Raw genomic sequence first — 55,570 nt, forward strand, 5'->3', positions numbered from 1 at the left:
CTCGACGACCCGGCCGTGGTCGAGCACCACGATCCGGGTGGCGTCGCGGACGGCGGCCGGCTGGTGCGAGACGACCACGGTGGTCCGCCCGGCCATGAGCCGGCGCAGCGGTTCCATGACCCGCCGCGCCGAGCGGGCGTCGAGTCCGGCGGTCGGCTCGTCCAGGAGCAGCACCGGCGCGTCCCGGATCATCGCCCGGGCGATCGCCAGCCGCCGGCACTGTCCGCCGGAGAGTGTCCGGCCGCGCTGTCCGACGAGCGTGGCGTAGCCGTCCGGGAGCCGCTCGATGAACTCGTCGGCGTCGGCGCCCCGGGCCGCCGCGACGATCTCCGCCTCCGTGGCCGCCGGCCGGCCGTAGGCGATGTTCTCCCGCACGGTGCCGTGGAAGACGAGCGTCTCCTGCAACACCACGGCGATGTTCTCCCGGACGTCGGTCAGGCTGAGTTCGCGCAGATCGGCCCCGTCGAGACGGACCGCGCCCCGGTCGGGGTCGTAGAACCGCAACTGCAGCTTCGCGAGCGTGGACTTGCCCGCCCCGCTCGCCCCGACCAGCGCCAGCGTCTCCCCGGGAGCCGCCCGGAAGGACACGTCCGACAGCGCCCAGGCCGCCGTACCGGGATAGCGGAACCACACCCCGTCGAACTCCACCGCACCCCGGGCCCGGCGGATCCGCCGGGCCCCGGGCGCCTCGGTCACCTGGGGCCGTTCGTCGAGCAGTTCGATGATCCGTTCCGCGGCGGCGGAGGCCGAGTAGAAGGTGGAGCCGAGCCCGGACAGCCCGTGGACCGGGCTGTACAGCTTGCCGATCAGCGCGAGGAACACCAGCAGTCCGCCCAGCGTGAGCTGGCCCTGGGCCAGCTTCCAGGTGCCGAGCGCCAGTACCGCGAGGCCGCCCGCCACCTCCACGAACTCGACCACGGGTGCGTACACCGCGTGGATCCGCGCCGAGGCCATCGCCGCCCGGAACCGGCCGGTGTTCTCCCGCTCGAAGCGGCCCGCCTCCCACGCCTGCCGGTTGTACGCCTGCACCAGTACGACGTTGCCCAGCGACTCCTCGGCGATCGCGCCGAGCGCCCCGCCGCGGCGCCTGCGCTCCCGTGAAGCGGCCCTGACCAGCCGCGAGAAGCGCCGGGCCGCGGCCCAGAAGAGCGGTACGACGACGAGGGCGAGCAGGGTCAGGTCCCAGCGGAGGTAGACCAGCAGGCCGAGGTAGACGCCCAGGCTGATCACGTAGTAGAGGGCGTCCGCGACACCCGAGAGCAGGAACGTCTCCACCGCGTCGACATCGCCCGTGACCCTGGACAGCACGTCCCCGAGCCGTCGCCGTTCGAAGAAGCCGAGCGAGAGCCCCTGGACATGCCGGAACACCTCGGAGCGCAGCGTGAGCAGGAAGCGTTCGCCGACCCAGGTGGACGTCACGTCGTCGGCGAAGCCGAGGGCACCGGAGCAGAGGACGAGGCCCAGATAGGCGGGCGCGATCCACAGCAGAGGCCGCAACTGCCGGGCGACGAGTACGTCGTCGACGACGAACTTGAAGAGCCAGAGCTCCGCGGCGTCGACGGCGGGGGAGGTCAGGCCCAGCAGGACGAGCGGTACCAGCCAGCGGCGGGCGCCTCGGGTGTACGGCCAGAACCGCCGGAAGACCTCGCGCGGCGGGACCGGGGGAGCGGCCGCGACCACGGTGTCGGTGGGTTCGCCGAAGGACAGCAGACGCCGCAGTACATGCGCCATGACAGGGTTCCTGGGAGACCGACGGCGAAGCGGACCGGCTGACCCGTGGCCGGTCCGCTCCGCCTTCAGGTGTGGTCAGTAGCGGCCGTGGTCGTGCCGGTCGCCGTGGTCGTGCCGGTGACCGTGACGGTCGTTGCGGTCATGATCGTGACCGTGGTCGTGACCGTGACCGTGGTCGTGGCCGTGACGGTCGCCGTGATCGCGGTCGCGGTCCCGATGGTTGAACGGCATGAGGTTGCTGAAGACGGCCATGGTGTTCCTCCCGAAACTTGCTTCACAGGGGGTACGGCCGAAAGGGAGGGATGGATGGCGTTTTGCGGGACAAAATGAAAAAAATTGCGGCGACAGTTCGACTACGGGCCGGCGGGGGTTGCTCGCGCAGTTCCCCGCGCCCCTGACGGGGCGCTCCCCAGCCGTGCCCCGCATAGCCGAAGGCGCTGGTCGCGCCCACGCGGCGGAGCCGCACATCAGATACAGCCCCGCGCCCCTGAAAACCTAACTGCGGGCAGGCGTGCCGCAGGGCGGCACGGGTGGGCGCAGCGGCACCCTGCAAGCGCCGGTAAGCGTCCCCACCCCCCACCTCAGCCCAGACGCGCGGCCAGTCCCCCGGTGCAGCGCACCTCGTCGCCGGCCGTGATCAGCAGCCCTTCCACGTCCGGCAGCGACTCCAGCCAGGACAGCCCGGCCCGCGACCCCATCGCGAACGCCGCCGTGGCCCAGCAGTCCACCCACGTGAGCCGAGGGCCCACCACCGTCACCGCCACCAGGTCCGTCACCGCCGACTTGCCCGTCCGCGGATCGACGATGTGGGCGCCCCGTTCCGCCGTACCGGACGTGGCGACCGACAACTCCTCCACCCCCGCCGCCGAGATCACCGCCGCCAGCCCACCCGGGCGCAACGGATCGGCGATCCCCACCCGCCACGCCCGCGTGGGCTCCGGCGCGCCGAACATCTGGACGTCGCCGCCGCCGTTCACGCTCACCCCGCTCACCCCGGGCACCCGCGTCAGCGTCTGCGCCGCCCGCTCGGCGGACCAGCCCTTCACGATCCCGGTGGGATCGAGCCGGCCCCGGTAGCGCGTGCTGAACCAGCCGTCGCTCACCCGCTCCGCCTCGGCCGCCAGCTCCAGCACCTCGGCCACCTCGGGATCGCAGTCGGCGACGCCGATCTCCTCCCGCGCCAGCCGCGACACCTGGCTGTCCTCGCGGTACGTGCTGAACACCTCGTCGACCCGGTGCAACCCGGCGACCGCCTCTTCGAGGGCCGCCCGTACGGCATCCGGATCCCCGCCGCGGACGTCGAAGGAGAAGACGGTCCCCATGACCTCCTCCGCATGACGCACCGCGGCGGGAGCTTCCGCGGACTCGGCCACGGCCTCAGCCACCGGCCTGGTCCAGCGCCGACTGGAGCGACTGCTTGTAGCCGGTGCTGGTGTAGGTGGCGCCGGAGACGGAGTCGATGGTGGCGTTCCCGGCCGCCACCGCCTCCTGGTTGAGCTTCGGGACGGAGAGCGCGGTCTTCTGGTCGCTGGTGCCGCCGCTGGGCGCCTGCACCGCCTCCGCCTTGGTGATCTTCCCGCCGGAGACGGTGATCCGGACCTGGACCGGCCCGTACTGGGTCTGCGCGACCTGCCCGGTCACCGTCTTGGCCTGCGCCTGCGCGGACCCCGAGGACGAGGAGGACGAGCCCGACGAAGACGAAGAAGAAGCGCTCGCTTCCTTCATCTTGTCCAGCGCCGACTGCAGCGACTGCTTGTACCCGGTGCTCGTGTACGTCGCCCCGGAGACCGAGTCGATGTTCGCGCTCTGCGCCGCCACCGTCTCCTTGTTGAGCTGCGGCACCGACAGGGCGGTCTTCTGGTCGCTGGTGCCGCCCTTTGGCGCCTGGATCGCCTGGGCCTGGGTGATCTTCCCGTTGGCGACGGTCAGCCGGACCTGCACGACCCCGTACTGCGTCTGGGTCGCGTCCCCGTCCACCGTCGTGCTCCCGGCGGCCCCGGTGCCGCCCTGCGGCGACTCCTGTCCCGCCGCCGCGGCCGACGGGGCCGCGCCCGCCGCCGACGCGGACGCCGGGTCCGACGACGGCTTCAGCGACAGCAGCAGCACGACACCGGACACGGTCGCCGCAGTGGCCAGCACCACACGCCTGATGGGGTGACTCTTCCTCATCGCTTTCGAACTCCCGATTCCCTGGATTCCCGTGTGGTCCCGTCGCTCACATCTCGAACGACTCGTGATGGATGCGGCGGGCGGGAACCCCCGCGCCGCGCAGTGCTTCGTACACGCCCTGCGCGAACCCGGGCGGGCCGCACATGAAGACGTCGTGGTTGTCGATGTCCGGGATCTTCCGCTGGAGGTTCTCCGCGGAGATGTCCGGCCGCTCGCCCTCCGGGCTGTTGACCGCGTACATCAGCCGGGCCCCGCGCTCGTTGGCGATCTTCGCCAGTTCGTCCCAGAGGGCCAGGTCCTGCGTGGTGTTGGCCCGGTAGAGCAGGGTCAGGTCGCCCGCGGCGCCGGGCAGCGTCTCGAACAGCGCCCGCATGGGCGTGATCCCGACGCCGCCCGCCACCAGCAGGACCTTGCCGCGGCTGCGCCGGGACGCGGTCATCGCCCCGTACGGCCCTTCGGCCCACACCCTGGTACCGGGCCGTAGTTCGCGCAGCCGCGCGCTGTGGTCGCCGATCGCCTTGACGGTGATCCGCAACATGTCGGGGCGGGGTGCCGCCGACAGGGAGTACGGGTGCGAGCTGAACCGCATCCCGGGGGCCATGAACCGCCAGCGGAAGAACTGGCCGGCCTCCGCGCCCATCCGGTGCAGCTTGCGCCCGCCGATCAGCACCGACACGATGCCCGGCGTCTCCTCGATGACCGCCTCGACCCGCATCCGGTGCCGCAGGTTGAGCCGGATCGGGGTGAGGATCCGGTACCAGACGACCAGCGCGGTGACGATGCCGTACAGCCCGTACCAGAAGGTCTTGGCCATCGGGGTGAGGGCGAAGTCGTTGCCGGTGGTGATCTGGTGCCAGAAGGTCAGGAACACCGCCGCGTAGGTCAGCAGGTGCACGTGGTACCAGGTGTCGTACGGCATCCGGCGCCGCACCGGCCCGATCGAGGTCAGGCCGATGACCACGAACAGGCCGGTGCCGATGGCCGCCTTGCCCATGTCGGGGAGCTGGTTCACGGAGTCGATGGTCTGCTGGACGATGTCGTTCAGCGTCTTGCCGGCCTGCAGCGCGTAGCCCCACATGATGAGGAAGACGTGCGCGAAGACCAGGCAGAGCGTGTAGCGGCCGCTCATCGCGTGCCAGCGGGCGACGCGGTCGGAGCCGACCCGGCGCTCCAGCGCGGGCACCCGGGCCATCTGGAGCACCACCAGTGCCATCAGATAGCCCGCCAGCAGGCCGGTGATCCGGCCCGCGTTGAGGATCTTGCCGTTCTGGTCGGCGATGGACGGGGTGTTGTGCCACCACAGCCACAGCACGGCCGCCGCGCCCGCCCATACGGCGAGCAGCAGCGGAACTGCCGGGGAGCGGCGCGGGCGGATGCGGCGCATCGTCTGTCGTCGGGCGGCACGTCCGCCTGCGAGCGTGGTGGTCACGGTTCCTCCGTAGGGAATTGACCCTTGGCCCACAGATACGTGCCGTACTGCCCGAGTGTTCAGAGACCTGCGGAGTCCAGTGCGGACTGGAGTGACTGCTGGTATCCCTGGCTGGTGTAGGTGGCCCCGGAGACGGTGTCGATGCTCGCGCTCTGCGCCGCCAGTGCCTCGCTGCGCAGCTCTGGCAGGGCGTAGCTGTTGATCTGCTGGTCCCGGGGGTTGTCCTGCGGGTACTGGAGCGCTGTGACGTCGGTGATCCTGCCGCTCTTGATGGTCACCTTCACCTGGACGGGGCCCCAGCGGGTCTGGACGGTGTCCCCGGTGACGGTCCTGGTGCCGGTGCTGCTGCTCCCGGACTTGCCCGAGCTGCTGGAGCTGCCCGAGCCGCTGCTCGCGCCCGGTGAGGCGCTCGCGGCGGCCGACGGGGCGGGGGCCGTCGAGCCGGCGATCACGGTCGGGGCGGTGTGCGGCTTCAGCGCCAGCAGCATCACTATCCCGGAGACGGTGGCGGCACTCGCCAGCATGATGCGGCGCAGCGGCCGGTTCTTGTTCAGTGCGTGCACGACAGGCGCCTCGCAGCTCTCACGGATCCCACAGCTCCCACAGCTCCCACAGCTCTCACAGCTCTCACAGTTCGAATGACTCGTGGTGGATACGGCGGTCCGGCACCCCGGCGGCGCGCAGCGCCCCGTACAGCTCCTGCGCGAAGCCGTGCGGACCGCAGATGTACACGTCGTAGCCGGCGAGGCCCGGGAAGGTCGCCCGCAGCGACTGTGCCGTCAGGGCGGGGCGCTCGCCCCGCGGGCCGTTGAGGGCGTACAGCACCTGGGCCCCGCGCCAGCGTGCGATCGCCTCCAGTTCGCCGCCCAGCGCCAGGTCCGCGGCGGTGCGCGCCCGGTAGAGCAGCGTGACCTCGCCGGGCAGCGTCTCGAAGAGCGCCCGCAGCGGGGTGACGCCGACGCCGGCCGCGATCAGCAGGGTCCGGTGACTGCCGGCCCGGTCCGCGGTGAGGGCGCCGTACGGGCCCTCCGCCCACACCCGGGTACCGGGGCGCAGCAGCGCCACGGCCGTACTGTGGTCTCCGAGCGCCTTGACCGTGATCCGCAGCAGGTCGCCGCGCGGCGGCGCCGACAGCGAGTACGGCGTGGACGCCCAGCCCATGCCGTCGCCGCCGAAGAAGCGCCAGCGGAAGAACTGCCCGGCCTGCGCGCCCAGTTCCCCGATCCGCCGGCCCTGGACGACGACCGAGTACACGCCCGGCGCCTCCTTCTGCACGGAGTGCACGCGCAGCCGGTGCCGGAGGTTGAGCCGCACGGGCGCCAGGATCCGGAACCACAGCACCAGCGCCGCGACCCCCAGGTACAGCGCGTACCAGAAGGCGGTGGCGACCGGCTTGCCGTTGAAGTCGTTGCCCAGCGTCAGCTGGTGGAAGAAGGCCAGGAAGACGGCCGCGTAGGTGAGCAGGTGGACGTAGTACCAGAACTCGTAGCTGGTACGACGGCGCGCCGCGCGCATCGAGGTGATGCCGACGGCGAAGAGGATCACCGTCCCGGCGGTCGCCTTCAGCATGTCGGGGTAGTCCAGGACGACGTTCAGCGTCTCGTGGACGATCGAGGCGTGGTCCTGGGCCGCGTACCCGGTGAGGATCAGCACGATGTGCGCGACCAGCAGACAGACCGTGTAGCGGCCGGCCATCGCGTGCCACCGCGCCACCCGGTCGGAGCCGACCCGGACCTCCAGCAGCGGCACCCGGGCCATCAGGCCGACCAGCACCGCGCAGGAGTATCCGCACAGCAGACCGGCGATCCGCCCGGCCCCGGTGAGCCAGCCCGCCGTACCCACGACCGAGCCGGTGTCCGACCACCACAGCAGGACCACGGCCGCCGCCCCGGCCCACAGCAGGGCGAGCACGGCACCCGCGGGGGAGCGGCGCGTGGCCACGGCGGGCACGGCGGGTGCCCTGCGCCGTTCGTCCACGGTCGTCATGAGGGGGGTCCTTTCTCCGTTCTGTGCCGCCACTGTGCAGCCCGAACCTCTGAGGGACCTATCAGTCCCCGCCCCGCTCAGCGCACTCAGAGCAAACTCAGAGCACCCGGGGTCCCCCCTCGTCTCCCGCAGGAGCGATGCTGGTAGACGCGATGAACACGACCCGCTCCGGCCGCCCCGCCCTCACCCGACCCGACGGCACCCCGCTCCGCGTCCTCGTCGTCGACGACGACCCCGACCTCGCGGAGGTGCTCACCGGTGCCCTGCGCTACGAGGGCTGGGAGGTCCGCGAGGCCGGCGACGGCGCGGCCGCGCTGGCCGCGGCCCGGGAGCTGCTGCCGGACGCGGTGGTCCTCGACGTGATGCTCCCGGACACCGACGGCTTCGCCGTGCTCCGCTCGCTGCACCAGGTCAAGCCGGACGTCTGCGTGCTCTTCCTCACCGCCCGGGACGCCGTCGAGGACCGCATCGCCGGCATCACCGCGGGCGGCGACGACTACGTCACCAAGCCGTTCAGCCTGGAGGAGGTGGTCGCCCGGCTGCGCGGCCTGCTGCGCCGCGCCGGCATGGCCCGCCAGCAGGAGGACGGCCCCCGGCTGGTCGTCGGCGAGCTGACCATGGACGAGGAGGCCCGCGAGGTCACCCGGGCGGGCGAGCTGATCGAGCTCTCCCCGACCGAGTTCGAACTCCTCCGCTTCCTGATGCGCAACCCGCGCCGCGTCCTCAGCAAGGCCCAGATCCTCGACCGCGTCTGGTCCTACGACTTCGGCGGCCGTGCCCATGTCGTCGAGCTGTACATCTCCTACCTGCGCAAGAAGGTGGACGCGGGCCGCGAACCCATGATCCACACGGTCCGCGGCGCGGGCTACGTCCTCAAACCGGTGCCGCAGGTGTCCAGGTGACCAGGTGACCAGGGTGAATCTCCTACGACGGCTACGGCTACGGCTACGGCACCTGCCCCGCCCCCGCACCCTCCGCGCCCGCCTCACCGCGGGCCTGGTGGTGCTGCTGGCGGTGAGCTGCGCGGCCGTGGGCGTCGCCGCGGTGGTCGAACTGGACGGTTTCCTCACCGGGCGCCTGGACCAGCAGCTCCAGCAGACCGGTCCGAGTTTCCCGCAGTCCCTCGAACACGGGAAGTTCAAGCCCAGCGACCGGGACGGCGACGAGCACGGGGACACCCGCCGCCAGGCCACCGGCACCTTCGGCGCCCGACTGCTCAAGGGCCGGGTCACCAACGCGGCCCTGATCCCCTCCGGGGCCGACCCGGACCTGACCGTCGCCCTCACCGGCCACGACCGAGCGGCCCTCGCGGCACTGCCGGTGGACGGCCGCGGCCACACGGTCCGCCTCTCCTCGATCGGCGCCTACCGCCTCCTGGCCTGGACCGGCCGCGACGGCGACATCCTGGTCACCGGCCTGCCCCTGGAGCCGGTACGGGCCACCGTGCACCGCCTGGAACTGGTCGCCGCCGGCGTTTTCGGCCTCGCTCTCGCCGTGGCCGGGGTGGCCGGCGCCCTCTGGGTCCGTTGGTCCCTGCGCCCGCTGAGCCGTGTCGCGGACACCGCCACCCGGGTCAGCGAACTCCCGCTCGCCAGCGGCGAGGTGGCCCTGCCGCCGCGCGCCCCCGAGTCCGACCCGCGCAGCGAGGTCGGCCGGATGGCCACCGCCTTCAACCGCATGCTGGGCCACGTCGAGGACGCGCTCACCAAACGCCATGCCAGCGAGGAACGCCTGCGCACCTTCGCCGCCGACGCCAGCCACGAACTGCGCACCCCGGTCGCCTCGGTCCGCGGCCACGCGGAACTGGCGCTGTTCCACCCGGGCCCGGTACCCCCCGAGGTCACCCGGGCCTTGCACCGCATCGCCGCCGAGTCCTCCCGCATGGGTGAGATGGTCGACGACCTCCTCCTCCTGGCCCGCCTGGACGCCGGCCGACCCCTGGAGAGCCACCCGGTCGACCTCACCCACCTCGTCCTGGACGCGGTCACCGACGCACGAGCCACCGGCCCCGACCACCGCTGGACCCTCGACCTCCCCGAAGAGCCGGTGACGGTGACGGGCGACAGCCACCGCCTCCAGCAGGTGCTGGCCAACCTGCTGGCCAACGCGCGTCTGCACACCCCCGCCGGCACGAAGGTGACGGTGACCCTGGAGACGGACGGCACAGCCGCGTCCCTCCAGGTCCACGACGACGGCCCCGGCATCCCGCCGGACATCCAGCCCGGCGTCTTCGAACGCTTCACCCGGGCAGAACACCGCCGCCGCCCGGACGCCCCCGGCGGCGGAGCGGGCCTGGGCCTGTCGATCGTGTCGGCGGTGGTGGAGGCACACGGGGGGACGGTGACGCTGGAGAGCACTCCAGGGTCAACGACGTTCACCGTGAAGCTGACGGCAACCGTCACCCCCTAGGGGCGCGGGGCTGTATCAATTTGCGGCTCCGCCGCGTGGGCGCGCTCAGCCCACGACGGCCCGCACACGCCACCACACCGCACCCCGACGGCGCAACCGCACCCTCAATACCGGGTAAGAGCCGTATCCCCGCCCACCGTCCCGATGGCAATATGCGGCCCCTTCTTCGGATCCGCCCACTGGAGAATCCGCCGCATCGCATCCTCCGGCACCGAGACGCACCCGGCCGTAGCCCCCGCCCCGTTGACATGCAGGAAGATCCCGGCCCCCCGCCCCCGCACCGGCTGCTGGTAGTTGAACCCGACGACCAGCGCGTACGCGTACTGCGACGTGTACGCCGACAGCTTCTCCGCCTCGGCGGCCCGGCAGTCGGCCGGCAGCGGCTCGACCCAACGGTTGTAGGAGGTCGAGTCGTTGTCCTGGCACCACCACGAGTCCGCCGTCACCGGCCGGTACTCGACGGCGGTCCCGGCAGGTGCCGCCTGGAGGCCGAACCCGAACGGAAGGTCGTACAGCCCCGTCGGCGTCGTATTCGTACCCTGCTGCCGTTCGGCGCCCTCGACCAGCCCCTTCGCGCCGAACCGCGCGGCGGTCGACCCCACCTGCACCCATTCCCCGTCCCGCCGCTCCCACCAGGTCAGGGTCCCCGACGTCGAGCTCAGGGCCGACGCCTCGGCAGTGATCAGCTGGGTGCCGCCGCCCGTGTCGGCCATGCTCGCGGGCAGCGGTGAGGCGTCGCCGCCTCCCGGTGCCGCGCCGAGCAACAGCAGGGACGCGGAGACAACAGTGACGACGACGCCTGGACGCATGGCTCAGACGGTAGACGGAGGCAGCGGCAACGGCAGCCCGGGTAGGCCGTCCAGGCTCACCGCGATGTGGTCCTTCTTCTCGAAGTACGCGCTCAGCGTGACGTCGTCCTCGCGCGCGAAGCGCTTCCCGTGCAGCTCGCGGTCGGCCTCGTACGCCATGTAGGGGACCGCGTAACCACAGCTGTCGCGAATGAGTTCGGCGTGTACGACGATGATCGCGCGCAGGCCGTGCCGGGTCGGGTCGATGTCCGGGAAACGGGTGAGCAGTTCCCCGAAACGGGGGTCGTCGCGGAAGAGCGCCTCACCGCGCCCGTGCACCCGCACGATGTTCGGCGGGCCCTGCACACCACATCAGGGTGATGCGTCCGTTCTCCCGCAGATGGGCGATGGTTTCGGCGTTGGAGCCGGCGAAGTCCAGGTAGGCGAGGGTGAGTTCGTCGACCACCGCGAAGGAGCCCCGCAGGCCCTTCGGGGAGAGGTTGACCGTGCCGTCGCCCGCGAGCGGGGCGGTGGCGGTGAAGAACAGGGGCTGTTCCTCGATGAACGTGCGGAGCCTGCCGTCGATGCGCTCATAGGTCTTTCCCATACCTGGAAATTATCGGCGCAGTTACTTCGCACGTCTAAGGGATTCCGGGATCCGGACGGGTCCCACTGCGGCCGCCCCGGCCGGCGCTGTACACGGGGCGGCCACAGCTGCCTGTCACGTCACTTGGTGAGCGTGCAGGCGGCCAGGGAGTCGAGGCCGGTCGGCTTGGTCGACGTCCGGCCGATCGCGATGGCGATCCGGTCGATGGTCGACTTCCGCTTGTCCTCCAGCGGGCCGAGGATCGCGTTCTGCACGAAGTTCGGGCCGCCCTGGCCGACCGTGGTCTGGAGCCGGTTGTTGGCCTCGGAGATCTGCGTCTGGAGCAGGGTGAGGTTGCGGTCGACCTCCGCCTGCGCGGACGCGGGGATCGCCGGCAGCTGGGAGGCGACGTCCGGGCAGGTGATGGTGCCGACGGCGCTGGTGCTCGTGCTCGTGCTGCCGGTGCTGCCCGTCGACTGCTGGGTCGCGGCCGTGCTGGGCGCGGCCGAGGAGGTACCCGTCGCCGTACCGCTGCCCGTGTTCGTGCTCGTCCCGCTCGCGTTCAGGGTGCAGGCCGCCAGCGAGTCCAGGCCGGTCGGCTTGGTGGAGGTACGGCCGATCGCGATGGCGATCCGGTCGATGGTCGACACCCGCTTGTCCTTGAGGGGGCCGAGGATCGCGTTGTTCACGAAGTTCGGGCCGCCCTGGCCCACCGTGTCGACCAGCCGCTTGTTGGCCTCGGTGATCTGCGTCTGGAGGAGCGTGAGGTTGCGGTCGACCTCGGCCTTCGCGGAGGCGGGCACCGCAGGCAGCTGGGAGGCGACGTCCGGGCAGGTGATGGTCCCGGGCGAGGCGGCGAAGGTGCGCGCGTTGCTCGTGCCACTGCTCTTGCTGGGCGTACCGGCGAGGGCCGAACCGGCGATGACCGCACCGGAGAGCGCCACGGCGACAGCGCCGCCGACGAGCACGACGCGACGCTTGTTGTACTTAGGAAGAGCCCTGGACATGCGGATGCCTCACTTGGGTCAGAGGTGGGTTTACAAACGCGGCGCCGGCGTTCAGGGATGGGTACGAGAAAGCGGTTTCGTTTGTTCAAACCTTTTTCATATCCGTCTGCCGAACTCCGTCGGATTGACGAATCATGCAGAGCTCTGCATACTCATGCATAGCAAGTGGATGTACGGGAGGAGGGACCCATGACCGAGCGCGTCGTACTCGCCTACTCCGGCGGGCTGGACACCTCCGTCGCCATCGGCTGGATCGCCGAGGAGGCGGGCGCCGAGGTCATCGCCGTCGCGGTGGACGTCGGCCAGGGCGGCGAGGACCTGGACGTCATCCGCAAGCGCGCCCTGGCGTGCGGCGCGGTCGAGGCCGAGGTCGCCGACGCCAGGGACGAGTTCGCCGAGGAGTACTGCCTCCCGGCGATCAAGGCCAACGCCCTCTACATGGACCGCTACCCGCTGGTCTCCGCCCTCTCCCGGCCGGCGATCGTCAAGCACCTGGTCGCCGCGGCCCGCAAGCACGGCGCCGGCACGGTCGCCCACGGCTGCACCGGCAAGGGCAACGACCAGGTCCGCTTCGAGGCCGGCATCGTCGCCCTCGCCCCCGACCTGACCTGCATCGCCCCGGTCCGCGACTACGCGATGACCCGCGACAAGGCCATCGCCTTCTGCGAGGCGAAGCGCCTCCCGATCGCGACCACCAAGAAGTCCCCGTACTCCATCGACCAGAACGTCTTCGGCCGCGCCGTCGAGACCGGTTTCCTGGAAGACATCTGGAACGGCCCGATCGAGGACATCTACGAGTACACCCAGAACCCGGCCACCCCGCGCGACCCCGACGAGGTGGTCATCACCTTCCAGGCGGGCGCCCCGGTCGCGATCGACGGCAGGCCCGTCACCGTCCTCCAGGCGATCCAGGAGCTCAACGAGCGCGCCGGCGCCCAGGGCGTCGGCCGGATCGACATGGTCGAGGACCGCCTGGTCGGCATCAAATCCCGCGAGGTGTACGAGGCGCCGGGCGCGATCGCGCTCATCACCGCCCACCAGGAACTGGAGAACGTCACCGTCGAGCGCGAACTCGCCCGCTACAAGCGGCAGGTGGAGCAGCGCTGGGGCGAACTCGTCTACGACGGCCAGTGGTTCTCCCCGCTCAAGCGCGCCCTGGAGGGCTTCGTCGAAGAGGCGAGCCAGCACGTCTCCGGTGACATCCGCATGACGCTGCACGGCGGCCGCGCGGTCGTCACCGGCCGCCGCTCCGACTCCTCCCTCTACGACTTCAACCTCGCCACCTACGACACCGGCGACTCGTTCGACCAGGCCGCGGCCAAGGGCTTCATCGACATCTACAGCCTGTCGTCGAAGATCGCCGCGCAGCGTCAACTGCGGGCGTAGCCCGACGTGACCTGGCCCAAGCAGTAGCGTGACGACCGCCTCCCCGTTCATGGCCGGGGAGGCGGTGCCACATCCGTATCTCTCTAGGAGCAACGCAAGTGAGCAGCAACAGCGGTGACGTACGGCTCTGGGGCGGCCGTTTCGCCGACGGTCCCGCCGAGGCCCTGGCGAAGCTGTCCGCGTCCGTCCACTTCGACTGGCGGCTCGCGCCCTACGACATCGCCGGCTCGCGTGCCCACGCGCGCGTGCTGCACAAGGCGGGCCTGCTCACCGAGGACGAACTGACCCGGATGATCGAGGGCCTCGACCAGCTCGAGGCCGACGTCGCCGCGGGCACCTTCATCGGCACGATCGCCGACGAGGACGTGCACACCGCCCTGGAGCGCGGCCTCCTGGAACGCCTCGGCCCCGACCTCGGCGGCAAGCTGCGCGCCGGCCGCTCCCGCAACGACCAGGTGGCGACCCTCTTCCGGATGTACCTGCGGGACCACGCCCGCGTCATCGGCGGCCTCATCGCCGACCTCCAGGACGCCCTGATCGGCCTGGCCGAGGCCCACCCGGACGTGGCGATGCCCGGCCGCACCCACCTCCAGCACGCCCAGCCGGTCCTCTTCGCCCACCACGTCCTGGCCCACGTCCAGTCCCTGACCCGGGACGCGGAGCGGCTGCGCCAGTGGGACGAGCGCACGGCGGTGTCCCCGTACGGCTCCGGCGCCCTCGCCGGCTCCTCCCTCGGCCTGGACCCGGAGGCGGTCGCCGCCGACCTCGGCTTCGAGCACGGCAGCTCCGCGAACTCCATCGACGGCACGGCCTCCCGCGACTTCGTGGCGGAGTTCGCCTTCATCACCGCGATGATCGGCGTGAACCTCTCCCGGATCGCCGAGGAGATCATCATCTGGAACACGAAGGAGTTCTCCTTCGTGACCCTGCACGACGCCTTCTCCACGGGCTCGTCGATCATGCCCCAGAAGAAGAACCCGGACATCGCGGAGCTGGCCCGCGGCAAGTCCGGCCGCCTGATCGGCAACCTGACCGGCCTGATGGCCACCCTCAAGGCCCTCCCGCTCGCCTACAACCGCGACCTCCAGGAGGACAAGGAGCCGGTCTTCGACTCCTGCGACCAGCTGGAGGTCCTGCTCCCCGCCTTCACCGGCATGATGGCCACCCTCACCGTCAACCGCGAGCGCATGGAGGAACTGGCCCCGGCCGGCTTCTCCCTCGCCACCGACATCGCCGAGTGGCTGGTCAAGCAGGGCGTCCCGTTCCGCGTCGCCCACGAGGTGGCCGGCGAGTGCGTCAAGGCGGCAGAGGCCGAGGGCAAGGAACTGGACGAGCTGACCGACGACCAGTTCGCGAAGATCAGCGCCCACCTGACCCCGGAGGTGCGGACGGTTCTCAACGTCCCGGGCGCCCTTGCCTCCCGCAACGGCCGTGGCGGTACGGCACCGAGCGCGGTGGCAGTGCAGCTGGCGGAGGTCAAGGCGGACGTGGCGGCACAGCACGGCTGGGCGGCGGCCAGGACGGCCTAGCCCAGCGCATCCTGAAGGGCCCGGACACGTTGTCTGTCCGGGCCCTTCACGCTGTCCGGTGAGAGAGTCTCGGCTCCGCCCGGTGAACCCGGAGGAGGGATCCGGAGGAGGGACCCGGAGAACCCGGTGGGACCCGGATGCCGGGCCCCCGTCCCCCGACTGGCGGCCGGCCTCGCCGCGATCAGCGGCCTGTGCGCACCGGGCGCGGGCCAGGAGGGACGGCCGGCCCAGCCGCTGCCGCTGCCCCTCGGAGGCATCTCCGCCTGCTCCTGTTCGAATTGACACCGGGCTACGGGGGCCTCGTACTGAGGCAGGGGACATTTTTGGGCAAAAGTGCCTATTCGGTGTCTTCCGTCACCCACCCCGATCCCACCCCCACATGGAGCCGCCATGACGGTGCAGCCACAGCAAGCGACCATGCCGATGGTCTTGGTGTTCGAGGACGACCCCGGCGGAGATCCTCTGCACATCAACATGCCCGTACCGCATCCCATCCCGCATCTGGACGCCCAGCCCTTCCCGATGGCCATCGCGGAGACCGCGCCGCAGCCGGACAGCGCGGGGCCCGGCACCGAGGCATTTCGCTACTGGGTGGCGGCCGACTCGCTCAGCCGGGCCAGCCAGACCTGGGGTCCGCTGGTTCCGACCGGAACGAAGTGGCATCCGCAGGTCGGGCGCGCTCTCACGGCCCACCTCAACGCAGGGGACGACCTGAACGCCTTCTACGACCGTAAAGGCCTGTGGTTCTTCCGCCGCACGGTGGCAGGCGTCAATGTCGCCGCGTGCGAGAGCAACGAGGTCGTCCAGCACGAGGCGGGGCACGCGGTCCTCGACGCCCTGCGCCCCCAGTTGTTCAACATGGCGAGCGCGGAGACGGCCGCCCTCCACGAGGCGTTCGGCGACATCAGCGCCCTGCTGGGCTCGCTCCAGCTGGAATCGCTGCGGACCGCGGTACTGGCCGAGACGCAGAGCGACCTCGAACTGTCCTCCCGGGTGTCCAGGACGGCCGAGCAGTTGGGCTGGGCGATCCGCCAGGGCCACCCGAACGCCGTGGACCCGGACTGCCTGCGCAACATGGCGAACAGCTTCTTCTACCGCGACCCGGTGCTGCTGTCGCCGAACGAGCCCGCCAGCAGACTCTCCAGCGAGCCGCACTCGTTCTCCCGGGTGTTCAGCGGCGCGTTCCTGAAGATCGTTGCGGGGATCTTCCACCAGCAGGACCTGCAGGACCAGGCCGGTCTGGGCAGGGCGGCCGAGATCGCGGGACAGCTGCTGGTGGACGCGGTCGTCGCCGCACCCGTGGTGTCCGCCTACTACGCGCAGATTGCGGCTCACATGATCGCCGCCGACCATCGCCGGAACGGCGGCATGTACGGCCAGTCCCTGCGCTCGGCGTTCATCCGGCACGGCATCCTCTCCCTGGAGGCCGCCGCATCCGTCACCGAGCCGGAGGTGGCACGCCGAGGCCCCGGAATCGCCGAGTCGATGCCGGGCGGTGGAGACGACGAGGGACTGACGCCCGTCACGGTCCAGGGGACGACGTACGGCGTCACCCAGCCGCTCACCCTCGCCGCCCCGGCGCAGGAGCGACGCTTCGGCGTCGCGGGCTCCGACCCCGCTGGCGGCTCGGTGCGGCCCTCCGACCCCGAGCGCGTCGCGACGTCGTACCTCGAGGACCTCTTCCGCCGCGGCCGGGTCCAGGTGCCCGCGGAGCACCGTTCCGCCACGTCGTTCGCCGACGACAGCCCCTCCCGGCTCAAGACGCACGAGATCACGCGGAACACGACCGGCGAGGGCCTGGCCCTGGTCCGGCGGTGCTTCGACTGAGTTCCCGGACCGCGTTCATCGGAAGAAACGCAGGCGACGGACGGTGAGCCGTCCGTCGTCCTCGCGTTTGATCACGTGCGTCGTCTCGGGCGTCGGCTCCTCACCCTCGAAGACCGCCTCGCCGCGGGCCAGCAGGTCGCTGACGAATTTCTCGGTGCCCGCCAGCTCCTCCACCTCTCCCTGCACGTCCACCGTGAAACCGGCGCGCTCGAGCACTTCGGTGCCCCGCGTGGTCACCATGGCCACCACGAGTCGCCCGGAGACGACCTGCACGGGAACGGCCTCGGTCCTGTTCATGGCCGCGGTCAACGCCGCCTGGTCCTGGCCCCCCGGCACTCCGATCCGCGCCCGGAACACGGGACGGTTCTCCATCGCGGCCAGGGTGAACACCGGGTGCGTCGCGGTACGCATCCCCGCCTCCCGGGCGAACGCGCGCTCCTGGGCGTTCTCGCCCACGAAGACACAGTCGTCCGCTGTCGCACCCCCTGTGCTCGCGACTGCCCGGTCGAAGATCTCCCGGCTGTTCTTCGTGCCCCAGTGCACAAGGGCCTCGTCGGTGAAACGGCCGGGGAACGCCTGCGCCAACGCGCCCGCTGCCCGCGCTGCGGCACCTTCGCCCGACCCGGGGTTGGAGATGATGCCCTTGCGCACCTCGCGGAGGGCGTCGAGCGTGGCGACGACACGCGGCCGGGGCCGCAGACTCAGCGAGCCGTCGGGGTCCACTTGGGGATCCGCAAGGGTCTCTCCGATGTCGAAGAAGATCACAGACATGGTGAGTGCCTCCCCATGGTGAACGCTTTCGAGTCGGGACCGCCGGAGTGAAACAGTGCGGGCCTGTCGTGCGGCGGCGGCTCCCGGCGCAAGACCGAACCGCGCGGGACTGGGTAGATTGGTGCGAGATCCCTCTCCTGAGGTGAGATCCCCTACGCCGACCGTGCCGGGAGCCCCCATGCCGTTCAGCCGCCTGGCCACCGTGACCACGCCCACCGCGCACCTCGGCCTCGGCCTCGCAGCGGTCGCCCGCCCCGGCTACATCAACCTCGGCCGCGACGAAGACCTCGGCGAGGACCGCAGCGTCGGCGCCCTCCGCTCCCGCACGCACGAACTCCTCGACGCCGCCTACGCCCAGGGCGTCCGCTACTTCGACGTGGCCCGCTCCTACGGCCGCTCCGAGGAGTTCCTGGCCGGCTGGCTGACCGCCCACCCGGACATCCAGGACGTCGTCGTGGGCAGCAAGTGGGGCTACACCTACACGGCCGGCTGGTCGGCGGACGCCGAGACGCATGAGGTCAAGGACCACAGCCTGCAGACGTACGACCGTCAGCGCGCCGAGACCGCCGAGCTGCTCGGCGACCGGCTCGACCTCTACCAGATCCACTCGGTGACCCCGGACAGCCCCGCCCTCACCGACAAGGAACTCCACGCCCGCCTCGCCGAGGCGGCGGCCACCGGCCTCACCATCGGCTTCTCCACCAGCGGGCCCGCCCAGGCAGACGCCATCCGCGCCGCCCTCGCCGTCACGGTCGACGGCGAGCCCCTCTTCCGTACCGTCCAGTCGACGTACAACGCCCTGGAGACCTCGGCGGGCCCGGCTCTCGCCGAGGCGCACGACGCCGGACTGACGGTGATCGTGAAGGAGGGCATGGCCAACGGCCGCCTGGCCGCCCCGCACGCTCCCGCCGTCCTGAAGGCCGTCGCCGAGGAGACCGGCCTGGGCGCCGACGCCGTCGCCCTCGCGGTGGTCCTGCGCGAGCCCTGGACCGGAGTGGTCCTCTCCGGCGCGGCGACGCTCGGTCAGCTCGACTCCAACCTCCACGCGGCCGTGGTCGACCTTGATGCCGACCAGCTGACCCGGCTCGCCGCTCTGGCCGAGGAACCGCGCGCCTACTGGGAGCGACGCGGCAGCCTGCCCTGGCACTGACGCGACCCCTGATCCGCCCTCTCTGAGTCACGCGTGCCAATAATGAGACATCAGTGTCTCATGTGGGCTACTCTTGTCTCATGGCCCTCGATCGCGACCACGTCCTGCGCAGCGCTGCCGCCCTGCTGACCCGCAAATCCACCGCGACCATGGACGAGGTCGCCAAGGCCGCCGGGATCAGCCGGGCCACCCTGCACCGGCACTTCGCGGGCCGCGACGCGCTCGTCCGCGCCCTGGAGGCGCTCGGCATCGAGGAGTGCGAGGCGGCCCTGGACGCCGCCCGCCTGGACGAGGGCCCGGCGGCCGACGCCGTACACCGCCTGGTCCGCGAGATCGAACCGGCCGCCGGCCTGCTCGCCTTCCTCTACACCGAGAACCAGCTGTTCGAGGGCGACGGGCAGAACCAGGGCTGGGCCCGTATCGACGACCGCATCGCGGCCCTCTTCCGACGCGGCCAGCAGAGCGGCGAGTTCCGTATCGACCTCGCGCCCGCCTGGCTCACCGAGGCGCTGTACGGCCTGCTGGCCTCCGCCGCCTGGGCGGTCTCCGAAGGCCGGGTCGCCCGCAACGACTTCACCCACATGATCGTCGAGCTGTTGCTCGGCGGCGCACGACGAAGAGAGGAATCATGACCAGCACCGTGCAGCCGGCGCGCGTCGCGGAGGCGGAGGAGACGCGGCCGGGCCGCTGGCTCGCCCTCTCCGCTCTCGTGCTCGCCGTGCTGCTGGTGGCCGTGGACGCGACCGTCCTCGGCCTCGCGACCCCCTACATCAGCGAAGATCTCGACCCCTCCGGCACCCAGCTGCTCTGGATCGGTGACGTCTACTCGTTCGTCATCGCCGGGCTGCTGGTCTCGATGGGCAGCCTCGGCGACCGCATCGGCCGCAAGCGGATCCTGCTCTGCGGCGCGGCGGCGTTCGGTGCGATATCCGTCCTGAACGCGTACGCGACGACCCCCGGGATGCTGATCGCGGCCCGCGCCCTGCTGGGCGTCGCGGGCGCGACCCTGATGCCCGCGACCCTCGCCCTGATCCGCAACCTCTTCCACGACCCGCGCGAGCGCAGCCTCGCCGTCGGCATCTGGGGCGCGGCGGCCTCGGCCGGTACGGCCATCGGCCCGATCGTGGGCGGCTTCCTGCTCGAACACTTCTGGTGGGGCTCGGTCTTCCTGATCAACGTGCCGGTGATGGTGGTCCTGGTCCTCGTCGGCGCCAGGACGCTCCCCGAGTCCCGCAACCCCGACCCCGGCCCCTGGGACCTGGGCAGCGTCGTGCTGTCGCTGGTCGGCATGATCGCCGTCGTGTACGCGGTGAAGGAGGCCGCGACCCACGGCCTCACCGGCGTGAGTGCGGCCACCGCCCTGCTCGGCGGCGCGGCCCTCTACGGCTTCGTCCACCGCCAGCTCACCATGCCCAGGCCGCTGTTGGACATGCGGCTGTTCCGCAACCGCGGCTTCAGCGGCGCGGTCCTGGCCGACCTGCTGACCGTGCTCGGCATGTCGGGCCTGGTGTTCTTCCTCTCCCAGTACCTGCAACTGGTCCAGGGCAGGCGCCCGTTCGAGGCAGGTCTCGCCGAACTCCCGGCCGCGGTCGGCGCGGTGGCGGCGGGGCTGGTGGCCGGCCGGGCGGCCCGCCGTCACTCGGTACGGGCGGTGGTCTCCGGCGGCCTGGCGGCCGTGGGCGTGGCCCTCGCGGCCCTGACCACCCTCTCGCAGTCCACCGGCTACCCGGTCCTCGGCGCCGCCCTGCTGGTGGTGGGCGTCGGCGCGGGCTTCTCCTTCACGGTCACGGCGGACGTCATCCTCTCCAGCGTCCCCAAGGACCAGGCCGGCGCCGCCTCGGCGGTCTCCGAGACGGCGTACGAACTGGGCGCGGCGCTCGGCATCGCCCTGCTCGGGTCGATCGTGACCGGCGTCTACCGCGGCTTCACGGCCCCGCCGGGCACCCCGGCCGCCGCCCATGAATCACTGGGCGCGGCCGTGGAGGCGTCGACGACCATGCCCACCCCCACGGCGACCGCGATGCTGACCGCGGCCCGCGACTCCTTCACCCACGGCCTCCACCTGGCCTCGGGCGCAGGCGCCGCAGTCCTCCTGGCGACGGCGCTGGCGGCTTGGTTCTTGCTGAAGGGGCAGAAACTGGAAGGCGCCGCGTAGGCGCAACTCCCCAGGGGCGCGGGGCTGTGTTTGACTTGCGGCTGCCGTCGCGTGGGCGCGAGCAACCACGACGCACCCGCGCCCGAAGTACCGCCGAAGCCCCCCACTCGTCACTTCTTATAGCCCAGCACCGTCATCATCCCGCTCTCCGAGTGGTACTGGTTGTGACAGTGCAGCATCCACAACCCGGGGTTGTCGGCGTCGAAGTCGAGCACCAGCTTGCGATGCGGCAACACGATCGTCGTGTCCTTGCGCGCCCCCGCCGAGCTGATCCCGCCGACCGCGAACGTATGCCCGTGCAGATGCATCGGATGCCACATGTCGGTCGCGTTGACCAGCGTCAGCCGCACCCGCTCACCGGCCCGCACCGCATGCCGCTCCCGCACGTCGTACGGCTTGTGGTCGAACCCCCAGTCATACCTCTGCATCGTCCCCGTGATCCTGATCCGCAGGTCGCGGTCGGGATGCCGGTCGTCCATGGCGACGGACTCGGCCGGCAGCAGCCGCCGCGCCGGCACGACCTCGCGGTCCAGTTCGTCAGGACGCACATCCGGCGCGGGAAGGTTTCTGCCCTTGTCGGTGCGGAGGATCGCCACCGCCTTGCCCTTCTTGCCCTCGGCGAGCGCGACGAGCGGGAAGACGCCGTCCTTGGCGGTGACGAGGACGTCGTACCGCTCGGCCATGCCGACGAGCAGCGCGTCGGTCCTCTTGTGCTGCACGGGATAGCCGTCGGTGTGGGTGACGGTCATGGCATGGCCCCCGAGCGCGACCCGGAAGGCCGTCTCGGAGCCCGCGTTGATGATGCGGATCCGGACCCGGTCGCCGGGGCGGCAGCGGAAGACGGAGGGGTCGGTGCGCAGCCGCCCGTTGGCCAGGTAGTGCGGGTAGGCGACGTTGCCGCCCTCGCCGTGCAGCATCTGGCTGTGGGAGTTGTGCAGTACCCGGTCGGGGCCCGTCGGCTTCTTGGACCTGGACTTCGAGGGCGACGGTGACGCGGAGGCGTGCGCATGCGCCGACCCGTGCGGGCTCGGGGTACCGCGGCCGGGACCCATGGCCATGTCCATCCCCATGGACCCGCCCGGCTTGAGCTGGTCGAGCACCTGCTCGGGGTTGGAGCCGTCGATGTCGTCGAGCCAGTCGTCCAGGACGACGATCCACTCCTGGTCGTAGGAGAGCGGCTCCTTCGGGTCGTCGACGATGAACGGCGCGTAGAGGGCCCGGTCGGGCTGCATGCCGACGTGCGAGTGGAGCAGGTACGTGCCCGGGTGGGCGGCGACGAACCGGTAGATGAAGTCCGTTCCCGGCGCGACGGGGGACTGGGTCAGGTCCGGGACACCGTCCATGTCGCAGCGCAGCCGTACCCCGTGGGCGTGCAGCGTGGTCTTCTCGGGCAGCTGGTTGGAGAGGGTCAGGCTGAGGACGTCACCGGCGGTGACGCGCACCAGCGGCCCCGGGACCGACTCGTTGTACGCCCAGCTGTGGACCGACCGCCCGCCCAGGTCCAGCATGCTCCTGGCGGCCGTGAACCCGATCATGCGGACGGGGCCGGACCCGCGTCTCCGCTCGGCCGCGAGCACCTCTGGGTCCGACGGGTTGACGAACCCCCTGGGCCCCTGCGGGACGAACGCCGCGGTGCCGGCCGTGTGCTGCGGGCCGGAACTGGGTTCGGAGCCGGAGTCGGAACATGCCGCAAGGAGCCCCGCCCCGGCGGCAGCGAACGGAGCACGGAGCAGGGTACGCCGAGAAGGTTTCTGCATGTCTGAAATAAGACATGCTGTGTGCTCATATGGTCGGTAAATGCGGACGAATGACCGATGTGTCGGGGCAGATTCCACCGGCAGGCGGACGCCGGACGGATCAGGCAGATGGCAGACAGAAGGGCACGGACCACCGGTCCGTGCCCTTGCGCCGAAAGAGTGTCAGGCGGCCTTCGCCTTCGTGGCGTACATGTCCACGTACTCCTGTCCGGACAGCCGCATCACCTCGGCCATCACCGAGTCGGTCACGGCCCGCAGCACGTAGCGGTCCCGGTCCATGCCCTCGTACCGGGAGAACTCCATGGCCTCCCCGAACCGCACGGTGACCTTGCCGGGCCGCGGGATGCCCTTGCCGCCCGGCTGCAGCTTGTCCGTGCCGATCATCGCGAACGGCACCACCGGCGCGCCGGTCATCAGCGTCAGCCGCGCGATGCCGGTACGGCCCCGGTAGAGCCGGCCGTCGGGGGAGCGGGTGCCCTCCGGGTAGATCCCGAAGATCCGGCCCTCGTCCAGGATCCGCTTGCCGGTCATCAGCGCGGCGACCCCGCCGCTCGCGCCGTCCCGGTCCACCGGGATCATGCCGACGCCGGTGAAGAACCAGGCCATCAGCCGGCCCTTGACGCCCTTGCCGGTGACGTACTCGTCCTTGCCGATGAAGAACACCTGCCGCTTGCTCACGAGCGGCAGGATCATCGAGTCGATGAACGTGAGGTGGTTGCCGGCGAGGATGACCGGACCGTCCCCGGGGATCTGCTCCACGCCCTCCACCTGCGGGCGGAACATCAGGCGCATGATCGGTCCGAGCACTGCCTTGATGAGCGCGAAGCGGGACAACGGGTCCTCCGATGTCGAGGGGCGGTATGAGTCTGTGCAGGTGAGGACATTACTCGCGGCTCCGTGGGAAGCGCACATCGAGTACCGCCGGTTCACCGAGGTCTTACGTACTGTTGACGCTGGTTTACCTGCGGTGACGTCCCGGGGGCGGGGCGTAACGAGCCCGCGACGATGTGACGGATGTCGCCGACGGACCGTCATGACTCGCCGTCCAGCAGCCATGCGGCGTCACCCGGACGTTGGGTCGGTGGTCTCCCTTCGGTCACATCCGCAGCCCTACGATCAGCCGGCATCGAAGGGCGAAGGTCAGGAGAGCGCTCATGAACACGCAGGACTCGAACGAGCGGACAGAGCTGAACGGGACGACCGGACGGCGGGCACTGCTCGGCGCCGCGGTGCTCGGCGCGGGCAGCGCGGTCCTCGGACTGCCCGGCACGGCCAGAGCGGCCGAGGCGAAGCAGGCCGGGCACGGCGGCGGACTGAAGAGCCTGCCGAAGCCGACGATCATCGGCCACCGGGGCTCCAGCGGCTACCGCCCGGAGCACACCTTCGGCTCCTACAACCTGGCCCTGGACCTCGGCGCCGACGTCGTCGAGGCCGGCGACCTCGTCCCCACCAAGGACGGTCACCTGGTCTGCCGTCACGAGCCGGAGATCGGCGGCACCACGAACGTCGCCGACCACCCCGAGTTCGCCGACCGCAAGACCACCAAGACGCTGGACGGCGTGCCCACCACCGGCTGGTTCACCGAGGACTTCACGCTCGCCGAGCTGAAGACGCTGCGCGCGATCGAGCGCATCCCGGCCAACCGCCCGCACAACACGCTCTACAACGGCCGCTGGGAGATCCCCACCTTCGAGGAAGTCCTCAAGTGGCAGGACGAGCAGACCCGCAAGCGCGGCAAGCAGGTCTGGATCTACCCGGAGGCCAAGCACCCCACCTACTTCCGCAGGCTCGGCCTCGGCGTCGAGGAGCGGATCGCCAAGCTGCTGCGCAAGCACGGCAAGGACAAGCGGAACTCGCCGGTCATCGTCCAGTCCTTCGAGCCGACCAGCATCCAGCGCCTCAACAAGCTGATCGACAACCCGCTGGTCGTGCTGCTCTCCGCCGCCAACACGCAGCCCTACGACTTCGTCGCGACCGGCGACCCGCGCACGGTCGCCGACCTGATCACGCCGAAGGGCCTGCGGGAGATAGCCGGTTACGCGCAGGGCATCGGCCCGACCGTCGACCTGATCATCCCGAAGGACGCCAACGGCGACTTCACCACACCGAGCACGCTGGTCGCGGACGCGCACAAGGTGGGCCTGATCCTGCACCCCTACACCATGCGCAACGAGAACCCCTTCCTGCCGCCGGCCTACCGCATCGGCCGCGACGCGGACGCCTACGGCAACGTCTTCCCGGTCTTCCAGAAGTACTTCGAGACGGGCATCGACGGCGTCTTCACCGACAATGCCGACACCGCCCTGCTGGCCCGCGCCGACTTCGTCAACGGCTGAGCCCCCGCACCCCGTTCGGGGTGTCTCGCGGCCGCCCCGGCAACCTGGGCCGGGGCGGCCGCGTCGTTCCGCATATGACGAACGACCTGGTCACCGCCCTGCGCCCGCTGCTCACCGCCGAGGCCGCCGCCGAGGCACATGGCTGCGGCGGCGATCCCCGCGACCTGGAGCAGACCGTCTGGCTCCGCCTCCTGGAGCGCCTGGAGACCCACGGTCCGCCCCGGGCCCCCGAGGACTGGCTGCGCAGGGCCGTCCGAGCCGAGTCCCGCCGCACCCGACGTACCGCCCGCCGGGAACACCCGTACCCCGCCGACCCCGCCGACCCCGTCACCCCCACCCCCGAACAGCGCGTCCTCACCACCGCCCGCCACCGCGCCCTGCGCGAGGCCGTGGCCCGGCTGCCCGGCCGCTGCCCGCGCCTCCTCCAGGCCCTGCTGTCCCCGAAAGACCTGACATACCGGGAGATCGCGGGGGAGTTGGGTATCTCACAGGGAAGTCTCGGCCCGGAACGTTCCAGATGTCTGGGTTGTCTGCGCCGATTGTTGACGCCGGAGGTTGCGCCCCGCGAAGCACGGGGATAGGAGTGAGAACGACAGGCGATCAGGTGAGCGGGAGGCGTGCGCACATGGGCATGAGCGTGACCATCTCGGTGGCGACCGAGCAGGATGCAGAGCAGATCTTCAGGCTCCAGTACCTGTGCTTCCAGAGCGAAGCTGCGCTGTACGGCAACTACCGCATCGACCCGCTCGTCCAGAGCCTCGACTCGGTCCGTCAGGAGCTCGCCGCCGACTGCGTCTTCGTCGCCCGCCTCGGCGAGGAGGTCGTCGGCTCGGTCCGCGGCTCGGTCACCGAGGACGGCGCCGCCGCCATCGGCAAGCTCTGCGTCCACCCCCGCCTCCAGGGCCACGGCATCGGCGCGAGGCTGCTCCGCGCGGCCGAGTCGGCGCTGGCCGAGGAACGCGGCGCCAAGAAGTTCCGCCTCTTCACGGGCCACCGCAGCGAGGGCAACCTCCGCCTGTACCGCCGCGTCGGCTACGAAACGGTAGGCACCTCAAAGGGCGCAGACGGCGTCCCCATGATCGTCCTGGAAAAGCCGGTGAGCACTTACGCAACAACGGCGTGACTTTTCAGCCCCCTTGGCTGAAGCGCCCCGTCAGGGGCGCGGGGAACTGCGCGACCAGCCACAACGCACCGTCAGTCGCGCACGTTCCTCAAGCCGCTCCCCGCTGGGCGCCCTTCCGCAACCAGTACAAGGCGGAAATCGGCAACAGCACCGGAATGAACACGTACCCCATCCCGTAGTCCGACCACACGGTCGCGTCCGGGAAGGCGGAGGAGTCGACGAGGGTCCACGTACCCACGACCAACACCCCCGCAAGCTCGGCGGCGCAGCACACCTGCGCCACCCTGCGGGCCGTGTCGCCGCCCCGCACCAGCGTGTACGTGATGAACGCGTACACCACCCCGGCAACGGCGGACAACGAGTACGCGAGCGGCGCCCGGTCGAACTCGGTCGCGATCTGGTACGCGGATCGCGACACGGCCCCGACGACCATCACGCCGTAGAACCACACCAGCAGCGTCCCCGGCCCACTCGTCAGCCGCTTCGGCCTCTCTTCCACGGCCGTCATCTCACCCTCCCCAGATGTCATAGAGCCGCACCTCCAGCACGGCCAGCACCACACCGCCCGCGGCGACCGTCATGGAACCCCACCGCGTCCGCTCGGCGAGCGACATGAACCCCGCGGCCGGCACACACGCGAACGCACCCAGCAGATAGGCGACGAAGATCGTCGTACCCTGGTCCGGCTTCTCGCCCCGCGCCAGCAGCACGATCCCGGCGATCAGCTGGATCAGCGCCAGCACCGACACCACGGCCATCCCGATGAAGTGCCAGTCCTTCGTCGGCTGGTCCCGGTACGCCGCCCAGCCGCACCACGCGGCGAGCAGCAGCGCGGCGACTCCGGTCACCGTCAGCAGGGCATTGAGCATGCGGTGACCTTATTACGGCCGAAACGGCCCGATGCCGTCGCCCCTGCCGTACACCGTAGGGTCGAGACCATGACGATCCACGCACAAGCCCTCCTGTTCGACAACGACGGCACCCTGGTCTCCTCTCTCGAATCGGTCGAGCGCTGCTGGACCCGCTGGGCGGCGGAGTACGGCGTCACCGAGGAGTTCGCCCGAGTCGAACTGCACGGACGGCCCGCCGCGGACATCGTCGCCGACCTGCTCCCCGCGGACCTCGTGCCGGAGGCGGTCGCCCGGGTCGAACAACTGGAGGTGGAGGACGTCCCCGACGACGGCGTCCACCTGCTCCCCGGCACCGCCGCCTTCCTCGCCGCCGTGCCCGCCGACCGCTGGGCCGTCGTCACCTCCGCCACCCGCCGCCTGGCCGAGGCCCGCCTGGAAGCGGTCGGGATCCGGCCGAAGACGCTGGTCTGCGCGGACGACATCACCCGCGGCAAGCCCGACCCCGAGCCCTACCTCCTCGCCGCCCGCCAGCTGGGCGTCGACCCGGCGCACTGCGTGGTCTTCGAGGACGCCCCCGCCGGACTCCAGGCGGGCCGCGCGGCCGGTATGACCACCGTGGCGTTGGCCACAACCCACCAGGCGCACGAGCTGGACGCGGACCTCGTGGTGGAGGACCTCTCGGCCTTGTCCGCACTGGTCACCGACCACGCAATCGAGATATCGCGCCGCGGCTGAAAGGCGTCCGCCGCCGTCCACCATGCGGACAGCGGCGGCCTGTCAGGACCGTAGGTCTGGTTTACTGATCGCATGACCACGACGAGCGACCGCACCCCTGCGACCGAGGCGCCCATGACGCCCGGTGCTCGTTGTATGTGTCGAATGTGCGCCTTCTAGAGGGCCCCCGCACCACCCCAGAGCTCGCGCCCCGAAGCGAGACCGGTGGCATGTCCGTACGACGCCACGACGCCCGTACGTGACACGAGCCGCCCCCCCCGCGCACATGTTCTCCCCGGTTCAGCGCCCCTGCGAGGACCGTGCCGCGTCCCTGAACGAACGCACCCGTGCGCCCGGGCACACCCACGCCCGCGCACTCGACAGTGACGGAAACCCACGTGATCACCACCACGGGCCTGACCAAGGTCTACCGCTCGCGCGGCCGCGAGGTCACCGCCCTCGACGGCGTCGATCTGCATGTCCGCGAGGGCGAGGTGTACGGCGTCATCGGCCAGTCCGGCGCCGGCAAGTCCTCGCTCATCCGCTGCGTCAACCTGCTGGAGCGCCCCACCACCGGCACCGTGACGGTCGACGGACGGGACCTCACCGCCCTCGCCGGGCGCGGCCCCCGGGCCGGCAAGGAGCTGCGGCAGGCGCGCAGCCGTATCGGCATGGTCTTCCAGCACTTCAACCTGCTGTCCTCCCGGACCGTCCAGGACAACGTCGAGCTGCCGCTGGAAATCCTCGGAAAGTCAGGGAAGGAACGTTCCCGCAAGGCGCTTGAGCTGCTCGACCTGGTCGGGCTCGCCGACAAGGCGAAGGCCTACCCGGCCCAGCTCTCCGGCGGCCAGAAGCAGCGCGTCGGCATCGCCCGCGCCCTGGCCGGCGACCCCAAGGTGCTGCTCTCCGACGAGGCCACCAGCGCCCTCGACCCGGAGACCACCCGCTCCATCCTCCAGCTGCTGCGCGACCTGAACCGGCAGCTGGGCCTGACCGTCCTGCTCATCACGCACGAGATGGACGTCGTCAAGACGATCTGCGACTCGGCCGCGCTGATGGAGAAGGGGCGGATCGTCGAACACGGCACCGTCAGCGAGCTGCTCGCCACCCCGGGCTCCGAACTGGCCGCCGCGCTCTTCCCGGTCGGCGGCGAGGCCTCCGGCGACGACCGCACCGTCCTCGACGTCACCTTCCACGGCGAGGCCGCCACCCAGCCGGTCATCTCCCAGCTCTCCCGCACCTACAACATCGACATATCGATCCTCGGCGCCGCCATCGACACCGTCGGCGGCCTCCAGATCGGCCGGATGCGCATCGAACTGCCCGGCCGCTACGAGGACAACGTGGTGCCCATCGGCTTCCTGCGCGAGCAGGGTCTCCAGATCGACGTACTGGGCCGGGAGGCCCTGCTGGTGAAGGACGGTGCCCAGTGACCTGGTCCGAGATGCAGCCGCTGCTGTCCCAGGCGTGTTGGGACACGCTCTACATGGTCGGCTGGTCCACGCTGATCGCCGTCGTGGGTGGCCTTCCGCTCGGCGTCCTGCTCGTCCTCACCGACCGGGGCGGCCTGCTCCAGAACGTGCTGGCCAACAGGGTCATCGGGCAGATCGTGAACGTCGCACGCTCGATGCCGTTCATCATCCTGATGGTCGCGCTGATGAACTTCACCCGCTGGATCACCGGGACCACCATCGGCCGCGAGGCCGCCATCGTGCCGCTCGCGATCGGCGCCATCCCCTTCTTCGCCCGCCTCGTCGAGACGGCTGTCCGCGAAGTGGACGGCGGACTGGTCGAGGCCGTGCAGTCGATGGGCGGCAACACCTGGACCGTCGTACGCAAGGTCCTCGTACCCGAGTCGCTGCCCTCGCTCATCTCCTCCACCACGACCACGATCGTCGCGCTCATCGGCTACTCCGCCATGGCCGGCACGGTCGGCGCCGGCGGCCTCGGCGACATCGCCATCCGCTACGGCTACCAGCGGTTCGAGACCGAACTGATGTGGATCACGGTCGCCATCCTCGCCGTCGTCATCTCGGTCATCCAGTTCGCCGGCGACTACGCGGCCCGCTCCCTGCACCGCCGCGGCGGCCGGTCCGGTGCCGCGCCGAAACTGCGCCTGCTGAGGGCGTCCACGGCCACCGGCAAGACCGGCTGAGCCACGGCACCCGCCCCGGCACCCCCCCTCAAATTTCCCCGCACCACCAACCGCGGGGTCGCTCCACCCTTAAGGAAAGGCACTTTTCGTGCGTAACACCGCAAAGCTCACCGCCGCCGTCCTCACCGCAGGGGCCCTCACCATCGGGCTCACCGCCTGCGGCTCGGACAAGGACTCCGCCTCCGGCTCCTCCGACTACAGCGGACCGCTGGTCGTCGCCGCGAGCCCGACCCCGCACGCCGAGATCCTCGACTACATCAAGGACAACCTGGCGAAGAAGGCCGGACTCGACCTGGAGGTCAAGGAGTTCACCGACTACATCACGCCGAACACGGCGACCGAGGACGGCTCGGTGGACGCCAACTACTTCCAGAACAAGCCGTACCTCGACGACTTCAACAAGAAGCGCGGCACCCACATCGTGCCCGTCGTCACGGTGCACCTGGAGCCGCTCGGCCTCTACTCCCACAAGGTCAAGAGCGCCGACGCGCTGAAGAGCGGTGCGACGATCGCCGTCCCCAACGACGCGGTGAACGAGGCCCGCGCCCTCAAGCTGCTGGCCGCCAACGGGCTCATCACCCTCAAGGACGGCGCCGGCAGCGAGGCGACCCCGCAGGACATCGCCAAGAACCCCAAGAACCTCAAGTTCAAGGAGGTCGAGGCGGCCCAGACCGCGCGCTCCCTGGACGACGTGGACGCCGCGGTGATCAACGGCAACTACGCCATCTCGGCCGGCATCAAGCCCGCCAAGGACGCCCTCGTCCTGGAGTCCGCGAAGAACAGCCCCTACGGCAACTTCCTCGCGGTGAAGAAGGGCAACGAGAAGGACCCGCGGGTGACGAAGCTCGCCAAGCTCCTCACCTCGCCCGAGGTCAAGAAGTTCATCGAGGACAAGTACCAGGGCTCGGTCATCCCGTCCTTCTGACCGTCCTCGCCACCCGCTCTCCCGGCGGCACGTATACGGCGTATCGCCACGCACGGGGTCCACTCGGTCACCACGGGTGGACCCCGTCGTGCGGTTCGGTGGTTTCATGCTGCATGCTGGGCAGTTCGCAGGCCCGGCAGGTTTGGGCCTGAAGGATTTCCGAAGGTTACGGAGCGGCGCATGACTAGCACCTTCCCCAACATCTCCATCAGCACGGAGCGGTTGGTGCTGCGTGCCCTCGACGAGGACGACGTGCCCGCACTGGCCGAGATGATGAACGACGAGCAGGTGGGGGCCTGGACCGGCGTCCCCCAGCCGTACGGCGAGGACAGCGCCCGGCGCTGGATCACCGAGTACGCGCCGGCCGCGCGGCTCGCCGGGCGCGGACTCGACCTCGCGGTCACCGAGTTCCTCACCCAGCGCCTGGTCGGCGTCATCCGGCTCGCCAAGGCCGACTGGCGTATCCGGTCAGCCGACTTGTCGTACATCATCGCCCCCTGGGCGCGCGGTGAGGGCTATGCCTCCGAGGCCGCGCTGGCCGCCGCCCAGTGGCTCTTCGGCGACCAGAAGTTCGAACGCATCGAGCTGCGCACCGCCGCCGACAACACCGCCGCCCAGCAGGTGGCCCAGAAGATCGGCTGTATCAGCGAGGGCGTGCTGCGCAACGCCTGCATAGTCCACGTCCGCACCGAGGACGGCACTTGGGCGGACATGCGCACCGACTACATCGTGTGGAGCCTCCTTCCGGAGGATCTGGAGGGCGCGGGCGGGGAACTCGCCGACGGCGACGGCTTCACCTCCTGGAACTGACGGCGACGGGACTCGCCCCGGCACCCGCCGGACAACTCCACCAGGTACTCTCACGGAGCCCGCCCTCTGGGCCCCGACCCCGACGACGACCTGCGAAAGCTCTGGAGACTGACGACGATGGCCGACCGGGTCACGGTGATCGGCTGGGACGGCTCGCCCCTGACCGCCGCGGCACGCGGCGCGCTCGGCGCCGCCACGCTCGTCGCGGGCGCGGCCCACCATCTGGCGCTCCCCGAAGTGCCGCCCCGAGCCGAACGCATCCGCCTCGGCAGCGTCGCCCTCGCCGCCCGCCGCATCGCCGGCCACCGCGGCACCGCCGTGGTGCTCGCCGACGGCGACCCCGGCTTCTTCGGCGTCGTACGGACCCTGCGCGCACCCGAGTTCGGCCTGGAGGTCGAGGTCGTGCCCGCCGTCTCCTCGGTGGCCACCGCCTTCGCCCGCGCCGGCATGCCCTGGGACGACGCCGAGGTGGTCGTCGCCCACCGGCGCACCCTGCGCCGCGCGGTGAACGTGTGCCGTGCCCACACCAAGGTCGCCGTCCTCACCTCACCGGGCGCCGGCCCCGCCGAACTCGGGCTGCTGATGGAGGGCGTGCACCGCACCTTCGTGATCTGCGAGGAACTCGGCACCGAACGCGAGCAGGTCTCCGTCGTCACCTCCGACAAGGCCGCCGACCACACCTGGCGCGACCCCAACGTCGTCATCGTCATCGGCGGCTCGGCCGGACCGGTGCCGACGGGCGAGGGCGGCTGGATCGCCGGCCGGGACCCGTCGGCGGGCCCGCGCGGCTGGGTGCAGCCCGATGCCGAGTACGGCGACGGAACCCCGCTCGGCGAAGGGGAGACGGATCTGCTGCGGGCCGCCCAACTCGCCCGGCTGGGGCCCCGGGTGGGCGACCTGGTCTGGGACATCGGCTGCGGCAGCGGCGCGTTCGCCACCGAGGCCGCCCGGGCCGGCGCCGCCGTCATCGCCGTCGACCGGGACCTCGCGGCCTGCGTCCGCAGCGACGCGGCCGCCCGCAGGTTCGGGGTCCAGCTCCAGATCGTGCACGGCGGCGCCCCGCACGTGCTGGAGAACCTGCCCGAGCCCGATGTCGTCCGGGTCGGGGGCGGGGGAGCAGCGGTGGTCTCCGCGGTCGCCGACCGCCGGCCGCAGCGCATCGTCGCGCACGCCGCCACCCGGGACGCGGCGGAACTCATCGGCCGCGACCTGACCGAGCACGGATACGACGTCGAGTGCGCCCTGTTGCAGTCCGTCGGACTCGACACCAGGGCCTGGACGGAGACCGAGCGGAACGTCGCGTTCCTGCTCAGCGGCGTTCTACCTGAGCGCGCCCCGTGATCCTGTTGTCATACTGCGCGCGGTAGGCTGGCCGATCGCTGCACTGCACCGGTGGCCCGGAAATTCGTTCGTCAATGTCCGGAAAACACGCCCCTTTTGGAGCGGGTGTGGTACGGCAGAACCGGGGACGCGCAACGTGGCGCAGTCCACAGCGGGCTGTCGCGGATCACGCTGTCGCGACGGTCGAACGGCCGGGACAATGCCACTGAATGGCTTTGTCGCCTTTTCCGGCGGGTCGTTCGTGCCGCTGGGCACGCACGCTCGTTCTTCACTGCGGGACGGTCGGTGCGCCGTCCCTGGCGAGCTGGTCGTAGAAGGCACTAACCGATGGGCGAGGGGTACGCATGACGGACACCGGCCAGGTCCCGGGCGAGGGACTGCCGGAGAGCGCAGGCATGGTGGAGCAGCCGGGCGTTCCCGGGCACGGCGCGTACACCTACCTCTCCGAGTCGCCTGCCGAGGACGAAGACCTGCTGCTCCCCGGCGCCCAGGGCGCCTGGGGCAACGAAGTTCCGCCGCCGGCCCCGGAGCCGGTCGTCGAAGCCGTCCACGAGCCCGGTCCGCACGAGACGGGCGGCCGGGACAGCGGCTCGGTCGACCTCACCGCCGTCCGGCTGCCCAGCTCGGTACCGGCGTCCCCGATCCTCTCCGTGCCGCACGACCCGGCGACCGCCCCGGCGCCGCGCCGCCCGCTGCACCTCGGCCCGCCGATCCCCGACGCCTCCACCAGTCCGGTCCGCTCCCTCGCCGACCGCGGCCCGGCCGGCGCACCGGTACGGCAGCCGGGCCCGGCGGCGGGTCCCGAGTACCTCGACGTCCAGCCGCCGCACGAGGCCGTACCGCAGCCCGCCGCGGCCTGGGGCGCGCCGCAGACCGTCCCGCAGGCGGCAGCAGTGCAGACGGCAGCCGTACAGACGGCACCGCAGGCCGCTCCGGTGGCCCAGGTGGCCGCACAGGCCCAGGCTGCCGAAACGGTTGTTCCGGCTGCGGAGACGGTTGCCGTCGCGGCGTCCGCCGTCCCCGCCGCTCCGGCTGTTCCCGAGCCGCAGCCGCAGCCCGCGGTCGCCCACGAGCTTCATGCCGCCGATCCGTCCGGCGCCGCCCAGGCGGCCGTCGCCCGGCTCACCACGGCGGCCGTGGCCACGGGCATCGCGACGGAGCCGCAGGCTCCGGCGGCCGGCGTCGGCGTGCAGCCCGAGAACGCGTACGGTCCCCAGGACGCGGCCCAGCAGGTCGAGCCGGTCGCGCATGTCGAGGCGGGCGTTCCGGCACCGGCGGCCGAGTTCGCCGGCGAGCTGGGCGAGCTGGGGGTGGAGCCGGTGGCGCCGCAGGTCGCGCAGTCGCCGGACATCGCACAGGTGCCTCAGGTACCTCAGGTTCCGCAGTTCCCTGAGGTTCCGGGCATCGCGGAAGTTCCGCAGGGTCCGGACGCGGTGCACGCTCCCGGCGCCGACACGGCACCCGGTGAGCCTGCCGTACCCGAGGCCGCGCCGGTGCTGGAGGAGACCGGTCAGCGGTCCGTGGAGCCGGTGGTGGTCCCGGAGCCGGTCGCCGAGGCCGTGGTGACCGAGCCGGAGCAGCTCGTGCAGCCGGCCTTGCCGGAGCAGCAGCAGGCCGCGGTGCCGGTCGGGGCCGAGCTGGGCCCGGAGACCGTCGCCCCCGAGCCCGGCCCGGCGCCGGAAGCCGTCGCGCCGGAGGCTGTCGCGCCAGAAGCCGTCGCGCCACAAGCCGTTGCGCCCGAGGCCGTCGCTCCCGAGTCCGTTCCGGTCCCGGAGGCCTTCGTGGCCGAGGCCGCCCAGTCGGTGCCTGCCGCACCGCCCGTGCCGGTACAGCCCGAGGAGGCTGCCGCCGAGGAGCCCGCCCAGGCCCCCGCGCCCGTCGTCGCCGAGGCCCCGCAGTTCCCCGAGTCGCCGGAGCCTCTCGCCCCGGCCGCCCCGGAGGCCGAGCAGGTGGCCCCGGCCGTCCCGGCCGCTCCGGCCGGGATCCCCGCCCCGGCCGCCGTACCGTCGGCCGAGACGACCCCCGAGGCGCAGCCCGTCCAGCCGGTCGAGGTGCCCCTCGCCGGCCCGCAGACCCAGGGCACCGGGCCCGCCCCCGCGGAGCCTCCGGCGGCCCCGGAGCCCCTGGCCGCCGCCGTCCCGGCGGAGCCCGCGCCGGAGGAGCAGCCCCTGGGCGAGTTCGTCCCCGTGGACGGCCAGGTGCCGACCACCCCGCACCTCGCCCCCACCCCGCCCCACCCGCTGGTGCTCCCCGCGCAGGACCAGGGCGGCGAGTCGCTTCCCGGGCAGGCCGCGACGGTCCCCGGGCCCCGTGAGGCCGAACCCGCTCCGCTGCCGGAGCACCCCGATGTCGTACAGCAAGCGGAGGACCTGGACACCAGGGCCGCCGACCAGGAAGAGAGCACGGCCCCCGTGGCAGAAGCACGTCAGTCCACCGGCCCGGCCGCGCCCGCCTACGACGACGCCGAGCGCGAGGCCGTTCTCAAGGTCATGCGCGAGCGCCGTGACATCCGCAACGGCTTCCGCAGCGACCCCATCCCGCACGAGGTGCTGCTGCGTGTCCTGGAGGCCGCCCACACCGCGCCCTCCGTCGGCCACTCCCAGCCCTGGGACTTCGTCGTCATCCGCTCGGCCGACACCCGCCGCTCGATGCACGAACTGGCCATGCGCCAGCGCGACGCGTACGCCAAGTCCCTCCCCAAGGGCCGCGCGAAGCAGTTCAAGGAACTGAAGATCGAGGCGATCCTCGACACCCCGGTGAACATCGTCGTCACCGCCGACCCGACCCGGGGCGGCCGGCACACCCTCGGCCGGCACACCCAGCCGCAGATGGCGCCGTACTCCGCCGCCCTCGCCGTCGAGAACCTCTGGCTCGCGGCCCGCGCCGAGGGCCTCGGCGTCGGCTGGGTCAGCTTCTTCGACGAGCGCGAGATGGTCCGCGCCCTCGGCCTGCCCGAGCACCTGGAGGTCATCGCCTACCTGTGCGTCGGCTACGTCGACGAGTTCCCGGACGAGCCCGAGCTGATGCAGGCGGGCTGGTCCAAGCGCCGCCCGCTGTCCTGGGTGGTCCACGAGGAGACGTACGGCCGCCGCGCGCTGCCCGGCGAGGACCCGCACGACCTGCTCGCCGAGACCGTCGCCAGCGTCCGCCCGCTGGACGCCAAGGCGCTCGGCGAGGCCTGGGAGCGGCAGAAGCGGATGACCAAGCCGGCCGGCGCGCTCGGCATGCTGGAGATCATCTCCGCTCAGCTGTCCGGCCTGTCCCGCCAGTGCCCGCCGCCGATCCCGGAGCCCGCGGCCGTCGCGATCTTCGCCGGCGACCACGGGGTGCACGCCCAGGGCGTCACGCCGTGGCCGCAGGAGGTCACCGCGCAGATGGTGGCCAACTTCCTGGGCGGGGGAGCGGTCTGCAACGCGTTCGCCGGCCAGGTGGGCGCCGAGGTGTGCGTGGTCGACGTGGGCGTCGCGTCCGAACTGCCCGCCACGCCCGGCCTCCTCCCGCGCAAGGTCCGTGCGGGCACCTCCGACATGACCACCGGCCCCGCGATGACCCGCGAGGAGGCCAAGCAGGCCATCGAGGTGGGCATCGAGACGGCCCGCGACCTGGTGGCGGCCGGCAACAAGGCGCTCCTCACCGGCGAGATGGGCATCGCGAACACCACCGCGTCCGCGGCCCTGATCTCCGTCTTCACGGGCGCCGACCCCGCCGAGGTCACCGGCCGCGGCACCGGCATCAACGACGAGACCCTCGCCCGCAAGACCGAGGTGGTCCGCCGTGCCCTGGACCTCCACCAGCCGGACCCGGCCGACCCGATCGGCGTCCTCGCCGCGATCGGCGGTTTCGAACACGCCGCGATGGTCGGCCTGTTGCTGGGCGGCGCGTCCCTGCGCACCCCGGTGATCCTCGACGGCGTCAGCGCGGGCGCCGCCGCCCTCGTGGCCCGCGCCATCGCCCCGGAGGTCCTGGCCGCCTGCATCGCCGGCCACCGCAGCGCGGAACCGGGCCACGTGGCCGCCCTGAACAAACTGGGCCTGCGCCCCCTGGTCGACCTCGACCTCCGTCTGGGCGAGGGCACGGGCGCCCTGCTGGCCCTCCCGCTGGTCCAGAGCACGGCAAGGGCCATGCACGAGGTGGCGACGTTCGACTCGGCGGGCGTCACGGAGAAGTAGGAGCGGCGTCCCCGCGTTCCTACACCGCCCGACCGGCCGTTTGTGGCTGTGGCTGTGGCTGTGGCTGTGGCTGTGGCTGTGGCTGTGGCTGTGGCTGTGGCTGCGGCTCTGGCTGCGAGGTGGCTGTCCCGGTTTCCTATGGCTGTTGGCTGTTGGCTGCGGGACGGCAGCACCGGCTTCCTCTTCGGCCGACCGGGTGGTTGTGGGCAGGCGTTCCGCAGGGCGGAACGGGTGGGCACAACCACCCACAGCCCTGCACCCGGCCACGCAGCCCAGCCACCGGACACCCGAGCCGTCCCAAATCCCCGCCCCGTAAAATCTGCACGTCAGGGCATCGCACCACCGCCACCAACAGGGAGCCGCCCCCTCATGGCCGAACACCCCGCCTACCCCGTAGGCCTCCGCCTCTCAGGCCGCCGCGTGGTCGTCCTCGGCGGCGGTCAGGTAGCCCAGCGGCGCCTCCCCGCCCTCATCGCGGCCGGCGCCGACATCACCCTGGTATCCCCCGAGGCGACCCCCTCGGTCGAAGCGATGGCGGACGCCGGTGAGATCACCTGGGCCCGGCGCCCCTACCAGGACGGCGACCTCGCCGACGCCTGGTACGCCCTGATCGCCACCAGCGACCCCGCCGCCAACACCGCCGCCTCCGCCGAGGCGGAGCGCCACCGCGTCTGGTGCGTGCGTTCCGACGACGCCGACCAGGCCACCGCCTGGACCCCGGCGACCGGCCACAGCGAGGGCGTCACGGTCGCCGTCCTCACCACCGACGCACGCGGCCGCGACCCCCGCCACACCGCCGCCATCAGGGACGCGGTCGTCGAAGGCCTGCGCGACGGCACCCTCGTCGCCCCCCACCACCGCACCCGCACCCCCGGCGTCGCCCTGGTCGGCGGCGGCCCCGGCGACCCCGACCTGATCACGGTGCGCGGCCGCCGCCTGCTGGCCGCGGCCGACGTCGTCATCGCCGACCGCCTCGGCCCCCGCGACCTCCTCGCCGAACTCCCGCCGCACGTCGAGGTGATCGACGCGGCGAAGATCCCGTACGGCCGCTACATGGCCCAGGAGGCCATCAACAACGCCCTGATCGAACACGCCAAGCAGGGCAAGTCGGTCGTACGGCTCAAGGGCGGTGACCCCTATGTCTTCGGCCGGGGCATGGAGGAGGTCCAGGCGCTCGCCGAGGCCGGTATTCCCTGCACGGTCGTCCCCGGCATCTCCAGCTCCATCTCCGTACCGTCCGCCGCCGGCATCCCGGTCACTCACCGGGGCGTCGCACACGAGTTCACGGTGGTCAGCGGCCACGTCGCGCCGGACGACGAGCGCTCGCTGGCCGACTGGCCGTCCCTCGCGAAGCTCACCGGGACCCTCGTCGTCCTGATGGGCGTCGACAAGATCGGGAAGATCGCCGAGACCCTGGTCGCGCACGGCAAGTCCCCGGACACGCCCGTCGCCCTGGTCCAGGAAGGCACGACGGCCGCTCAACGCCGGGTCGACGCGACCCTCGCCACGGTCGCGGAGGTCGTCCGCGCGGAGGAAGTGAAACCCCCGGCGGTCATCGTGATCGGCGAGGTCGTGAACGTCGGCCCGCGGACGTCGCCCTGAAGGGCAGCGGCGTAACCCCGGGTAACACAACCCGCTCCAGACCATTGGCACCCCACCCAGGACAAGGCAGTATCACCCTGTGGCCGATCTCATCACCGTTGAGGATCCCGACGACCCGCGCCTCCGTGACTACACGGGCCTGACCGACGTCGAGTTGCGCCGCAAGCGCGAACCGGCCGAGGGCCTGTTCATCGCCGAGGGCGAGAAGGTCATCCGCAGGGCGAAGGACGCGGGCTACGAGATGCGTTCCATGCTGCTGTCCGCCAAGTGGGTCGACGTCATGCGCGACGTCATAGACGAACTCCCAGCCCCCGTCTACGCGGTCAGCCCGGAGCTCGCCGAGAAGGTCACCGGCTACCACGTGCACCGCGGCGCGCTCGCCTCCATGCAGCGCAAACCGCTGCCGACGGCGACCGAACTGCTGCGCACCGCCCGCCGGGTCGTCGTCATGGAGTCGGTCAACGACCACACCAACATCGGCGCGATCTTCCGCTCGGCGGCGGCCCTCGGCATGGACGCGGTGCTGCTGTCCCCCGACTGCGCCGACCCGCTCTACCGCCGCAGCGTGAAGGTCTCGATGGGCGCGGTCTTCTCCGTGCCGTACGCCCGTCTCGACACCTGGCCCAAGGGGCTGGACTCGGTCCGCGAGGCCGGCTTCACGCTGCTCGCCCTCACCCCGGACGAGAAGGCCCGCAGCCTGGACGAGGCGGCCCCGCACCGGATGGACAGGGTCGCCCTGATGCTCGGCGCGGAGGGCGACGGCCTCTCCACCCAGGCCCTGGTCGCCGCCGACGAATGGGTGCGCATCCCGATGTCCCACGGCGTCGACTCCCTCAACGTGGGCGCGGCGGCCGCGGTCGCCTTCTACGCGGTGACCGCCGGCCGCCCCGAGGCGTAGCCCCGCTACTCCCTGAGGGCCACGGCCTTCGCGGGTACGGCACCGCCACCCGGCACACTCATCCCGTGCGCCGGGCCGGAGCAGCCCTGGGCCAGCGCGATCCCGAGCGCCACCATCAGGGTCACCACGACGAACACGAACAGCCGCTGGCGCAGCAGCCGCGGATTGGCCGGCCGCCGTCCGGTACCCGTGGGACGCGGCGCCGGCCGCCCGGAACCACCGCGCGACGCGGGCCCCCGCCCGGTCCCGTTCCCGGGCCGGGTGCCGTTGCCGCGCGGGGCGGGCGTGGGGCGGGCGCCGTTCGGCCGCGACGGCACACCGCCGGTCGGGCGCGGGCCGCTGCCGCCGCGCGAGGGGGCGTTGCCCCGCACCGGCGTGCCCGACGGGGGCTGCGGCCGGCGCTGGGTGCGCTGCGGCTCCGGGTAGGTCTCGGTGAGCCGCCCGGTGGGCCGGTCCGCCTCCGCGGCACGCGGCGCGGGCGGCCGTACGTCGGCCAGCCCGTGCGCCTCGCGGGCGGCGATCTCCTTCAGCCGGAGCGACAGCTGGAGCGTGCTCGGCCGTTCCTCCGGGTCCTTGGCCAGACACGCCCGCACCAGCGGAGCGAGCGCGTCCGGCACCCCGTGCAGCGCGGGTTCCTCGTGGACGACCCGGTAGAGCATCACCTCGGAACTGCCGTGCCCGAAGGGCGAGTCACCGGTCGAGGCGTAGGCGAGGGTCGCGCCGAGCGAGAAGACGTCCGTGGCCGGGGTGACGGCCGCTCCGCGCACCTGCTCGGGCGCGAGGAACCCGGGGGAGCCGACCGCCGTACCGACGTGCGTGAGGGTGGAGGCCCCGGTGGCCCAGGCGATGCCGAAGTCGATGATCCGCGGTCCCTTCGGGGACAGCAGGATGTTGGACGGCTTGAGGTCCCGGTGCACGACCCCGGCCTCGTGCACGGCGACCAGGCCCTCGGACAGCGCCGCGCCGACGGCCGCCGCCTCGGCGGTGCCCAGCGGGCCCTCGTCGGCGACCTTGTCGTGCAGCGAGGGGCCGGGTACGTACTGGGTGGCGAACCACGGCCGCTCGGCGTCCAGATCCGCCGCGACCAGCCGTGCCGTGCAACCGCCCCTGATCCGCCGGGCCGCCGAGACCTCACGGGCGAAACGCGACCGGAACTCCTGGTCCTCCGCCAGATCGGGCCGGATCACCTTCAGCGCGACCCGCTGCCCCTTCTTGTCGGAGCCGAGGTAGACCACGCCCATACCGCCGGCGCCGAGCCTTCTGTGAAGCCTGAACGAGCCGACGACGCGCGGGTCCTCGCGCCTCAGGCGCATCATCGCCATGTTCATCCCCGCTGCCCGGTCCGTTTGACGTGGCACAGCTTACGTTTACCGGGCCGCCCGCGCGCAGAGGCCGCGCCCTCTCGGCCCGATGGATTGTCAGTGCCGGGTGCGAGACTTGAGGAGTGGTCAGGAAGGCGCCGTTATCGGCTCCTTTGAGCGTGCGTCTGCGCCAACAAGCCGTCACAGAAGGGGGATTGATGCTGTGAAGGGTGACCGGGTGGAGATAGTCGTCGATGCCGGCGACACGACCCGTACGTACGAGGTGGTGGCGAGCAGGGCGGGCCGCCGGGTGGAGACAGCGGTACGGCGGGGGGTGGTGGAAGTGAGCGAAGTCACGCGAAACGGGTCAGTGGTCCGTACCGCCCGGTTCATGGCGACCCGGGTCCTGGCCCTCGTCGAGCAGCCGGTGCCTCGCGAGGACAGCTCGGAAAAACCGGGAAGGACCGGGCACCCCCTCCGGGAAGACCCCGAGGGGTAGGACGAGACCTAGGACCCGTCTCCACCCAGGGGAGTAGACCGCAGGTCACGGCTCATCCTCTCGGAGGCCCGCGATTCGGTACGAGGGCATGACGTCCGCGAGGGGGCACCCGCCTAGATTTGAGGTCAAGCGGCGGGTGCAGCACTCGTCCCCCGAGGTCAGACACCCGCCGCTGCCAACGACAACTGAGCACGGTCAGGAGAGGGACCATGGCCCTTACGGCACAGCGGACACACACCACCCGCCCCCGCCGGCAGGGCCGTCGCCACCCACTGGTGGCGACGCTGATGGCCCTTCCCCTGGCGGCCCTGCTCCTGCTCGTCTTCGACGGCTGGGAGACGGTGGCCACACAGGCGTCGTCCGTGGGAGTGATGCTGGGGCGCTGAGCGGCGACCCCAGGCCCGGAAGAGCGGTCCGGGCGGGGACATCCACCCATGAAACCCCGTGGGGACGGGGGTGCGGCGGACGGCAAAATGCCGGCGCAGCTGGGGAGCTGCGCCGGCATTGCTTTTTTCACGGAGCGGCGGGGTGCGTTGTTCGGCTGCGGGCCGGTGGGGGCTGATCGCGCAGTTCCCCGCGCCCCTTACGGGGCGCTTCCCGGCCGCGTCCTGCATATCCTCCACAGCTGCGGGCAGGCGTGCCGCAGGGCGGCACGGGTGGGCACAGCGGCACCCCGCCGGCGCGGGTGAGTGAAACCCCGGTACGGCGCCCCTCACCCCGGCCCACCACCCCCACGTACCCTCACCGCAGCACAGCCGCACCTCCCGGGGGACCGCATGACCGCAGACGTACTGCCCCAGCTGACCGCCAGGGTCAGAGCCGCCGCCCACCCCGACGCGTCCCCCTGCCACTGCACCGGCGCCACCACCACCCTCGCCCACCGCCCCGACACCACGGTCCTCCGCCACGCGGACACCGTCGCCAAGGCCCATGCCCCCGACACCGACCCCACCGCCCTCACCCTCCGCCTGACCGCCGCCGCCCGCCTCCCCGAGGTCTTCCTCCCGCCCCTCACCCCGGCCCCCGCCGCCTTCGTCGACGACCGCCCGGTCACCCTGTGGCCGTATGGCGCCCCCGTGGACCCCGACGCCCCGGACGCCGCCCCCTGGGAAGCCGCCGGCACCCTCCTCGCCCTGCTCCACCGCACCCCGCCCACCCCCGCCACACCCCCGATGCGCGGCCCGGCCAAAGCGGCCCAGGCGATCACCAGGCTCCACGAAGCACTCGCCGGCGCAGGCACGCACCCCGCCGCCCCGCCCGTCCTCCGTGCCTGGTCCGCGCTGCCCGCCTGGGCCCGCGCCGAGGCTCCGATGCCCGCCCCCGGCACCCTCTGCCACGGCGACCTGCACCTCGGCCAGCTGGTCCGGCACCCGGCGCCGGACGGCCCGTGGCGGCTCATCGACGTCGACGATCTCGGCGTCGGCGTCCCCGCCTGGGACCTCGCCCGCCCCGCCTCCTGGTACGCCTGCGGTCTCCTCCCGCCGGAGGAGTGGACCCGCTTCCTCACCGCCTACCGTGCGGCCGGCGGTCCGGCCGTACCGGAGCAAGGCGACCCCTGGCCCGCGCTGGACGTCCCGGCCCGCGCCCTCACCGTCCAGACCGGCGCGCGCTACCTCGCGAAGGCGATCGCGGCGGAGCGCCCCCTGGACGAGGTGGAGCAGTCCCTGATCGACGCCTGTGCCCGGATGGCCCCGGAATGACCCTTTGTCCGACCCGGAACAACCTTGATCCCCGCCCGGTTGGCGCACGATTTCCCGAAGTAGGCTGCAACCGACCAGGGTCGGACGGAGTCTGTCCTGGAAGAACGTGAAGCAGTTTTTACCGGCGAGGAGTTGAGCCGACCATGCAGTGTCCGAAGTGTCATGCGCCGATGCACACCTACAACCGCAACGGCGTCCAGATCGAGCAGTGCAGCGGCTGCCGGGGCATTTTTCTCGACTACGGCGAGCTGGAGGCACTGACCCAGCTGGAGGCACAGTGGTCCAAGCCGGTCCCGCCGGCTCCGCAGGCGTACCCGGCCCCGCCCGCGCCGGCCTGGGGTGCCCCGCAGCACGGCGGCGGTCACCACGGCGGCGGCCACGGGCACTACGGCGGTCACGGCGGCCACCACGGCCACAACAAGAGCTGGGCGCACATGCTCTTCTCCAGCTGAGAGCCGACAGCTGACCGCACGAAGAAGCCCCGGCCGTACGAGACGGCCGGGGCTCTTTGCTGTGTGGACGATACTGGGATTGAACCAGTGACCTCTTCCGTGTCAGGGAAGCGCTCTCCCGCTGAGCTAATCGTCCTCGGGACCGTGATCCGAAGACCGCGGGCACTGCGTGCGCGATACTGGGATTGAACCAGTGACCTCTTCCGTGTCAGGGAAGCGCTCTCCCGCTGAGCTAATCGCGCGGAACAGATCCGCGGTCTTCCGACCAGGATCCAGTGGACGATACTGGGATTGAACCAGTGACCTCTTCCGTGTCAGGGAAGCGCTCTCCCGCTGAGCTAATCGTCCTTGGAGGTGGAGACGGGATTTGAACCCGTGTAGACGGCTTTGCAGGCCGTTGCCTCGCCTCTCGGCCACTCCACCAGGAGTGTAGGGGATCGGGAAGACCCCTCATTCCTTCGAGCGGACGACGAGGCTCGAACTCGCGACCTCAACCTTGGCAAGGTTGCGCTCTACCAACTGAGCTACGTCCGCCTGTCGTTTCGGTCCGCTCTCGCGTCCCGGCGACGTGTTGAACTCTAGCGGATTCCCGGGCCAGCACAAAAACGCGTTTGCGCAGCGTGCTGCGCCTCACCCGACGGATGACGTGGTCAGGGCCCCCTTGACGACATGCCCGGGTCACCCCCGCGACACCCGCCATAGACTCGACGACGTGCTCCATCACCCTCCTCTCGCCCGGTTCGGCGACCGCGTAGCCACCGGCCTGCTCGACGTCACCAGCGATCCCGCGGCCCTGGAGTCCTCCGGTTTCTGGGCCGTCTGCGCGGATTTCGAGGGCCGGCTGACCTGCGCGCGTTTCGGCGACGTACGGGAGGAGCCGGTGCCCGCGCCGGTGCCGGGACAGTGGCGGGGGCCGGCGACCGGTGACTGGACGTCGTCCCTCGACCGCGCCGCGTACCTGGCGGCGGTACGGCGGATACGCGCGCACATCGCGGCCGGCGAGGTCTACCAGGCCAACCTCTGCCGCGTACTGTCCGCGCCGGTCGCACCGGACGCCGACGTGGACGCCCTGACCGCGCTGCTGGCCCGCGGCAACCCGGCGCCGTATGCCGGAACGATTCGCCTACCGGAGCACGGGGTGGAGACGGCCACCGCGTCGCCCGAGCTGTTCCTGCGCCGGACGGGGCGGACCGTCGAGAGCGGGCCGATCAAGGGCACCGGCCGTACCGAGGCGGACCTCCTGGAGAAGGACTACGCCGAGAACGTGATGATCGTCGACCTGGTCCGCAACGACATCGGGCGGGTCTGTGCCACCGGCACGGTGACCGTCCCCGACCTGTGCGCCGTGGAGAAACACCCGGGGCTGGTCCATCTCGTCTCGACCGTCCGGGGCGAGCTGCGCCCGGACGCCGGCTGGCCCGAACTGCTAGCCGCCGCCTTCCCGCCCGGCTCGGTCACCGGCGCGCCGAAGTCGAGCGCCCTGCGGATCATCGAGGCCCTGGAGACCATGGAGCGCGGCCCGTACTGCGGCGGCATCGGCTGGGTGGACGCGGACCGGGGCGTCGGCGAGCTGGCCGTGGGCATCCGCACCTTCTGGATCGACCGGGACGCGGGCGCGCTCCGGTTCGGCACCGGCGCCGGGATCACCTGGGGCTCCGACCCGGAGGGCGAATGGCGGGAGACCGAGCTGAAGGCCGCCCGGCTGCTCGCGATAGCGTCGGGTACGTACGACGTGCACGGCCGGTCCGACGCAGCCGACTCAGCCGACGCATCCGGCGCTGACTTGTGAGGTAGAGAGCAGTGAAGATCTGGCTGGACGGCGGGTTGCAGGACATCGGGTCCGCGCGTGTCTCCGTCTTCGACCACGGGCTGACCGTGGGGGACGGCATCTTCGAGACCGTGAAGGCGACCGACGGGCGGCTCTTCGCGCTCACCCGCCACCTGGACCGGCTGACCCGCTCGGCCCGCGGCCTCGGCCTGCCCGACCCCGACCACGACGAGGTCCGCCGGGCCTGCGAGGCGGTCCTCGCGGCCAACCCGATGCCGCTGGGCCGGCTGCGCATCACCTACACCGGCGGCCACGGTCCCCTCGGCTCCGACCGCGGCGACCAGGGCCCCACGCTCGTGGTCGCCCTCGGTGAGACCGGCCGCCGGGCCGACTCCACCGCCGTGATCACAGTCCCCTGGACCCGCAACGAGCGCGGCGCGCTCACCGGCCTGAAGACCACCTCGTACGCCGAGAACGTCGTCGCCCTGGCCCGCGCCCACCAACACGGCGCCTCCGAGGCCCTGTTCGCCAACACCGTCGGGCAGCTCTGCGAGGGCACCGGCTCCAACGTCTTCGTCGTCCTCGACGGCGAGATCCACACCCCGCCGGTCGCCTCCGGCTGCCTGGCCGGCATCACCCGCGCCCTCACCGTCGAGTGGACCGGCGCCCGCGAGACCGACCTGCCCCTGGACGTCCTGGAGCGGGCCGACGAGATCTTCCTCACCTCCACCCTGCGCGACGTCCAGGCCGTGCACCGCGTCGACGACCGTGAACTCCCCGGCGCCCCCGGCCCGGTGACCGCCAAGGCCATGCGCATCTTCGACGAGCGGTCGGGCGAGGACCTGGATCCCTGAGCACCCTCCCCATGGCATACATGGGGCCTTATTGGGCTGACGTGGGCGTCCCGGGCGGGTAGAACACCCCTGATGACCACGACCCTGCGGCCGACCGAGCCGCTTCAGCACGGCGCCGACGGGGCGCTGTCCCGCCGTTTCCAGGTGTGCGTGAACAGCAGGCCCGTCGGCACCCTCCACCTCGGCGCCACGCAGAATCTCGGCGCCCGGATGGCCCGGATCAACGACCTGCGCATCGAGGAGCCCGACCGCCGCCGGGGCCGGGGCACCGTGGCCGCGCTCGCCGCGGAGGAGGTCGCGCGCGGCTGGGGCTGCCGGCAGATCGAGCTGAGCGTCCCGGCCGCCGCGGAGCCGGCGCTGCGGCTCGTCGAGGCGCTCGGCTACGTCCTGCGCAACCGGGGCATGGAGAAGCAGCTCGGCGACGCGCCGCCCACCCTGCCGACCGGCAGCCTCGGGCGTGACATGACCCCGGCCGAGTACGAGGAGTGGCTCGCGTACGAGTCCGAGACGTACACGCGCACGTGGATCGAGCGGGGCCTGCCCGAAGCCGCGGCACACGAGAAGTCGCGGCGCGACCACGAGCGGCTGCTGCCGCAGGGGCTCGCCACGGAGGACATGCGGTTCAGCGTCCTCGAACACGAGGGGACCGGCGTCGGCACCCTGTGGTTGGCCTTCTCGGAGGACCGGGCCTGGGTGTACGACGTCGAGGCCGACGCCGCCCACCGCGGCCAGGGGCACGGCCGCACCCTCATGCTGCTGGCGGAGAACCAGACGATCGCCGCCGGCAGACACCTGCTCGGCCTCAACGTGTTCGCCGGCAACACCCCGGCCGAACGGCTCTACGAGTCACTCGGGTACGTCACCGCGTGGTACGTCCTCTACAAGAACCTGATCTGAGCCGGCTCACTCCTGCCAGGTCTCTCCCTGCCGCTCACTGCTGCCCGGTCACTCCTGCCGGGTCACTCCTGCCGGGTCACTGCTGTCCGGCCAGCAACCGGTCGGCGATCTCCGCCACGCGCTCGCGCAGGCCCTCCTGGCTCTTGCCGCCGTCGAGGCGTTCGCCGCCGATGACATAGGTCGGGGTGCCGGTCACGCCGATCGCCTTCCCCTCGGCCTGGTCGGCGTCCACGATCAGGATGTGCCGGCCGTCGACCAGCGCGGTGTCGAACTCCTCCGCGTCCAGGCCCAGTTCACCGGCCACCTCGACCAGGAACGGCTCGCCCTTGCGGTCCAGCTCCTCGACCCGGCCGAGGACCGCCTCGACGTACTCCCAGCCCTTCCCCTGCTCCAGGGCCTCCTCGGCGGCCTGCGCGGCGGCGAAGGCGTGCTGGTGCTTCTCCAGCGGGAAGTGCCGCAGCCGCAGCTCCAGCCGGTCGCCGTACCTGGCCCGCAGGGCACGGAGGTCGTCCAGGGCGCTGCGGCAGTCGGGGCACTGGAGCTCACACCAGACGTCGAGGACCACGGCGTCGGCGTGCACAGGGGAGTCGTTCATGGCGACCAGTCTTCCAGCCCGCGCTCCACCGACCCAATCGAGCCGCCGGGCGAGGGCCGCCTGCGGTGCGGGCGGGTGTGGCCGTAGCTCGTACCTGGGGTGGAGGTGACCCGGAGAGGACCCCGAGATGCCCCTGATTGTCGGGCCTGGGCATGGATCGCAGGGGCCGGGCGGTGCACGATGGAAGGGGCGAAGCGGCGCGCGCACCCGCCCTCGCCCCGCCCGACCGACCCGCCCACAGGAGGACCGGATGATCGCCGAGACAGTCTGCTCCGCCGCCTCCGCGGCCGGCCTGGGCATCGCCGTGGTCACCGCCTATCGAAAGCGGTACCTGGCAGCGGCCCGCATCGCCGCCTACTCCCTCGTCCCCATCGGCCTGGTCATGACCGGCGTGGTCGGCTGGCTCGCCGACACCGCCTTCAGTCCCACCGCCTGGGCGGGCTTCGGTGTGCTCGGGGCGGCCTGGGCCCTGTTCGCCACCACCCGTGCCGTGGAGCGCCGGCGCGGCGGCAGCCGTGGCACCCGGGCCGAGCGCAGAGCGGCCGCCCGGGGCCCACAGCGCGACGCCGTCGCCCCCGACACGTCGGCACCGTCCCTGAGCCCGGCCGCCCGCCCGGCCGCCCGCCCGGCGTCCAGGCCCGCGGCGGCGCCCCGCGGCACCGACTCGGGCGAGGACTTCAGTGACATCGAGGCCATCCTCAAGAAGCACGGCATATGACGCGCTGTTCAGCCGGTTGCGGGCGTATGCATATGACAGTCACATGAGGCATTGAAACGACACAGTGCGTCCGCGGCGCGCGCGGAAGTGTTCAAGGGATGGGCGGAACCGAAAAGGACATCACGGAATTCGACGAACTACCGCCCATTCCGGGCGTGTTGATCGCGCTGGGGGTCCCGGCTGGGACATCATCACCGCGAGATGCAGGACACGAAACAGAGCGAGGCCGCGCCGTCGAAGGACGAGCCCCGCGGGTGCCTCTTCGCCCTCTCCCAGCCACCGCTGATGATCTTCCTAGCGGTGATCGGGTGTCTGATCCTCATGGCTGCGCTGCACGACCTGCTGTGGCTGTGAGCCGTACCCGCCCGTCCCGGCGCCACCCGCCGGGACCGGCGTCGGCATCGACCCCGCCGGCACTCCCGCTCCGCACCGGGCGAGCCCGTCCTTCCCGTCGCCCCCGGGATCAGCCCGCCGCCTCCTTGCGACGCGCCCGGTACGCGGCGACATGCAGGCGGTTTCCACAGGTCCGGCTGTCGCAGTAACGGCGTGACCGGTTCCGGGAGAGGTCGACGAAGGCGCGTCGGCAGTCCGGGGCCTCACAGCGCCGCAGCCGCTCCTGCTCCCCGGCGACGACGAAGAACGCGAGCGCCATCCCGCAGTCGGCGGCGAGATGGTCGGCCACCGAGGCACCGGGCGCGAAGTAGTGCACATGCCAGTCGTAGCCGTCGTGATCCGTGAGCCGGGGCGTGGTGCCCGCGGCCGCGACCAGCTCGTTGATCATCGCGGCGGCGGTCCGGGCGTCCGGAGCGGCGAAGATCCCCGCGAACCGTCCGCGGATCTTGCGCACTGCCGACAGATCGAACTCCGACAGCATGCCCACATCGCTGATGTCGTGGTTTCGCACGAAAACCTGGAGAGCCGCGACATCGGCCAGACCGTCCGCCGCCGCGTCGTCCTCCGGTGCGGTGTTCACCAGATCCACCACGGCGTCGAGAGAACACCGGGTGTCGTGGGTGATCAGCACGTTACGCTCCCTGGCCTGAGGGTCGGGCGGGCGCCCGCCGATGGTGGCCGATGGTAGCGACATGCGCGGTCGGCAGCGTGCCCTGTCCCACTCGGGACTGTCCAGTAGAACGCTCGCCGCCTCCCGGCGGTTCCACGGGCACACGGACACACCGGCGCCGCCCCGTGACCGAACACGGTGGCGGCGCCGGTGCTGCCGTATGCGGTTGTTTTGGCCCGAGCCGTCTCCCCGAGTGGACGGCGCCGGGCGGCTTGTAGGCGGCGGTGGCCTAGCTCTCCGCCAGAATGTGCGACAGCTCCTGGTCGAGATCGAAGTGCCGGTGCTCCGTGCCGGGCGGCACGGCGGCGTCTGTTCGCTTCAGGAAGGATTCCAGGGCCCGCGCCGGGGCTTCGAGCAGAGCTTCCCCCTCCGGGGAGCTCAGGGCGATGCACACGACGCCCTGACCGTGACTGCGGGACGGCCAGACGCGGACGTCGCCGGTGCCGGTGGGGCGGTGCAGCCCCTCGGCGAGGAGGTCGCGGGCGAACACCCACTCGACGGTCTCCTCGGCTCCGGTGTGGAAGGTGGCGTGCACGGCGTAGGGGTCGGCCGTGTCGTACCGCAGGCCTGCGGGGACAGGCAGGGAGGACTCGCTCGACACAACGAGGCGCAGGTGCAGCTCGCAGCTGACCGTGGTGTTCATAAGCGCCAGGGCCTTTCGCTCAGTGTGCGCTCGGGGATTCGCACGTCGGCGAAATCGACATGCCACCTACGGTGCCGTTGTAAACCCCTCTGAGTGTTTTGCGTGTGTTTACGTAACTCTTCCGGCCGAGAACCTGGACGCGATCTACGACCATTCCGGTGACCTGAATCGCTCAGGTAGGGTTTGGTCGTATGAATACGGGGAGTAACGAACCGGGCGAGGCCGCCGTGGCCTCGGACGGGAGCGAGGTGGACGGGACGACGACGGACGGGGCACGTGACGGGCGGGGGCTCGGATCGCGGGCGCCCGAGTTCATCAAGGCGCGCCGGGTGCTGCACCTGAGCTGGCAGGTCGGGGTCTTCACAGTCGGCTTGGCGGTCGTGGCGGTGGGCATCGTCCTGCTGCCGTTGCCCGGGCCGGGCTGGGTGGTCATCTTCGGCGGCATGGCGATCTGGGCGACCGAGTTCGTCTGGGCCCAGCTGGTGCTGCGCTGGACGAAACGCAAGGTCACGGAGGCGGCCCAGAAGGCCCTCGACCCCAAGGTGCGGCGCCGCAACATCACGCTCACGACGATCGGCCTGGTGGTCGTGGCCGCCGGGGTCGGGACCTACCTCTCCAGGTACGGGGTCGTGATGCCCTGGAAGATCGAGGAGTGATCCGGCCGCCTTCCACGGGCCCCGGCGACCGGTCGGGGGCACCCCCTGACATGGGGTAATGTTCTCCCTGCGCCCGGGCGATTAGCTCAGTGGGAGAGCGCTTCGTTCACACCGAAGAGGTCACTGGTTCGAACCCAGTATCGCCCACCCGGAACCACGGCCCACCTGCGAGAAGCAGGTGGGCCGCGGTCGTTCTCGAGGGCCGCAGACAGTCTTCGGGGCTCGGGGGCCGGGGCGGGGCTGCGGCGTCGACGGCCACGCAGGGGTGCGTGCGGGAGCGTGAGCGCCCCTCGCCGGGGCCGGTGAGCGCGTCGTGCGGCGGCTGGCGTTCGGGCTCGATGGCGGCGCCGAGGGTGGCCGCGCGGCTCGTCGGCGCCGTGCCGGAACCAGGACGACCGAGTCCGCCCGTTCGGGCCATCCGACCCTCGCGGGCCGGCCACTTTCGCGGGGTGTGTGGTGGCCCCGTCTTGCCCCGTGTGATGCGGCGCTCGCCGGGAAACGCACGGTGACCGTCGTGGCCGGAACCGTTGGAGGGGGGTGCACTCGGCAGTAGTGGTCGGAGCTATTCGCGTCGAACCGTGCGATCCGTGCCCCGGCCGCCGAGGGCCGGCAACCATGCCGTCCCGTCCCCTCCGCTCGGCGAGGCCCGTCCGAACCGCTCGCCGAAGCCAACTCGCAACCCCCGCCTGCAGCAAGCCACTTCGCGTTCGGCCCGCCGACCGTACGCCCGTCACCTGCGACGTCACCCACCTCGCGAGCTCCGCACCCGCACCCCGCCGCCCAGCCCTGCCGGTCCCGCCCGCAAGAAAATCCTGTGCGAATCATTGACGCCTCACCGGCCCCTCCGTAACTTGTGCCAGCAAGCGCTTACTTGAAACGATTCATGCAGGCGTCGGCGACGCTGCGGGGAGGGGCCCGACTGTGGGAACCAGCAGGAATGTGGAGAGGCGGACCATCCTGAAGGCGGCCGGAGCCTCGGCGGTCGCGCTCGGGCTCGGTGCGACGGCGGGGTGCGGCGGCGGCAGCGGCTCCGGGGACGGAACGGTGACGATCCGTTACTCGTGGTGGGGCGCCGAGGAGCGTGCGCAGAAGATCAACAAGACCATCGCGCTCTTCGAGAACAAGTACCCGAAGATCAAGGTCAAGACCGACTTTCAGACGTATGCATCGTTCTGGGAGAAGTTCCAGACGCAGGCCGCCGGCGGAAATCCCCCGGACGTTTTCCAAAATGCCGTCACCTTTCTCCGGAAGTACGACAAGCGAGGAATTCTGCTCGACCTCAAGTCGCAGGTTCAGGCAGGAAATCTGAGCCTGGATCACTTCCGGGCCGGGGTGACGAAGGTCGGCGAGGTCGACGGAAAGCAGCTCGGAATCCCCGTCGGCTCCAACACCATGGCGCTGGTCATCGACAAGAAGGTCTTCGCGAAGGCGGGCGTCGAACCGCACACGGGCTGGACCTGGGACGACTACTTCAAGGCCCTGAAGACCATCCACGACAAGACCAAGGTCCCGGGGGACACCGGCTACTTCGCCATCATGTACCTGTACGACCTCTACCTCCGCCAGAACGGCAAGGCGTTCTACACCGAGGACGGGCTCGGCTTCGACAAGGCCGACCTGACGGAGTGGTGGACCGACGGCTACAACCGCGTCAAGGCCGGCATCGTCACCGACCCGAAGGTCGTCCAGCAGGACACCCCCAAGTCCTCCCTCTCCGCGGGCCACGGCGCCTCGGAGTTCACCTGGGACAACTTCACCGTCCGCTACTCGTCGGAAGGCGACAGCACCTACGGCCTCGCGCCGATCCCGACCATGGACGGCAAGCACACCGGGCAGTACCTCGCCTCCCTGATGCTCAGCGCCTCGGCCCGTACCGCGCACCCGAAGGAGGTCGCCCAGTTCATCGACTTCATGGTCCACGACCCCGAGGTCGGCACGATCATGGGCTACGACCGGGGCATCCTCGCGAGCACCGAGCAGTACGCGGCGTTCAAGCCCACGGACGCGGTGAACAAGGAGATCGCGCAGTACGAGAACGACACCGCCAAGGCCGGCGTCCTCGGCACGATCACCCCGCACCCCTCCGGTGCCGACACCATCGAGGCCTCCTTCCTGCGCATCGGCGGCGACCTCGGCCAGGGCAAGACCAAGGTCGCGGACGCGGTGAAGCAGTTCTTCACCGAGTCCGAGGCCGCCTTCCAGGCCTGATGGGACCTGCCGTGACGCTCGTCAAGGACTCCCTGCCCGCCGCCCGCAAGGCGCGTTCGGCCGCTTCCGGCACCACGGGGCGGCGGCCGGGCCGCCGGCGCGAGAACCTCGCCGGCTACCTCTTCATGTCCCCGTGGATCGCGGGCTTCCTGCTGCTGACCGCGGGCCCGATGGTCGCCTCGCTCTACTTCGCGTTCACCGACTACAACCTCTTCAACACCCCGAAGTGGGTCGGGTTCGGCAACTTCACCACGATGTTCGACGACCCCCGCTGGCAGAAGTCGGTGGAGGTGACCGCGAAGTACGTGGTCATCGGCACCCCGCTGAAGCTGCTGCTCGCGCTCGGGGTGGCGATGCTCCTCGCCCAGAGCCGGCGCGGCCAGGCCTTCTACCGGGCCGCCTTCTACGCCCCCTCGCTCATCGGCGCGAGCGTCTCGGTCGGCTTCGTCTGGCGGTCGCTCTTCTCCGACGACGCGATCGTGGACCGTACCCAGTCCTTCTTCGGCTGGCACGTCGGCGGCTGGGTCGGCAACGCCGACTGGGTGCTGTACAGCCTGGTCGCCCTGACGGTGTGGCAGTTCGGCGCGCCCATGGTCATCTTCCTGGCGGGCCTGAAGCAGGTGCCGAGGGAGCTCTACGAGGCGGCCGAGATGGACGGCGCCGGGCCGCTGCGGAGGTTCTGGAACATCACCCTGCCGATGATCTCCCCGGTGCTGTTCTTCAACGTGCTCCTGGAGACCATCCACTCCTTCCAGATCTTCGGCTCGGCCTACGTCGTCTCCAACGGCCAGTGCGGACCGGCCGACGCCACGCTCGTCTACACCTGCTACCTGTACCAGCAGGGCTTCCAGAACGCCCGGATGGGCTTCGCCGCCGCGATGGCCTGGATGCTGCTGCTGGCCGTGGCCCTGGTGACGGCCGTCCTCTTCTGGTCCCAGAAGAAGTGGGTGTACTACGAGGAGGACGCCCGATGAGCGCGACCACCACAAAGCCGCCCCTGCTGAGCCGCCGCCGGACCGGGTCCCTCGGCTGGCACCTCGGTGCCCTGCTGATCCTCGCGGTCATCCTCTATCCGGTGGTCTGGGTGCTCGGCGCCTCGTTCAAGCCCAGCAAGGACATCATCAACAGCCTCCAGCTGTTCCCGGCCCACCCGATCCTGTCCAACTTCAAGGGCCTCGCCGACGGCATAGCGGACATCAGCATCTGGACGTTCTTCCGGAACTCCCTCTTCTACGCGGGCGGCGCCGTCGTCGGCGTGCTGGTCTCCTGCTCGCTCACCGCCTACGCCTTCGCCCGCATCCGCTTCGCCGGCCGCAACCTGCTCTTCTCCCTGATGATCGGCACCCTGCTGCTGCCGTACCACGTGCTGCTCATCCCGCAGTACGTGATGTTCCAGAAGCTGGGCTGGATCAACACCTACGCACCGCTGCTGGTCGGGAAGTACCTCGCCACCGAGGCGTTCTTCGTCTTCCTGATGGTGCAGTTCATGCGGAACCTGCCCCGGGAGCTCGACGAGGCGGCCCGGCTCGACGGGTGCGGGCACTTCCGCATCTACTGGTCGATCGTGCTGCCGTTGTGCCGGCCCGCCCTCATCACCAGCGCGATCTTCACCTTCATCAACGCCTGGAACGACTTCATGGGCCCGCTGATCTACCTCAACGAGCCCGGCAAGTACACGGTCTCGCTGGGTCTGATGATGTTCCGCGACTCCGACGGCGTGGCGGCCAACTACGGCGGGATGATCGCCATGTCGCTGGTCGCGCTGCTGCCCGTGCTGCTGTTCTTCCTCGCCTTCCAGCGCTACCTGATCGACGGAATGGCGACCTCCGGACTGAAGGGCTGATGACGACGTGGCCGACGTGCGCGCAAAGCCGTCCGTCTTCACGGAGAAGTTCGGTGTCTTCGCCGAGTGTCTGCTCACCGGGGTGTGGATCGCGATCGCGTCCCTGGGGGTGATCACCTACCCGGCCGCGTTCGCCGCCGGCGCCCGCCACCTGCGCCGCCGTACCGGGCAGGTGGGCGGCGGCCGGCGGGAGTTCGTGCGCGACTTCCGGGCCGCGCTGCCCGGCGGCCTGCTCGTCGGACTCGCCGGCTGGGCTGCCGTCGCGGCCGCCTGGGTGGACGTCCGGGCCGTGCGCGCCGGACTGCCGGGCGGGCCGCTCGTCGGGGCCGTGGGCCTGTTCGCGGTGCTCGGCCTCGCGGTCGCGGGGCTCCGCGCGGCTGCGGTCTGGGCACCCGGCGACCGCTGGCGCAGCCTGCTCGCGGCGGCCGGCCGCCGTACCGTCCTCGACCCCGGGGGATCCTTCCTGCTCGTCGGGGGAGCGGTCCTCGTGGTCTGTTCCGCCCTGCTCATCGCGCCGCTGGCGGTGCCCGTACTGGGTGCCCTCGCGGCGGCGTCCGTCGCCGTGGAGGAGCGCTACCGGCGCCGCCGCTGACCGGCCCCGCCGCAGGGGCGGCGCCCGCCCGGCGCCGCACCTCTATCTGTCATGCCCCTGACCATCCCGATGCCCCCGCACTCGCACGGAAAGGAAGGCGGACCATGTCTCCCATCCCTCGCAGGTCCCTCCTCAAGGCGGCCGCCGTCGCCGGCGCCGCCGCCCAGTTCAGCTGGG

53 protein-coding genes, 6 tRNA genes and 1 pseudogene (1 of these 60 cut by a window edge) are annotated in these 55,570 nt (G+C 71.3%); 37 read left to right on the plus strand and 23 right to left on the minus strand.

Annotation, left to right across the window (positions count from 1 at the left end; all coding sequences use genetic code 11):
* A partial coding sequence (locus tag ACWGKQ_RS36860) for an ABC transporter ATP-binding protein (protein ID WP_453296402.1) occupies positions 1 to 1,731 on the minus strand: 1,731 nt, incomplete at its 3' end.
* An 87-nt stretch (positions 1,732 to 1,818) separates the two neighbouring features.
* Here ACWGKQ_RS36860 and ACWGKQ_RS36865 point away from each other — a divergent pair.
* Positions 1,819 to 2,061, plus strand: coding sequence for a hypothetical protein (locus tag ACWGKQ_RS36865; protein ID WP_453296403.1), 243 nt, complete (start codon positions 1,819 to 1,821; stop codon positions 2,059 to 2,061).
* A 251-nt stretch (positions 2,062 to 2,312) separates the two neighbouring features.
* Here the strand turns inward: ACWGKQ_RS36865 and ACWGKQ_RS36870 are convergent, their stop codons facing one another.
* From ACWGKQ_RS36870 to ACWGKQ_RS36890, 5 genes are all read right to left on the minus strand, one after another.
* Complete coding sequence (locus tag ACWGKQ_RS36870; protein WP_453296455.1) at positions 2,313 to 3,053, minus strand: FAD:protein FMN transferase; 741 nt, start codon at positions 3,051 to 3,053, stop codon at positions 2,313 to 2,315.
* A gap of 55 nt (positions 3,054 to 3,108) precedes the next feature.
* Entirely contained in the window at positions 3,109 to 3,900 is a 792-nt protein-coding gene (locus tag ACWGKQ_RS36875) for an FMN-binding protein (RefSeq protein ID WP_453296404.1), read from the minus strand.
* A 46-nt stretch (positions 3,901 to 3,946) separates the two neighbouring features.
* Positions 3,947 to 5,329: a ferredoxin reductase family protein gene (locus ACWGKQ_RS36880; RefSeq protein ID WP_453296405.1), complete on the minus strand. Its 1,383-nt coding sequence runs from the start codon at positions 5,327 to 5,329 to the stop codon at positions 3,947 to 3,949.
* Between the two features lie 59 nt (positions 5,330 to 5,388).
* A complete protein-coding gene (locus tag ACWGKQ_RS36885) occupies positions 5,389 to 5,892 on the minus strand; it encodes an FMN-binding protein (RefSeq protein ID WP_453296406.1) in 504 nt (167 codons plus the stop codon).
* A 64-nt stretch (positions 5,893 to 5,956) separates the two neighbouring features.
* Positions 5,957 to 7,315: a ferredoxin reductase family protein gene (locus ACWGKQ_RS36890; RefSeq protein WP_453296407.1), complete on the minus strand. Its 1,359-nt coding sequence runs from the start codon at positions 7,313 to 7,315 to the stop codon at positions 5,957 to 5,959.
* 152 nt (positions 7,316 to 7,467) lie between these two features.
* Here ACWGKQ_RS36890 and ACWGKQ_RS36895 point away from each other — a divergent pair, with 152 nt between their 5' ends.
* Both ACWGKQ_RS36895 and ACWGKQ_RS36900 read left to right on the plus strand, forming a co-directional pair.
* Complete coding sequence (locus ACWGKQ_RS36895) at positions 7,468 to 8,217, plus strand: response regulator transcription factor (RefSeq protein ID WP_453296456.1); 750 nt, start codon at positions 7,468 to 7,470, stop codon at positions 8,215 to 8,217.
* Between the two features lie 4 nt (positions 8,218 to 8,221).
* Positions 8,222 to 9,724: a sensor histidine kinase gene (locus ACWGKQ_RS36900; protein ID WP_453296408.1), complete on the plus strand. Its 1,503-nt coding sequence runs from the start codon at positions 8,222 to 8,224 to the stop codon at positions 9,722 to 9,724.
* A 104-nt stretch (positions 9,725 to 9,828) separates the two neighbouring features.
* Here ACWGKQ_RS36900 and ACWGKQ_RS36905 read toward each other — a convergent pair whose 3' ends face one another.
* The 3 genes and pseudogenes from ACWGKQ_RS36905 to ACWGKQ_RS36915 all read right to left on the minus strand — a co-directional run bounded on the left by ACWGKQ_RS36905 (position 9,829) and on the right by ACWGKQ_RS36915 (position 12,105).
* Positions 9,829 to 10,533, minus strand: a complete 705-nt coding sequence (locus tag ACWGKQ_RS36905) for a L,D-transpeptidase family protein (protein WP_453296409.1) — start codon at positions 10,531 to 10,533, stop codon at positions 9,829 to 9,831.
* A gap of 3 nt (positions 10,534 to 10,536) precedes the next feature.
* Positions 10,537 to 11,119: pseudogene (locus ACWGKQ_RS36910) on the minus strand (pyridoxamine 5'-phosphate oxidase family protein).
* 119 nt (positions 11,120 to 11,238) lie between these two features.
* Positions 11,239 to 12,105 (minus strand): hypothetical protein, encoded by an 867-nt coding sequence (locus ACWGKQ_RS36915; RefSeq protein ID WP_453296410.1) that lies wholly within the window; start codon positions 12,103 to 12,105, stop codon positions 11,239 to 11,241.
* 189 nt (positions 12,106 to 12,294) lie between these two features.
* On the opposite strand from ACWGKQ_RS36915, the gene ACWGKQ_RS36920 reads away from it, so the two are divergent.
* The 3 genes from ACWGKQ_RS36920 (at position 12,295) to ACWGKQ_RS36930 (ending at position 16,847) form a co-directional block, all read left to right on the plus strand.
* Positions 12,295 to 13,491 carry an argininosuccinate synthase gene (locus ACWGKQ_RS36920; RefSeq protein WP_453296411.1) on the plus strand — a complete coding sequence of 399 codons (1,197 nt, stop codon included), beginning with the start codon at positions 12,295 to 12,297 and terminating at the stop codon, positions 13,489 to 13,491.
* Positions 13,492 to 13,589: 98 nt separating this feature from the next.
* The gene (gene argH / locus ACWGKQ_RS36925) at positions 13,590 to 15,020 is read left to right on the plus strand and encodes an argininosuccinate lyase (protein ID WP_453296412.1); all 1,431 of its coding nucleotides are present in this window, start codon (positions 13,590 to 13,592) and stop codon (positions 15,018 to 15,020) included.
* A gap of 390 nt (positions 15,021 to 15,410) precedes the next feature.
* A complete protein-coding gene (locus ACWGKQ_RS36930; RefSeq protein WP_453296413.1) occupies positions 15,411 to 16,847 on the plus strand; it encodes a hypothetical protein in 1,437 nt (478 codons plus the stop codon).
* A 15-nt stretch (positions 16,848 to 16,862) separates the two neighbouring features.
* Here ACWGKQ_RS36930 and ACWGKQ_RS36935 read toward each other — a convergent pair whose 3' ends face one another.
* Positions 16,863 to 17,618, minus strand: a complete 756-nt coding sequence (locus tag ACWGKQ_RS36935) for an HAD family hydrolase (protein ID WP_453296414.1) — start codon at positions 17,616 to 17,618, stop codon at positions 16,863 to 16,865.
* A 178-nt stretch (positions 17,619 to 17,796) separates the two neighbouring features.
* Between ACWGKQ_RS36935 and ACWGKQ_RS36940 the strand changes: the two genes are divergently transcribed.
* The 3 genes from ACWGKQ_RS36940 (at position 17,797) to ACWGKQ_RS36950 (ending at position 20,923) form a co-directional block, all read left to right on the plus strand.
* On the plus strand, positions 17,797 to 18,768 hold the full coding sequence (locus tag ACWGKQ_RS36940) for an aldo/keto reductase (RefSeq protein WP_453296415.1): 972 nt from the start codon (positions 17,797 to 17,799) through the stop codon (positions 18,766 to 18,768).
* Positions 18,769 to 18,848: 80 nt separating this feature from the next.
* Positions 18,849 to 19,400, plus strand: a complete 552-nt coding sequence (locus tag ACWGKQ_RS36945) for a TetR/AcrR family transcriptional regulator (RefSeq protein ID WP_453296416.1) — start codon at positions 18,849 to 18,851, stop codon at positions 19,398 to 19,400.
* On the plus strand, positions 19,397 to 20,923 hold the full coding sequence (locus ACWGKQ_RS36950) for an MFS transporter (RefSeq protein WP_453296417.1): 1,527 nt from the start codon (positions 19,397 to 19,399) through the stop codon (positions 20,921 to 20,923). The genes ACWGKQ_RS36945 and ACWGKQ_RS36950 overlap by 4 nt, the downstream gene beginning before the upstream one ends.
* Positions 20,924 to 21,033: 110 nt before the next feature.
* On the opposite strand, the gene ACWGKQ_RS36955 is transcribed toward ACWGKQ_RS36950, so the two are convergent.
* Both ACWGKQ_RS36955 and ACWGKQ_RS36960 read right to left on the minus strand, forming a co-directional pair.
* Positions 21,034 to 22,680, minus strand: coding sequence for a multicopper oxidase family protein (locus ACWGKQ_RS36955; RefSeq protein WP_453296418.1), 1,647 nt, complete (start codon positions 22,678 to 22,680; stop codon positions 21,034 to 21,036).
* A 162-nt stretch (positions 22,681 to 22,842) separates the two neighbouring features.
* Complete coding sequence (locus ACWGKQ_RS36960; protein ID WP_453296419.1) at positions 22,843 to 23,514, minus strand: lysophospholipid acyltransferase family protein; 672 nt, start codon at positions 23,512 to 23,514, stop codon at positions 22,843 to 22,845.
* 320 nt (positions 23,515 to 23,834) lie between these two features.
* Here ACWGKQ_RS36960 and ACWGKQ_RS36965 point away from each other — a divergent pair, with 320 nt between their 5' ends.
* The 3 genes from ACWGKQ_RS36965 (at position 23,835) to ACWGKQ_RS36975 (ending at position 26,139) form a co-directional block, all read left to right on the plus strand.
* Entirely contained in the window at positions 23,835 to 25,016 is a 1,182-nt protein-coding gene (locus tag ACWGKQ_RS36965) for a glycerophosphodiester phosphodiesterase (RefSeq protein ID WP_453296420.1), read from the plus strand.
* 74 nt (positions 25,017 to 25,090) lie between these two features.
* Complete coding sequence (locus tag ACWGKQ_RS36970; protein ID WP_453296421.1) at positions 25,091 to 25,597, plus strand: sigma-70 family RNA polymerase sigma factor; 507 nt, start codon at positions 25,091 to 25,093, stop codon at positions 25,595 to 25,597.
* A 44-nt stretch (positions 25,598 to 25,641) separates the two neighbouring features.
* Positions 25,642 to 26,139, plus strand: coding sequence for a GNAT family N-acetyltransferase (locus ACWGKQ_RS36975; protein WP_453296422.1), 498 nt, complete (start codon positions 25,642 to 25,644; stop codon positions 26,137 to 26,139).
* 88 nt (positions 26,140 to 26,227) lie between these two features.
* Here ACWGKQ_RS36975 and ACWGKQ_RS36980 read toward each other — a convergent pair whose 3' ends face one another.
* Positions 26,228 to 26,647 carry a hypothetical protein gene (locus ACWGKQ_RS36980; protein WP_453296423.1) on the minus strand — a complete coding sequence of 140 codons (420 nt, stop codon included), beginning with the start codon at positions 26,645 to 26,647 and terminating at the stop codon, positions 26,228 to 26,230.
* A gap of 1 nt (position 26,648) precedes the next feature.
* A complete protein-coding gene (locus tag ACWGKQ_RS36985) occupies positions 26,649 to 27,008 on the minus strand; it encodes a hypothetical protein (protein ID WP_453296424.1) in 360 nt (119 codons plus the stop codon).
* A gap of 69 nt (positions 27,009 to 27,077) precedes the next feature.
* On the opposite strand from ACWGKQ_RS36985, the gene ACWGKQ_RS36990 reads away from it, so the two are divergent.
* The 9 genes from ACWGKQ_RS36990 to ACWGKQ_RS37030 all read left to right on the plus strand — a co-directional run bounded on the left by ACWGKQ_RS36990 (position 27,078) and on the right by ACWGKQ_RS37030 (position 39,604).
* A complete protein-coding gene (locus tag ACWGKQ_RS36990; RefSeq protein WP_453296425.1) occupies positions 27,078 to 27,725 on the plus strand; it encodes an HAD family hydrolase in 648 nt (215 codons plus the stop codon).
* A 377-nt stretch (positions 27,726 to 28,102) separates the two neighbouring features.
* Entirely contained in the window at positions 28,103 to 29,137 is a 1,035-nt protein-coding gene (locus ACWGKQ_RS36995; RefSeq protein WP_453296426.1) for a methionine ABC transporter ATP-binding protein, read from the plus strand.
* A complete protein-coding gene (locus tag ACWGKQ_RS37000; protein ID WP_453296427.1) occupies positions 29,134 to 29,859 on the plus strand; it encodes a methionine ABC transporter permease in 726 nt (241 codons plus the stop codon). Before ACWGKQ_RS36995 ends, ACWGKQ_RS37000 begins: the two co-directional genes overlap by 4 nt.
* Positions 29,860 to 29,947: 88 nt before the next feature.
* The gene (locus tag ACWGKQ_RS37005) at positions 29,948 to 30,784 is read left to right on the plus strand and encodes a MetQ/NlpA family ABC transporter substrate-binding protein (RefSeq protein WP_453296428.1); all 837 of its coding nucleotides are present in this window, start codon (positions 29,948 to 29,950) and stop codon (positions 30,782 to 30,784) included.
* Positions 30,785 to 30,964: 180 nt separating this feature from the next.
* Positions 30,965 to 31,594: a GNAT family N-acetyltransferase gene (locus ACWGKQ_RS37010; protein WP_453296429.1), complete on the plus strand. Its 630-nt coding sequence runs from the start codon at positions 30,965 to 30,967 to the stop codon at positions 31,592 to 31,594.
* 117 nt (positions 31,595 to 31,711) lie between these two features.
* The gene (gene cbiE / locus ACWGKQ_RS37015) at positions 31,712 to 32,935 is read left to right on the plus strand and encodes a precorrin-6y C5,15-methyltransferase (decarboxylating) subunit CbiE (RefSeq protein ID WP_453296430.1); all 1,224 of its coding nucleotides are present in this window, start codon (positions 31,712 to 31,714) and stop codon (positions 32,933 to 32,935) included.
* A gap of 344 nt (positions 32,936 to 33,279) precedes the next feature.
* Positions 33,280 to 37,104 carry a nicotinate-nucleotide--dimethylbenzimidazole phosphoribosyltransferase gene (cobT, locus tag ACWGKQ_RS37020; RefSeq protein WP_453296431.1) on the plus strand — a complete coding sequence of 1,275 codons (3,825 nt, stop codon included), beginning with the start codon at positions 33,280 to 33,282 and terminating at the stop codon, positions 37,102 to 37,104.
* A gap of 369 nt (positions 37,105 to 37,473) precedes the next feature.
* Positions 37,474 to 38,706 carry a uroporphyrinogen-III C-methyltransferase gene (cobA, locus tag ACWGKQ_RS37025; protein ID WP_453296432.1) on the plus strand — a complete coding sequence of 411 codons (1,233 nt, stop codon included), beginning with the start codon at positions 37,474 to 37,476 and terminating at the stop codon, positions 38,704 to 38,706.
* A gap of 79 nt (positions 38,707 to 38,785) precedes the next feature.
* Positions 38,786 to 39,604, plus strand: coding sequence for a TrmH family RNA methyltransferase (locus tag ACWGKQ_RS37030; RefSeq protein WP_365345547.1), 819 nt, complete (start codon positions 38,786 to 38,788; stop codon positions 39,602 to 39,604).
* 5 nt (positions 39,605 to 39,609) lie between these two features.
* Here the strand turns inward: ACWGKQ_RS37030 and ACWGKQ_RS37035 are convergent, their stop codons facing one another.
* Positions 39,610 to 40,932 (minus strand): protein kinase domain-containing protein, encoded by a 1,323-nt coding sequence (locus tag ACWGKQ_RS37035; RefSeq protein ID WP_453296457.1) that lies wholly within the window; start codon positions 40,930 to 40,932, stop codon positions 39,610 to 39,612.
* Between the two features lie 196 nt (positions 40,933 to 41,128).
* Here ACWGKQ_RS37035 and ACWGKQ_RS37040 point away from each other — a divergent pair, with 196 nt between their 5' ends.
* From ACWGKQ_RS37040 to ACWGKQ_RS37055, 4 genes are all read left to right on the plus strand, one after another.
* A complete protein-coding gene (locus ACWGKQ_RS37040) occupies positions 41,129 to 41,404 on the plus strand; it encodes a hypothetical protein (RefSeq protein ID WP_189264682.1) in 276 nt (91 codons plus the stop codon).
* Positions 41,405 to 41,613: 209 nt separating this feature from the next.
* Complete coding sequence (locus ACWGKQ_RS37045) at positions 41,614 to 41,790, plus strand: hypothetical protein (RefSeq protein WP_046726640.1); 177 nt, start codon at positions 41,614 to 41,616, stop codon at positions 41,788 to 41,790.
* A gap of 390 nt (positions 41,791 to 42,180) precedes the next feature.
* Positions 42,181 to 43,104 (plus strand): phosphotransferase family protein, encoded by a 924-nt coding sequence (locus ACWGKQ_RS37050; protein ID WP_453296433.1) that lies wholly within the window; start codon positions 42,181 to 42,183, stop codon positions 43,102 to 43,104.
* A 143-nt stretch (positions 43,105 to 43,247) separates the two neighbouring features.
* Positions 43,248 to 43,556 (plus strand): TFIIB-type zinc ribbon-containing protein, encoded by a 309-nt coding sequence (locus tag ACWGKQ_RS37055; RefSeq protein ID WP_453296434.1) that lies wholly within the window; start codon positions 43,248 to 43,250, stop codon positions 43,554 to 43,556.
* 64 nt (positions 43,557 to 43,620) lie between these two features.
* Here the strand turns inward: ACWGKQ_RS37055 and ACWGKQ_RS37060 are convergent.
* From ACWGKQ_RS37060 to ACWGKQ_RS37080, 5 genes are all read right to left on the minus strand, one after another.
* Positions 43,621 to 43,692 (minus strand) — tRNA-Val (locus ACWGKQ_RS37060).
* A 34-nt stretch (positions 43,693 to 43,726) separates the two neighbouring features.
* A tRNA-Val gene (locus ACWGKQ_RS37065) sits at positions 43,727 to 43,798 on the minus strand.
* A gap of 34 nt (positions 43,799 to 43,832) precedes the next feature.
* Positions 43,833 to 43,904 (minus strand) — tRNA-Val (locus ACWGKQ_RS37070).
* 1 nt (position 43,905) lies between these two features.
* A tRNA-Cys gene (locus ACWGKQ_RS37075) sits at positions 43,906 to 43,979 on the minus strand.
* Positions 43,980 to 44,017: 38 nt separating this feature from the next.
* Positions 44,018 to 44,090 (minus strand) — tRNA-Gly (locus ACWGKQ_RS37080).
* Between the two features lie 178 nt (positions 44,091 to 44,268).
* Here ACWGKQ_RS37080 and ACWGKQ_RS37085 point away from each other — a divergent pair.
* From ACWGKQ_RS37085 to ACWGKQ_RS37095, 3 genes are all read left to right on the plus strand, one after another.
* A complete protein-coding gene (locus ACWGKQ_RS37085; RefSeq protein ID WP_453296435.1) occupies positions 44,269 to 45,345 on the plus strand; it encodes a chorismate-binding protein in 1,077 nt (358 codons plus the stop codon).
* A gap of 11 nt (positions 45,346 to 45,356) precedes the next feature.
* Positions 45,357 to 46,178 (plus strand): aminotransferase class IV, encoded by an 822-nt coding sequence (locus ACWGKQ_RS37090; RefSeq protein ID WP_453296436.1) that lies wholly within the window; start codon positions 45,357 to 45,359, stop codon positions 46,176 to 46,178.
* 72 nt (positions 46,179 to 46,250) lie between these two features.
* A complete protein-coding gene (locus tag ACWGKQ_RS37095; RefSeq protein WP_453296437.1) occupies positions 46,251 to 47,075 on the plus strand; it encodes a GNAT family N-acetyltransferase in 825 nt (274 codons plus the stop codon).
* 76 nt (positions 47,076 to 47,151) lie between these two features.
* On the opposite strand, the gene ACWGKQ_RS37100 is transcribed toward ACWGKQ_RS37095, so the two are convergent.
* Positions 47,152 to 47,670, minus strand: a complete 519-nt coding sequence (locus ACWGKQ_RS37100; protein ID WP_453296438.1) for a DsbA family protein — start codon at positions 47,668 to 47,670, stop codon at positions 47,152 to 47,154.
* Positions 47,671 to 47,920: 250 nt separating this feature from the next.
* Between ACWGKQ_RS37100 and ACWGKQ_RS37105 the strand changes: the two genes are divergently transcribed.
* Both ACWGKQ_RS37105 and ACWGKQ_RS37110 read left to right on the plus strand, forming a co-directional pair.
* Positions 47,921 to 48,388 (plus strand): hypothetical protein, encoded by a 468-nt coding sequence (locus ACWGKQ_RS37105; protein ID WP_453296439.1) that lies wholly within the window; start codon positions 47,921 to 47,923, stop codon positions 48,386 to 48,388.
* Between the two features lie 201 nt (positions 48,389 to 48,589).
* Positions 48,590 to 48,742, plus strand: coding sequence for a hypothetical protein (locus ACWGKQ_RS37110; protein WP_453296440.1), 153 nt, complete (start codon positions 48,590 to 48,592; stop codon positions 48,740 to 48,742).
* A 109-nt stretch (positions 48,743 to 48,851) separates the two neighbouring features.
* Here ACWGKQ_RS37110 and ACWGKQ_RS37115 read toward each other — a convergent pair whose 3' ends face one another.
* Together ACWGKQ_RS37115 and ACWGKQ_RS37120 are read right to left on the minus strand one after the other, a co-directional pair.
* Positions 48,852 to 49,412 (minus strand): CGNR zinc finger domain-containing protein, encoded by a 561-nt coding sequence (locus ACWGKQ_RS37115; RefSeq protein ID WP_453296441.1) that lies wholly within the window; start codon positions 49,410 to 49,412, stop codon positions 48,852 to 48,854.
* Positions 49,413 to 49,680: 268 nt separating this feature from the next.
* Positions 49,681 to 50,094, minus strand: coding sequence for an SsgA family sporulation/cell division regulator (locus ACWGKQ_RS37120; protein WP_004002642.1), 414 nt, complete (start codon positions 50,092 to 50,094; stop codon positions 49,681 to 49,683).
* Positions 50,095 to 50,285: 191 nt separating this feature from the next.
* Between ACWGKQ_RS37120 and ACWGKQ_RS37125 the strand changes: the two genes are divergently transcribed.
* The 7 genes from ACWGKQ_RS37125 to ACWGKQ_RS37155 all read left to right on the plus strand — a co-directional run.
* Entirely contained in the window at positions 50,286 to 50,750 is a 465-nt protein-coding gene (locus ACWGKQ_RS37125) for a TIGR02611 family protein (RefSeq protein ID WP_453296442.1), read from the plus strand.
* Between the two features lie 75 nt (positions 50,751 to 50,825).
* Positions 50,826 to 50,897 (plus strand) — tRNA-Val (locus ACWGKQ_RS37130).
* Positions 50,898 to 51,671: 774 nt separating this feature from the next.
* Entirely contained in the window at positions 51,672 to 52,958 is a 1,287-nt protein-coding gene (locus ACWGKQ_RS37135) for an ABC transporter substrate-binding protein (RefSeq protein WP_453296443.1), read from the plus strand.
* 11 nt (positions 52,959 to 52,969) lie between these two features.
* On the plus strand, positions 52,970 to 53,932 hold the full coding sequence (locus ACWGKQ_RS37140) for a carbohydrate ABC transporter permease (RefSeq protein ID WP_453296444.1): 963 nt from the start codon (positions 52,970 to 52,972) through the stop codon (positions 53,930 to 53,932).
* Positions 53,929 to 54,801, plus strand: coding sequence for a carbohydrate ABC transporter permease (locus tag ACWGKQ_RS37145; protein WP_453296445.1), 873 nt, complete (start codon positions 53,929 to 53,931; stop codon positions 54,799 to 54,801). Before ACWGKQ_RS37140 ends, ACWGKQ_RS37145 begins: the two co-directional genes overlap by 4 nt.
* Before the next feature lie 7 nt (positions 54,802 to 54,808).
* On the plus strand, positions 54,809 to 55,393 hold the full coding sequence (locus ACWGKQ_RS37150; protein ID WP_453296446.1) for a hypothetical protein: 585 nt from the start codon (positions 54,809 to 54,811) through the stop codon (positions 55,391 to 55,393).
* Positions 55,394 to 55,497: 104 nt separating this feature from the next.
* On the plus strand, positions 55,498 to 55,570 hold the start of the coding sequence (locus tag ACWGKQ_RS37155; protein ID WP_453296447.1) for an exo-rhamnogalacturonan lyase family protein. Its footprint extends 2,666 nt past the window's final position; only the first 73 of its 2,739 coding nucleotides appear in the window; its start codon is at positions 55,498 to 55,500; its stop codon lies off the right edge, out of view.

The organism is Streptomyces sp. NPDC054770 (assembly GCF_053611985.1).

Bases quoted from the DNA above. Each gene is read 5' to 3' on its own strand.
- ACWGKQ_RS36870 (WP_453296455.1), bottom strand. From the start codon at position 3,053: ATGGGGACCGTCTTCTCCTTCGACGTCCGCGGCGGGGATCCGGATGCC.
- ACWGKQ_RS37045 (WP_046726640.1), top strand. From the start codon at position 41,614: ATGGCCCTTACGGCACAGCGGACACACACCACCCGCCCCCGCCGGCAG.
- ACWGKQ_RS36990 (WP_453296425.1), top strand. From the start codon at position 27,078: ATGACGATCCACGCACAAGCCCTCCTGTTCGACAACGACGGCACCCTG.
- ACWGKQ_RS36875 (WP_453296404.1), bottom strand. From the start codon at position 3,900: ATGAGGAAGAGTCACCCCATCAGGCGTGTGGTGCTGGCCACTGCGGCG.
- ACWGKQ_RS37010 (WP_453296429.1), top strand. From the start codon at position 30,965: ATGACTAGCACCTTCCCCAACATCTCCATCAGCACGGAGCGGTTGGTG.
- ACWGKQ_RS36965 (WP_453296420.1), top strand. From the start codon at position 23,835: ATGAACACGCAGGACTCGAACGAGCGGACAGAGCTGAACGGGACGACC.
- ACWGKQ_RS37100 (WP_453296438.1), bottom strand. From the start codon at position 47,670: ATGAACGACTCCCCTGTGCACGCCGACGCCGTGGTCCTCGACGTCTGG.
- ACWGKQ_RS36895 (WP_453296456.1), top strand. From the start codon at position 7,468: ATGAACACGACCCGCTCCGGCCGCCCCGCCCTCACCCGACCCGACGGC.
- ACWGKQ_RS37110 (WP_453296440.1), top strand. From the start codon at position 48,590: ATGCAGGACACGAAACAGAGCGAGGCCGCGCCGTCGAAGGACGAGCCC.
- ACWGKQ_RS36955 (WP_453296418.1), bottom strand. From the start codon at position 22,680: ATGCAGAAACCTTCTCGGCGTACCCTGCTCCGTGCTCCGTTCGCTGCC.
- ACWGKQ_RS36975 (WP_453296422.1), top strand. From the start codon at position 25,642: ATGGGCATGAGCGTGACCATCTCGGTGGCGACCGAGCAGGATGCAGAG.
- ACWGKQ_RS36935 (WP_453296414.1), bottom strand. From the start codon at position 17,618: ATGTCTGTGATCTTCTTCGACATCGGAGAGACCCTTGCGGATCCCCAA.
- ACWGKQ_RS36985 (WP_453296424.1), bottom strand. From the start codon at position 27,008: ATGCTCAATGCCCTGCTGACGGTGACCGGAGTCGCCGCGCTGCTGCTC.
- ACWGKQ_RS36905 (WP_453296409.1), bottom strand. From the start codon at position 10,533: ATGCGTCCAGGCGTCGTCGTCACTGTTGTCTCCGCGTCCCTGCTGTTG.
- ACWGKQ_RS37120 (WP_004002642.1), bottom strand. From the start codon at position 50,094: ATGAACACCACGGTCAGCTGCGAGCTGCACCTGCGCCTCGTTGTGTCG.
- ACWGKQ_RS36920 (WP_453296411.1), top strand. From the start codon at position 12,295: ATGACCGAGCGCGTCGTACTCGCCTACTCCGGCGGGCTGGACACCTCC.
- ACWGKQ_RS36890 (WP_453296407.1), bottom strand. From the start codon at position 7,315: ATGACGACCGTGGACGAACGGCGCAGGGCACCCGCCGTGCCCGCCGTG.
- ACWGKQ_RS36930 (WP_453296413.1), top strand. From the start codon at position 15,411: ATGACGGTGCAGCCACAGCAAGCGACCATGCCGATGGTCTTGGTGTTC.
- ACWGKQ_RS37095 (WP_453296437.1), top strand. From the start codon at position 46,251: ATGACCACGACCCTGCGGCCGACCGAGCCGCTTCAGCACGGCGCCGAC.
- cobT (WP_453296431.1), top strand. From the start codon at position 33,280: ATGACGGACACCGGCCAGGTCCCGGGCGAGGGACTGCCGGAGAGCGCA.
- ACWGKQ_RS36945 (WP_453296416.1), top strand. From the start codon at position 18,849: ATGGCCCTCGATCGCGACCACGTCCTGCGCAGCGCTGCCGCCCTGCTG.
- ACWGKQ_RS37145 (WP_453296445.1), top strand. From the start codon at position 53,929: ATGAGCGCGACCACCACAAAGCCGCCCCTGCTGAGCCGCCGCCGGACC.
- ACWGKQ_RS37055 (WP_453296434.1), top strand. From the start codon at position 43,248: ATGCAGTGTCCGAAGTGTCATGCGCCGATGCACACCTACAACCGCAAC.
- cbiE (WP_453296430.1), top strand. From the start codon at position 31,712: ATGGCCGACCGGGTCACGGTGATCGGCTGGGACGGCTCGCCCCTGACC.
- ACWGKQ_RS37125 (WP_453296442.1), top strand. From the start codon at position 50,286: ATGAATACGGGGAGTAACGAACCGGGCGAGGCCGCCGTGGCCTCGGAC.
- ACWGKQ_RS37035 (WP_453296457.1), bottom strand. From the start codon at position 40,932: ATGAACATGGCGATGATGCGCCTGAGGCGCGAGGACCCGCGCGTCGTC.
- ACWGKQ_RS37050 (WP_453296433.1), top strand. From the start codon at position 42,181: ATGACCGCAGACGTACTGCCCCAGCTGACCGCCAGGGTCAGAGCCGCC.
- ACWGKQ_RS36970 (WP_453296421.1), top strand. From the start codon at position 25,091: ATGACGAACGACCTGGTCACCGCCCTGCGCCCGCTGCTCACCGCCGAG.
- ACWGKQ_RS37105 (WP_453296439.1), top strand. From the start codon at position 47,921: ATGATCGCCGAGACAGTCTGCTCCGCCGCCTCCGCGGCCGGCCTGGGC.
- ACWGKQ_RS36950 (WP_453296417.1), top strand. From the start codon at position 19,397: ATGACCAGCACCGTGCAGCCGGCGCGCGTCGCGGAGGCGGAGGAGACG.
- cobA (WP_453296432.1), top strand. From the start codon at position 37,474: ATGGCCGAACACCCCGCCTACCCCGTAGGCCTCCGCCTCTCAGGCCGC.
- ACWGKQ_RS36940 (WP_453296415.1), top strand. From the start codon at position 17,797: ATGCCGTTCAGCCGCCTGGCCACCGTGACCACGCCCACCGCGCACCTC.
- ACWGKQ_RS36915 (WP_453296410.1), bottom strand. From the start codon at position 12,105: ATGTCCAGGGCTCTTCCTAAGTACAACAAGCGTCGCGTCGTGCTCGTC.
- ACWGKQ_RS36980 (WP_453296423.1), bottom strand. From the start codon at position 26,647: ATGACGGCCGTGGAAGAGAGGCCGAAGCGGCTGACGAGTGGGCCGGGG.